The following is a 57,671-nucleotide window of genomic DNA, read 5'->3' as shown; positions in this document are numbered from 1 at the left end:
TGATCTGGCAGCCATCGCCAGAGAACTTATCCACAAATAGGGCGTCTGCGAACCAGGCGCACTTTTACTAGGCGGGCAAGCCCGCAACGGTACATGCCGCTATGTCGATCCTGCAGGCGATCAGAATTTTTCTTTTTTACCTGCTACTGGGTACCAGCTCTTTGCTGTGGTGCACCCTGAGCTTTTTTATTGCGCCGTTTCTGCCATTCAGCGCCCGTTATCGCTTCATCAATGTCTACTGGTGCCGTTTCGCGCTGGTGTTGGTGCGGGTGTTCCTGAACATCAAGGTCAAGGTCAGCGGGGCTGAGAACATTCCCAAGCAGCCCTGTGTGATCCTCTCCAATCACCAGAGCACCTGGGAGACGTTCTTCCTCTCGGCGTATTTTTCGCCGTTGAGCCAGGTACTCAAACGTGAACTGTTGTACGTGCCGTTCTTCGGCTGGGCCATGGCCATGCTGCGGCCGATCGCGATTGACCGCGACAACCCGAAGGCTGCGCTCAAGCAAGTTGCCAGCGAAGGCGACAAGCTGCTCAAGGACGGCGTCTGGGTGCTGATCTTCCCAGAAGGCACCCGTGTGCCGTTCGGCCAGATCGGCAAATTCTCCCGCGGTGGCACCGCTCTGGCGGTGAATGCCGGCTTGCCTGTCCTGCCGATTGCCCACAACGCCGGCAAGTTCTGGCCCAAGCAGGGTTGGAACAAGCGGGCTGGCACCATTGAAGTAGTGATCGGTGCGCCGATGTACGCTGAAGGCACTGGCCCTCGCGCGATTGCCGAGCTCAACGACCGGGCAGCGGCCTGGAACGAACAGACCCAACGCGACCTGGGTTCGTTGCCGGCACAAGCCCCGAACGCCGCGCAAGGCGTTGCCTGACGATCTGTGGATAACTTGTGTACAGTATTTGGATCTTTCGCTGAAAAATTCGCTAAGTGATTAATTTACTTACTTATTTCTGTGTATGACTGTTTTCCTGAAATCGTGCATAAGTTTTTCCGCGGCATAAAAAAACCGGCTAGGTGGGAGCGGGCTTGCCCCGCGATGGCGATGCATCAGTCACATCGCATCGCGGGGCAAGCCCGCTGCCACAGCCAGTTATCCCCAGCTAACAGCTTTCAGACCTTGTCGATATTCACATCGCGGGTTTCTTTCAGGCAAAACAGCCCGACCACCAGGCTGACCCCAGTGATCAACACCGGATACCACAGCCCATAGAAGATATCGCCGGTGTACACCACCAGAGCGAACGACACCGTCGGCAGGAAGCCACCGAACCAGCCGTTGCCAATGTGATAAGGCAGCGACATCGAGGTGTAGCGGATCCGGGTCGGGAACAGCTCGACCATCACCGCCGCCAGCGGGCCGTAGGTCATGGTCGCAATCAGGATCATCGCCACGATCAGCACCACCACCATGGTTTCGTTGACACTGGCAGGATCCGCCTTGGCCGGGTAACCCGCTTTTTCGATCGCAGCCCGCAGCGCCACTTCATCGAAACCGTTGATGCGCTGGTCGCCGACGGTCACCACCACTTCGCTACCGGCAGCGGCGGATTCAGAGCTGTAGGGCAGGCCCTGCTTGACCAGGAAGGTCTTGGCCTTGTCGCATGGACTGTCAAAACGCGCTTTACCGACCGGGTCGAACTGGAAGGTGCAGCTTTGTGGATCGGCCATGACCACAATCGGCGATTGGCGGCTGGCAGCATCGATCTGCGGGTTGGCGTAATGGCTCAGGGCTTTGAACAGCGGGAAGTAGAGCAGGGTAGCCAGCAACAGGCCGAGCATCAGGATCGGCTTGCGTCCGATACGGTCCGACAGCCAGCCAAAGAACACGAAGAACGGCGCGCCGATCACCACACTGATAATCAGCAGGGTATTGGCCTGGGCCGGGTCCATCTTGAGCATCTGGGTGAGGAAGAACAGCACGTAGAACTGCGCGGTGTAGAAGGTCACCGCCTGCCCTGCGTTGATGCTGAACAGGGCAGTGAGCACGATCTTGAGGTTGGCCCAGGAACCGAAGGACTCACGAATCGGCGCTTTACTGGTTTTGCCCTGGGCCTTCATTTTCACGAAGGCTGGCGATTCGTGCATGCTCATACGAATCCAGGTGGAAATCGCCAGCAGTACGATCGACAGCAGGAACGGCAAGCGCCAGCCCCAGACTTCGAACTGATCACCACTGATGTAGCGGCTGCCCAACACCACCAGCAGCGACAGCAGCAAACCGAGGGTCGCTGTCGACTGGATAAAGCCGGTGTGGAAACCACGCTTGCCCGGTGGCGCATGCTCAGCCACATAGGTTGCAGCGCCGCCATACTCGCCACCCAGCGCCAGGCCCTGAAGCATGCGCAGGATCACCAGAATGATCGGTGCGGCGATGCCGATACTGGCGTAGGTCGGTAGCAGGCCGACCGCAAAGGTCGACAGGCCCATCAGCACGATGGTCACCAGGAAGGTGTACTTGCGGCCGATCATATCCCCCAGACGACCGAACACCAGTGCCCCGAACGGCCTTACCAGGAAGCCCGCGGCAAACGCCATCAAGGCGAAGATAAAGGCAGTGGTGTCGTTCACGCCGGCAAAGAACTGCTTGCTGATGACGGCGGCCAGTGCCCCATAGAGAAAAAAGTCATACCACTCGAACACTGTCCCGAGGGATGACGCGAAAATGATCTTGCGCTCTTCACGGCGACTGTTGCTGACCGTCGCCGCGCCTTGCTCCTGAATGTAATCCGACATCGTTGCTGTCCTCGGCCTCAAGGCCCCAGTGATTATTCTTGTTGTTCCACTGTCGACGCCGGCAGACCGCGTCCGGTGTCGTTGTTGCTACGCACCCTGGTCAGGGCGTCGGTATTGCGTTTTCTTCATCGATCCGAGCTGTGGATAACATTCCCCGGGTAATCAGTTGCGCCGCCTTTTCGGCAATCATCAAGGTGGGTGAGCAGGTATTGCCGGAGACAATCTGCGGCATGATCGAGGCATCGGCGATACGCAGCCCCGGCACACCGTGCACGCGCAGCTGGTCATCGACCACGTCCAGCGGACCGTTGCCCATCCGGCAGGTACCGACCGGATGGAAAATGGTGGTACCGATCTGGCCTGCCGCTTCGTGCAGCTGTTCTTCGCTTTGCAGATCCGGCCCAGGCAGGTATTCGCGTGGGCTGAACGCCGCCAGGGCAGGCGCCTGGACGATCTTGCGGGTGATGCGAATGGCCTGGGCGGCAACGCGCAAGTCTTCCGGGTCGCTCAGGTAGTTGGGATCGATCAGCGGTGAATCGTCCGGGTTGGCCGAGCGGATATCGATGCGCCCACGGCTCGCCGGGCGCAAATTGCACACCGATGCGGTAAAGGCCGGAAAGCGGTGCAGCGGCTCGCCGAAGCGCTCCAGCGATAGCGGCTGCACATGGTATTGCAGGTTGGCCGTGGCCTGTTCCGGCCCGGAGCGGACAAACGCCCCCAGCTGGCTCGGCGCCATGGCCAGCGGACCACTGCGGTCATACAGATAGCGCAGGCCCATGCCCAGCTTGCCCAAGGCACTGTTGGCGACCTGATTGAGGGTACGTGCACCGCTGACCTGATAGATCAGCCGCAGTTGCAGGTGGTCCTGCAGGTTGCCGCCAACCCCCGGCAATTCGTGCCGGACAGTTATCCCCAGGCTTTCCAGCAGTCCACGCGGGCCGATGCCGGAACGTTGCAGGATCCCGGGAGAACCCACCGAGCCTGCGCAAAGGATGATTTCGCGGCGGGCGCTGAAGTTTTGCCAGTTACCTTGCCAGCGTGCCCTTACCGCCGAGGCACGACCGGCGTCGAGGATTACCTGATCGACCAGCACATCGGTCAGTACGGTCAGGTTAGGACGGTTGCGTACCGGACGAAGAAAGGCCTTGGCCGAGTTCCAGCGAATCCCGGAACGCTGGTTGACCTGAAAGTATCCACAGCCCTGGTTATCACCACCGTTGAAATCGGCGACGCTTTCAATTCCGCTCTGGGCCGCCGCTGCACGGAAAGCATCGAGGATCGGCCACGAATAACGTTGCTGTTCGACCCGCCACTCGCCTTCATCGCCGTGTGTATCACTGGCACCGCCGAAATGGTTTTCGCTGGCCTTGAACAGCGGCAACACGTCTTTCCAGGCCCAGCCGGCGTTGCCTTGCTCGGCCCAGCGGTCGTAGTCGCCAGCCTGGCCACGCATATAGATCATGCCGTTGATCGAGGAACAGCCGCCGAGCACCTTGCCCCGTGGATAACCCAGGGCACGTCCGTTGAGGCCAGGCTGGGCTTCGGTCTTGAAGCACCAGTCGGTACGTGGGTTACCGATGCAATACAGGTAACCCACCGGAATATGAATCCACGGATAGTTGTCTTTGCCGCCCGCTTCGAGCAGCAATACCCGACAGCTTGGGTCGGCAGACAAACGATTGGCCAGCAGGCATCCGGCGGGACCGGCACCGACGACCACGTAATCGTAGACAGGATCGGCTGATGGCATGGGCAACCTCGCGCCTGATTATTATTCTTGTCCTGGTCCATGTTATTGATTAATTTCGAGATGAAAACGTTAGATTTCACTCAAGTGCTGTGCGTTTTAACACAACGTCCGTGAACACCTGATTCACAAGGAAAAGCATGTTCGACTGGAATGATCTGCGGTTTTTTCTCGAGTTGCAGCGTAGCGGCCGCCTGCTGACAGCCGCCAAGCGCCTCAATACCACCCACAGCACCGTGGCCCGGCATATCGATAATATCGAGCAGAGTCTGGGCACCGCTTTGTTCGTCCAGCACGCTCAAGGCTACGAACTGACACCTTCCGGCCAGGCCCTGCTCAAGCACGCCGAAGCCATGGAAAACGTCGCCCTGCTGGCCCAGGAAGAAATCACTCAGGCCATCACCCCGCTAGGCAAGATTCGTCTGGGTGTCACCGAAGGCATCGGCATCATGTTCTTCACCCCGCGCATGGGCAGCCTGTTCGAACGCTATCCGGGGCTGGAGGTGGAACTGGTTGCGGTGCCGCGCTTCGTCAGCATCCTCAACCGCGAGGCGGAAATCAGCATCCACCTGGAACGACCGAATGCCGACCTGTTGATCACCCGCAAACTCACCGATTACCGCCTGGCGTTGTATGCCAGCCCCGAGTACCTGGCCCAGGCGCCAGCGCTGCATCACCGCGAAGACCTGGCCAGGCACAGCTGGATCGGCTATGTCGACGACCTGTTGTTCAGCCAGGAACTGCTGTTCCTCAACAGCTTCTGCCGCGCCCCGAATGTAGTGTTTCGCAGCACCAGCGTGATCGCCCAGCAGCAGGCTGCGCGTGCCGGCTTGGGGATTGCCGTGCTGCCCAACTACATGGCCCGGCATGACCCGGCGCTGGTCCGGGTACTGCCCAGCGAAACCATCCAGCGCAGCTACTGGATCTGCACCCGCCGCGAACTGCACAAGTCAGTACGCTTGCGGGTGGTCTGGGATTTTCTCTTGGCGCTGTGCGCGCAAGAGCAGGACGCCTTGCTGGCAGAGTAGGGCTCAAGCGCCCAGCGTTTTCACCGCCAGCAGCACTGCCGCACAGATCCCGACAGTGGCGAACAGTTGCTGCAGGCGTGGGCCGGCCAGGCGACCGGCAAACTGCCGGGCCACCAGCAGCCCCAACACGGCACCGCCGGCAAACGGCGCACCCACGCTCCAGTGCATCACCCCACCGACGCTGGCGCTGATCACGCTCCCGGTGGACACCAGGGCAATCACTGCCAGCGAGGTGGCGACGATGCTTTTCATGTCCAGGTTGGTGTAACGACTCAGTGCCGGGATGATCACAAAGCCGCCACCGACACCGAGCAATCCCGAGAGCAGCCCGGACAACGTACCGGTAAACGCCAACGCACGGGCACAGGGCAGGGTCCAGCGCAGGCGTCCCTGCAGCGGGTTGAGCACACACGGCATGACCATACGCTTGCCCAGTGGCGGCTCACCTCGCAGCTCGCGGCGCGCCTTGAGCAGCATGCGCACACAGGCATACACCAGCACTGCCGCGAAGGCCAGGGCCAGCGGTGCGTTGGGCAGTTGATGCGCCAGCATCAGTCCGAACGGGGCAGCAACGATACCGATCAGCGCTACAAAAGCCGCAGCCCGGTAGCGCACCACCCCTTGGCGCAACCCCAGGACGGCACCGACCGCCGCGGCCATGCCGACGGCCAGCAGTCCGACCGGCGCCGCCTCGACCATCGACAGGCCAAGGCCGAAGACCAGCAAGGGCACGGCCAGAATGCCGCCGCCAGCCCCGGTCAGCGCCAGCACCGCACCAATGATCGCTCCCAGTCCTGCAGCGAGAAATGGCTGTTCGATCACTGCTGGACCTCAGCAACGACTGTCTGCGGTTTGGCCAGCCACTCGCGGCCCTTGAGCATGCAACGCCAGTACAGCGGCGGCAGGATCTGCGCCTTGAGCAGCCAGGCCAGCCGGGTAGGGCGGCGACCATCGAGCAGCCAGCGCGGGAAGCTCGGCGCCAGCTTGCCGCCATAGGTGAACTCGGCCAATACGATCTTGCCGCGCTCGACGGTCAGCGGGCAGGAGCCGTAACCATCGTAGTGCGCCAACTTCGGCAGACGCCCCAAGGCGACCAGCACGTTATTGGCCACCACCGGCGCCTGCTTGCGCGCGGCTGCAGCGGTCTTGGCATTGGTCGTGTTGATCCCGTCACCCAGGGCGTGGATGTTGGCGAAGTGACGATGACGCAAGGTCGCCGGATCGACATCTATCCAGCCAGCAGCATCGGCCAAGGGACTATTGCGGATGAAATCGGCAGGCACTTGTGGCGGCACCACATGCAGCATGTCGAACGGCTGAACCCGGGTTTCGCTACTGCCATCGGGCAAGGTTCGAACAAAAGTGGCCTGCCTGGCCGGGCCATCGACTGCGACCAGACGATGGGAGTACTGCAGATCCACCGCGTACTTGTCGATGTACTCCATCAGCGCAGGAACATAATCCGCCACCCCGAACAGCACCGCGCCAGCATTGAAGAACTGCGCCTGGATGTTACCCAGACGCCCCGCACGCAACCAGTGATCGCACGACAGGTACAAGGCTTTCTGTGGTGCGCCTGCGCATTTGATCGGCATTGGCGGCTGGCTGAACAGCGCACGGCCTTCGCGCAGGTTCTGCACCAGCTGCCAGGTGTAGGGCGCCAGGTCATAGCGATAGTTGGAAGTCACACCATTACGGCCGAGGGTTTCGCTCAGGCCATCGATGGCCTCCCAGTCAAGCTTCAGACCCGGGCACACCACCAACTGCTCGTAGCTCAGCAAGCGTCCATCATCCAGGGTCAGCGCTTGCGCCTGAGGGTCGAAGCTTTCGACGCTGGCCTTGATCCAGCGAACCCCGGAAGGGATGGTCGACGCCATGCTCCGCGCGGTGCTGGGCGCATTGAAGACACCGGCACCGACCATCGTCCAGCCGGGCTGATAGTAATGAGTGTCGGCCGGGTCGATGAGGGCAATATCCAGCGACGGATCGCGGCACATCAAGCTTGAAGCCACGGCGATACCGGCAGCCCCCGCGCCGACAATCAGGACCTTGTGATGATCGCCTTTCGACGATGTGGTGTGAGCAGGCATGGCAAGGTGTTCCTTTAATAATAATTCTGGGTACAGCTCAGAGCACGTTGAGCGGGATCTTCAGATAGCGCACACCGTTGTCTTCAGGTTCGGGGAGCTGACCGCTGCGCATGTTGATCTGCACCGAAGGCAGAATCAGCACCGGCATGTCGAGGGTGGCGTCGCGGGCTTCGCGCATGGCAACAAAACTGTCTTCGCTGATGCCTTCGCGGACATGGATATTGCTGGCGCGCTGTTCCGCCACCGTGGTCATGTAGCGCAGCTCGCGGCCACCCGGCAGGTAGTCATGGCACATGAACAATCGGGTATCAGCGGGGAGGGCGAGAATGCGCTGGATAGACCGGTACAAGGTGCGGGCGCTGGCACCGGGAAAATCACAACGGGCCGTGCCGTAGTCAGGCATGAACAGGGTGTCGCCGACAAAGGCGATGCTCTGGCCATCGACTTCCACCACATAGGTCATGCACGCCGGCGTATGCCCTGGGGTGTGCAGGGCACGCGCCTGCAGGTTGCCAATGGTAAACGGCTGCTCATCGTCGAACAGCACATCGAACTGGCTGCCGTCACGGGCGAAGCCACTGTCGGCATTGAACAGCGTGCCGAAAACTTTCTGCACCTGGGTGATCTGGCTACCGATGGCAATCTGGCCACCCAGGGCCTGCTTGAGATACGCCGCGGCAGACAGGTGGTCGGCGTGCACATGGGTTTCCAGAATCCATTGAACCTTACCGCCCAGTTCATTGACCCGGGCAATCAGCTTGTCTGCCGAGGCGCTGTCGGTTCGACCGGACTTGGGGTCGTAGTCCAGTACGCTGTCGATCAACGCGCAATCACCGCTGCCACGATCCATCAGTAGATAGCTGATGGTCGAAGTTACGCTGTCGAACAACGCTTCCACATACAAGTTGCCGCCGATGATCATTACCGCTCTCCAGATAATTCCGTGTGCCAGGGCATTGAGCCTTACGCGCATGGGTCAGGCTGTTATCAAGATGCATGCCATCGTTGCACTGACCATTTTTTGCACTCAAGCAGCGATTTCATTGGCTGTCAGGGATTCGCCCTGATGCGGACTGCCGTTCTGGCTGTCAGGCATTGGCAGTCTCTGGCAGTTTTTGGCAGTGCCTCTCGCCTTCAGTTAAGCTGCTTGCCTGCTTCTCCTGGTGCCTTATGTCTTATTCTTCGCCAATTATTCCCGATCCTGCCGTGCAGGCGCTGGTGTCGTATCTCGAACACGATGCTCAACCGGCCATCGTGCTGGATACCGACTACAACATCCTCGCCGCCAACGCTGCCTATCGGCGCCAGTTCGGCGTGGAAGGCCAGCCGCCGATCGGCGGTAAATGTCATCGGGTTTCCCATCACTATGCGGTGCCATGCGATCAGGCCGGTGAGCTGTGCCCGATGCGCAAGGCCTGGGACAGCCGCGCGCCTGAACGCGTGTTGCATGTTCATCACACACCACGCGGGCCTGAACACGTTGACGTTGAGTTGCGTCCGATCCTGGATCAGCACGGTGAAGTGGTGGCCTTTGTCGAACGTCTGACCAGCATCGCCGTGGCGTCAGCCCAGCCACAGCAACGAGGCCTGGTAGGGCGCTCAGTAGCGTTCACAGACTCGTTGTCCAGTTTGCAGCGAGCAGCGCCTGCTCAGATTCCGGTACTGCTACAGGGTGAGTCGGGTACCGGCAAAGAACTCTTCGCCCGCGCGTTACACCTTGGCAGCCCCCGCGCCAACGGCCCGCTGGTCGTGGTCGATTGCACCGGCCTGACCGAGTCGTTGTTCGAAAGCGAGCTGTTCGGTTACGAGAAGGGCGCTTTCACCGGTGCACTGCAACGCAAGATCGGCCTTGCCGAAGCGGCCCATGGCGGCACCTTGTTTCTTGATGAGATCGGCGAAGTACCACTGGCCATGCAGGTGAAACTGTTGCGCCTGATCGAGTCCGGCAGCTTTCGTCCAGTCGGTAGCTTGCGCACCGTCCACTCGGACTTCCGGCTGGTCTCGGCCACCCACAAGCCGCTCAAGGAAATGGTGGCGGCCGGCAGCTTTCGTGAAGACCTCTATTACCGCATCAGCGGCTTTCCCATTCGCTTACCCGCGCTACGTGAACGGGTTGATGATCTGCCATTGCTGATCGACAGCCTGCTGCAACGAATGGCTGGCAAGACGGCACCTCAGGTCGATGGTGAAGTATTAAAGCTGTTGGGCCTGCACAGTTTTCCCGGAAACATCCGCGAGCTGCGTAACATCCTCGAGCGGGCGCGGTTGTTTGCTGATGACGGCGTAATCCGTGCCGAGCACTTGCCGGCAGATCTGCGCAGCGGGATGGACAATCCGCAAGCGTCAGTGCGGCGGCGCAACAAAGAAAACCTTGGGCAGCTGGCCCAGGCCCTGGAGAGCTTTGACGGCTCGCGCAGCGAGTTGGCCCGGCATCTGGGCTTAAGTGAGCGGACCCTCTACCGCCGCTTACGTGAACTTGGGCTTTGATCCCGCAGGGCATGAACCGAAGATAAACACACGGTTTCATTTGATCGTGGTCATCCGGCAGGGCATTTTTTCTTCTACGCTGATACTGCTCAGCCGCAGCGGAGGGCTTTGCGTACGTCGATCGCCGAGTCGGTAAACCGTTGGGTGTCAGGGCGCCTGACGTTCCGCTCTGTCTTTTCTCCCACAGGAGCATCGTCATGTCTGCCTGCCTTCACCGGGCGATCCTGCTCACCATCGCCATGCTCGCACTCTCAGGTTGTTCCGATGAGGATGCGCAACCCAAGGCAACGGCCACGGCGCCCGCAGCGACCGCACCAGCCGCACCAGCCGCACCAGCCGCACCAGCCGCACCAGCCGCTCCGACGACGCCAAGCGAGGCGGTGTTCAGCACCGAACAGCTTGATCAAATGCTGGCGCCATTGGCGCTGTATCCGGACGCTTTGCTGGCTCAAGTACTGATGGCCACCACCTATCCAGGCAATGTCGCCGACGCGGTTGCCTGGTCCAAGGCGCATCCGAACGTCAGTGGTGATGCCGCGGTCAAACAGGTCGCCGACCAACCCTGGGACCCGAGTGTGCAATCGTTGGTGGCTTTTCCGCAGGTGCTGGCCACCCTTGGCCAGGACCCGGTCTGGGTACAGCGAGTCGGCGATGCCTTCCTCGCCCAGCCCGACGCGGTCATGAACTCGGTGCAGCGTCTGCGCGCCAAGGCCAAGGCCACTGGGCACCTGGAGTCCAACGAGCAACAGACCGTTATCGTGCAACCGTCAAGCACTCCCACAAGCGGCACGACCACGGTGGTACAAGGTGCCGCGCCGGCGCAAACCATCGTTATCCAGCCGACCAACCCGCAGGTTGTATACGTCCCAAGCTACAACCCCTCAGTGGTGTACGGCAGTTGGCCCTATCCATCCTCCCCACCGGCGTATTACCCGCCATCACCGGGGTATGCCATCGGAACGGCATTGGCCACCGGCCTGGCTTTCGGTGCTGGCGTAGCGATCGTCAATTCGCTGTGGGGGGATTGCGACTGGGATGATCATGACGTCGATATCAACGTCAATCGCTACAACAACATCAACAACGTCAACCGCAGACTCGATGCCAACCAGAACAACTGGCGCCATAACCCTGTGTATCGCGACGGCGTTCCGTACCGCGACCAAGCCAGCCGAGCTCAGTTCGACCGGCGCCTACCCGGCAGCGCACAGCGCACAGCCTACCGCGGTGACACCCCGGCCCGTGTCGAAGACCGCGCACGAGCCCGTGAAAGCCTCGCACAGCGTGGCATCGAAGCACCGGCAACCAGTAACCTTGAGGCCCGCCAACGTGTACAGAGTGCCGACCGCGAGCGCGCCCAACAAAGCCTGGAACAACGTGGCATCAACCAGTCAGGCAGCGCACGCGAGCGCGCCCAGGTTGCCGACCGCCAACTGAAGAATGACGGTCAGGCCCGCCAGCGTGCGCAAACGACCGTGCAGAAACGCCAGCAACAGCAGCCGGTGCGCAACCAACAAGTACGCCAGCAAGTCCGCCAGCAACATGCTAGCGCCCAGGCGCCCCGCAACAATGCGTTGGCTGGTGTACGCAATCCTTCGCAGACACGCGTCGCGAGCAATCGTGGCCAGGTCAGCCAACGGAGCGCCAGCCGACCCTCCGCAGCGTCTGCGGGCCATCAGGTACAACGACCCGTACGGATGCAATCCGGCGGTGGCGGCCGTCGCCGTTGAGAGGAGAGTCAGTCATGAATGCTGCAAGTCGAATTGCGCTGGTTCTGCTCCTGCTCTGGACGTCCAGCAGTTACGCTCAAACACATTTCCCGAACGCGGAGGCCGCCGGCGAAGCACTGGTGCAGGCGCTTGGTAGCGAAAAGGCTGATAGCCAACTGTTGGCCAACTTGCTCGGCAACGACTGGAAGAGTTACATCCCGACCAAGAACGTCGACCGTAAAGATGTCGACGCCTTTCTCGCCCTCTACAAGGAAAAACATCAGGTTCAGTCCGACAGCCCGAAGCGTGCGCATCTGGTCGTCGGCGACACGCCCTGGGTATTCCCGATTCCCATCCGACACAATGCTGGCGGTTGGGCCTTCGACACCAAAGCCGGTGCCGAGGAAATCCGCCTGCGCCGCATCGGGCGCAACGAACTGGCGACCATTCAAGCAGCGCGTGCCTATCACGACGCGCAGATGGATTACGCCGAGGTTGATCGCAATAACGATGGGGTCCTCGAATACGCGCAGAAGTTCATCAGTAGCGACGGGCAGTTCGACGGCCTGTACTGGCCGGAAGAGGAAGGCGTCGAAGAAAGTCCACTCGGGCCGCTGTTCGGTGATGCCGCGAAGGGTGACGACTGGCACGGCTATCACTACCGTATCCTCACTGCCCAGGGCCCTTCGGCGCCGGGTGGCGCCTATGACTACAAGATCGGCGATCGCATGACCCGCGGTTTTGCCGTGATCGCCTGGCCGACGGACTATGGGGACACTGGCGTGATGAGCTTCATGATCAGCCACGACGGCGAATTGTTCGAGAAAGACCTCGGCCGGGACAGCACCAAGCAAGCTGCTGCGATTACGCGTTTCGACCCCGACAGCAGTTGGACTGAAGTAAAGGACGAGGAGGACGCGCGCTGAACCAAGTGGAAACCAACGCAAAAAAAAACCCGCGTGAGCGGGCTTTTTTTTGCAGCTTTTCGGCGAACCTACACCTGATGTAGGTGGGCAAAGTTAATCGACTTTGACAACTTTTAATATCAGCATTATACAATGACTTCGGTCAAAGTTAATCTTCCATTTGGACAAAGTTAACCGACCGACACCTAACTTCGGCTGAAGTTAAATTTAATCGTAGTAATAGGCCACCCGCAAACAGGAAACTATCACTTCAATATAATTGGTTTTGACAAATTGTCAAAACATGAATCCATGTTTAAAACGGATTCTACCTTCCCTGCAATGAGGCTCATGCTTGAGAAGCGAGGTCGTTGGCTACTGTATCGCTCAGACAAGCATCAATTGTCGCCACAGCCATCATGAGTTTGTCCCTGAGTGTGGGCAGGGTCGACGCCACCACAGCCTGCCGCCGTTGGGCCATGTGTAGAAACGTGTCGAGGGCCAGATCTGAGTGTTGAATCAGCGCAGCAAGGTGTTCTCCCCTTGGGCCACTGACACCTGCCAACCAGTTTTTTGCCGTCCTTTCATTTGCATTCGTCCATTTCATGAGTGTTTTCACCGCCTGGTGCGTAGCACCTAGCTCTGTCCGCAATGCCCTGGCGATGCCTTCGGCGTACTGTTCATGGCTCAGAAAAAAACTGCCCGTTTTAGGTAACATTTTTCCATTTCCCCTCTTCTATCGTCATTTAAATGCTCACAGCAGCTGAATCTCCATAGATCAAAACAACCTGTGGTGCCTTGCAGGGGGCCATTGCCGATGCGGAAGCGAAATTATGCCCAGACCGCCGATCAACCGGTTCGGGATCCCGCTCTGGCAGCGGCCTATGTAAGGATGTCGACTGAACATCAGCAGTACTCCACCGAAAACCAACTCGACACGATTCGACTCTATGCACTGACGCACGCACTCGAAATTGTTCAGGTCTACACCGACGCAGGGAAAAGCGGTTTACGGCTGAAGGGACGTGATGCGCTGAAACAGCTTTTCGACGACGTTGAAAGCGGACAGGCAATGTACTCAACCATCTTGGTTTATGACGTTAGCCGCTGGGGACGGTTTCAAGATCCGGATGTAAGTGCCAGCTATGAGGTTCGCTGTCGCCAGGCCGGGGTCTCCGTTCAATACTGCGCCGAGCAATTTCAAAACGACGGCTCACCAGTCTCCAACATCATTAAGAGTGTGAAGCGCATGATGGCGGGTGAGTACAGTCGCGAACTCTCAGTCAAAGTGTTTGCCGGCCAATCTCGCCTTATCGAGCTTGGCTACCGTCAAGGTGGCACCGCTGGCTTTGGTTTACGGCGGCAGCTGATCGATGCCACTGGATCGTCCAAAGGCGAGCTGACCCGAGGGACGCATAAGAGTATCCAGACGGATCGTGTGATCTTGGTGCCTGGGCCAAGGGAAGAAATCCACGTCGTGCAACAAATCTATCGCGACTTTGTAGAGGAGGGACGAAGTGAACGCGAAATTGCCGACCGACTCAATGCCAATGGTGTTCTGACTGACCTTGAGCGCCCCTGGACGCGCGGCACCGTCCACCAAGTGCTCATAAACGAAAAATACATTGGTAATAACGTCTGGAATCGCTATTCGTTCAAACTCAAACAACAGCGCATGCGCAATGAGCCAGCACAATGGGTGCGATCAGATGCGGCTTTTCAACCCATCGTTAGCCAGTTGTTGTTTGTCGCCGCTCAAGAAATCATCCAAACCCGCTCGTACCGAATGCCTGACCAGGAAATGCTGCGCCGCCTCAAAGGATTGTATGAACAGCGTGGATATCTCTCAGGTCTGCTGATCGATGAGGCGGAAACCTGCCCGTCCAGTAGCGCTTATCAAAATCGCTTTGGCAGCCTGTTGCGCACTTACTCGCTGATTGGCTACACCCCGTCCAGGGACTATCAATACCTCGAAGCCAATCGGCAGCTGCGCCTGATGCATCCGCGCCTGCTCAATGAGACCACTGAGAAAATACACGCGGTCGGTGGGCAAGTCGTCGTCGACCCTACGACACAGCTATTGCGGCTCAATGACGAGTTGGCAGTTTCTTTGGTGCTCTGTCGTTGCCACATTTCGGGGGCGGGCACCAAGCGCTGGAAAGTGCGCTTTGATTTAGGTCTCAACCCGGACATCACCATCGCCGTGCGTATGGCTCCAGGCGAAGAAATGGCTCTGGACTACTACATCCTGCCTGCCGTCGATATGCACACCCCCCACCTGCGTCTGGCCGAAAACAACCAATCCAACCTCGAGATTTACCGATTCTCCACGTTGGACATGTTGGCTGATCTTTCTCGCCGATCCCACTACAGGAGAGCAGCATGAACCCTAGCCAGCGGTTAGAAAAAGCTCACCTGCATGTCGCAGGCGCTTCGACGATTCAACTCATTCGCCTAGATCGCATTCGCGTATTGAACCCGCGTGTACGCAATAAAGCGGTCTTCGCCAAATTGGTGGAAAACATTGCGGCCATCGGCCTGAAACGCCCCATCACCGTCAGCGTGAATGGGGCTGACGATCATGGCGAGACATTCGACCTGGTCTGCGGCCAAGGCCGCTTCGAAGCATTTAGCACGTTGGGAGAACAGGAAATCCCGTGTGTGGTGGTTAGCGCGAAAGAAGCAGATCGTTTTCTCATCAGTCTGGTAGAAAACCTGGCCCGACGGAAGCACTCCAATCGCGATCTGCTGTCGTCCATGAACATTCTGTCCGAGCGGGGCTACAGCACGAAGGAAATTGCCGCGAAAACTGGGCTGGATCCCGCCTATGTCAACTGTATTCTCATGCTCTTGCGTCAGGGCGAAGAACGCTTGATTGCTGCAGTAGAGAAGGGTTGGTTACCGATCAAAGTGGCCACCATTATCGCCCGTGCCAGTGACAGTGAGACCCAGCTGGCAATGGTCGAAGCGTATGAGTCAGGCGTGCTCAAAGGGGATCAAATAATAAAAATCCGCCGACTCATTGATCGACGTAAGGCCCTAGGAAAGAACTACAGCCACCGCCCCCATAGTGCTGAACAGCTCACCACGCCACAAAAACTGCTCAATGCCTATCAGAACGAAGTCCGCCGGCAGAAGGTCATGATTAAAAAGGCCGACATTAATGAGCAGCGCTTGCTGATTATGGTGACCGCCATGCGCAAACTCCTTGCCGACGAATACTTCTGCACGTTGCTGCGTACCGAAGCCATTCAAGATATGCCCAAGGCCTTGGCGGATCGCATACAAGGTGAGGCATCCTGATGGGGCAAATTAAACACGCCTTTGAACGAAGGATAATCACGATCCCCCTCGAACGCATACTCCCGACGCACAAGTTGGACAAAGACGTTCAAAGTAGCAAAAAATACTCGACGATCCTCTCTTCAATCCGCGAGCTAGGGGTGATTGAGCCGCTGGCTGTTCATCCTCAGCCGGTAGTCACCGATGGGGTCGCCTCGTTCATTCTCTTGGACGGTCACCTCCGTTTAGCAGCCCTGAAGGCGCTGGGTGGCAAGGAAGCCTTGTGCCTGATTTCAACGGACGACGAAGGCTTCACCTACAACCGCCAAATCAATCGTCTGACACCGGTTCAGGAACACAAGATGATCATGGCGGCAGTGAAGAAAGGTATCGAACCGGCCCTCATCGCCAAAGTTCTGGGGATCCACGTAGATCGAGTGCGCGAGCGCCAGCACTTACTGGACGGTATTGCACCAGAGGTCGTCGACATGCTGAAGGTCAGAATGGTTGGCCGAGAGGTCTTTCGCATCCTGAAAAAGATGAAGCCCTTCCGGCAATTCGAAACCGTTGAGCTAATGACGTCCGCGAACTGCTTTACGCAGAACTATGCCCGCATGGTACTGGCCGCCACACGTCCAGAGATGTTGGTGGAAGCGAAGAAAAAGGGGAGCAATGAAGCCAACGCCGAAGACATTGCTCGCATGGAACGGGAAATGGAAAAGCTCTACCACGACTACAAATCCGTCGAGGACACGCTTGGGGAAACGATGTTGGTCTTGGTCGTAGCGAAAGGCTACATCGCTCGGGTACTACGGAATGATGCGATTGCCGGTTACCTCTACCGTTACCATGCTGACCTGCTTGAGGAGTTAGTGTCCATCATGGAGGCGGTTAGTTCCGATGCGCGTCACCTTGAACGAGAGTAACGCCCACTGTCATACCGGGCACCGAACGATCGCGTGCAGTGGGCCAGTCGGGCAGAACACGTTGCCCGGATCAATGCAGGTGGCGGCGGAGCCCCGCAAGAATGCACTGCAGACACAGGTGGCAATGGTCGACGCCCCCCCTATTTGAGCGTGCACAGGTTACACACCCGCCGCCGGGCGGTTGCGGCGTACCCTGCTTCACGGGCTTTACGATGGACGCAGCCGAACCCGAACTAACCGATGATGGGTTATGCGCAGCGTGGTTCGAATCCCTCCTATCGCCACGTGTATGGCCCAACAGACTCAGATAGTGATGAGCAACCCGGGATCAAAACCGGTGGTTTCCCCCGGATAACCACGGGGGTTGCACACCACTCGAGTACCAAGGAGCACATAGTCCACCGCCGTGTGCACATGCCCATGCACCCACAGCTGTACCGCATCGCCCATGAGCTCGTCCCAGCCATTCGCATACGCCGCATCCAGATCCGTGCCTGCCTCCAGATTACTCGTCAATGACATTAGCGACGGCGCGTGGTGAGTAATCACCACCGTTGGCCCAACGTAGGTGTGCGCAAGCCGTTGCTGCAACCAGGTCAGCGCCTGAAAGTTATGCACCAGAAAATCGATGGGCCGCACCCGCCGGTATTCGCCCGTGCGAATGCGGCGAAAGTCGCTCATCTGCGCCTGCGCCAACCGCTGCGCGCGCATGGGATTGCCGGTGGCGGTGTAGTCCGTCCAGGCGGTGGTGCCGAGGAAGCGCACGCCTTCGATCACCACCTCATCGCGCTCGAGTACCTGTACGTGTGGGATTTGCAACGCCCGCAGTTTCTCCAGAGTACGGCTGAGATGGCCACCGTAATACTCATGATTGCCGGCGACATACAGCACCGGACAGCTGAAGGTGCGCTGCGCCCAGAGCAAGCCTCGAGTCCCGACATCGATATCACCGGCCAAGATCACCACATCCGCGTCCAGCGTGGGCGGTACGAAGGGGGTGAATTCCAGGTGCAAATCGGAGAGCACATACACACGCATGGCACCACCTCATAATCAACGGGCCGTTGGCCTACCTGCTGCGGGGCGAAGTGTTGCCGTCCCGTCCGCCGCCACCCGCTGGGTCAACGCTGTCAGCCGCCCGCCGATCACGCGCCGGTGGGCCAAGCGAATCGGTAACGGTAGCACCTGAAAAGATGCGAAGCCGGGGGTGGCGCGTCAATACAGGCTGAACACCACCTCCAGCGCTTCGGTTTTGCTGCAGCCCTCACCCAGAAGGGCGTACACGGTATTGCCGGTCTCAAAAAAACCCTCTTCTGCATATGAGACTTGAAAGGTACTTCTCACCCAATAGCCCGGCGGAAAACGTCCAGCGCTGTCGAACACAATGTTATGCGCCAACACCAGGCGCGGCACCTTGCCCGGATGCTCAACCGCCCACAGTGCCGGATCCGCCACGAGCAAATCCACCAGCATCCACTGCGTGACCAGGCAGTATTGTTTATGTGGGTAGCGACGCTGCGCTTCACGGCTCGCCTCCTCTGGGTTGAGGTTTAGGCCCGCTGTCGGCGTGCCGGCGCCATAGAGAAAGTTGGCCATCTGCGCCAACGGATTCGATTCGCTCATCACGCTAACCTCCGTTGAACGATCAAGCGCCGGGGCGTTGATATCGACGCCGGGTAGCCATCGTTGGTACCGGCCAAGCCGGTGGTTTGTGCTCGGTTATTGCCGCGTGGTCGGAGTGCGAAAAAGACCACCGGCCATCAACCGGGCGAACGCATAGAACGAACGTCGCCCCGCCGGGCCATCGAAGCTGACGATCACATATCGTTCAGCTTCAACCGTCTTGAATGTCCAATAGCCCTGGCGTATCACCAGGCTATCGATCTCGGCAGTACACAGCGCAGTACCGTCAGCCACTCGTTCCAACACATCGGCATACACTCGTCCGCAGGCACAATCACACTCGATCCGCACCTCGACCAGAAAGGCCGTTGCGGATTCCACGGTCATCTGGCCACCCATTCCATGAGCATCTGACCACCGATTCCACGCTGATCCGGCCACCCATTCCACGCGCATCCGGCCACTGATTCCACGGCCATCCGGCCACTCAACCGGGCAGGCAGCTACGCAGGATTTCTTCACTACCATCGACCTCTTTTTCGAAGCAGAGAGGTCGTCGTGGAGCGTTTATCCATGCGTAAGATTCGCGAAGTACTACGTCTCAAGTTCGAGGTCGGACTATCAGCTCGCCAGATTGCGGTCAGCGTGCAGGTCGGTCGTGTCACCGTCGGCGACTACCTCAATCGTTTTGCCGCCAGTGGTCTCAGTTGGCCCTGTTCGTTGTCCGATGCCGAGTTGGAGCAGCAACTGTTCCCGCCGGCCCCGGCGGTTGCCAGCGAGAAGCGGCCTTTACCCGATTGGGCATGGGTGCATGCCGAACTGCGCCGCCCCGGGGTGACCCTGGCGCTGCTCTGGCAGGAGTACCGCCTGAGCCAGCCGCAGGGCTTTCAGTACAGCTGGTTCTGTGAGCACTACCGGGCCTGGCAGGGCAAGCTGGACGTGGTGATGCGTCAGGAGCACCGCGTCGGCGAGAAGCTGTTCGTCGACTATGCCGGCCAGACGGTGCCGGTTATCGACCGCCACAGCGGCGAGATCCGCCAGGCGCAGGTGTTCGTCGCGGTGCTCGGCGCGTCCAGCTACACCTTCGCCGAAGCCACCTGGTCGCAGCAGCTGCCGGACTGGCTAGGCTCGCATACCCGTTGCTTCGCCTTCCTCGGCGGCGTGCCGGAGATCGTGGTGCCGGACAACCTGCGCAGCGCGGTGAGCAAGGCCCATCGTTACGAGCCGGACATCAACCCCAGCTACCGCGACCTTGCCGAGCACTACGGAGTGGCGGTGGTGCCGGCGCGGGCACGCAAACCGCGCGACAAGGCCAAGGCCGAAGTCGGCGTGCAGGTGGTCGAGCGTTGGATCCTCGCGGCCCTGCGCAACCGTCAGTTCTTCTCCTTGGACGAACTCAACAGCGCCATCTCCGTGTTGCTGGAGCGGCTCAACCAACGCCCGTTCAAGAAGCTGCCGGGCTCGCGCCAGACGGCCTTCGACAGCCTGGATCGTCCGGCGCTGCGCCCCCTGCCGGAGCAACCCTACGTCTACGCCGAGTGGAAGAAAGCGCGGGTGCACATCGACTACCACGTCGAGGTCGATGGGCATTACTACTCGGTGCCGTATCAACTGGTGAAGAAGCAGCTGGAGGTGCGCCTGACGGCGCGCACCGTCGAGTGTTTCCACGCCAACCAGCGAGTGGCCAGCCACCTGCGCTCAATGCACAAGGGCCGGCACAGCACGCAGGCCGAGCACATGCCCAAGAGCCATCGCGAGCATGCCGAGTGGACGCCACAACGGCTGATCCGCTGGGCCGAGCAGACCGGGCCGAACACCGCCGGCGTGATCCGGCACATCCTCGAACGGCGCATCCATCCGCAGCAGGGCTACCGGGCCTGCCTGGGCATCCTGCGCCTGGGCAAAACCCACGGCGAAGTGCGCCTGGAGTTGGCCTGCCGTCGCGCCATCAGCCTCGGCACGTGCAGCTACAAGAGCCTCGAATCGATCCTGCGCCAGGGGCTGGAGAACCTGCCGCTGGCCCAGCAGCACCTGCCCCTGCTGCCGGACGACCACGCCAACCTGCGCGGCCCCGGCTACTACCACTGAACACAAGGAATCCCACCATGCTGCCCCATCCGACCCTGGACAAGCTGCAAACCCTGCGCCTGCACGGCATGCTCAAGGCGCTGAACGAACAACTGAAAACCCCGGACATCGACAGCCTGAGCTTCGAGGAACGCCTCGGCCTGCTGGTCGACCGCGAGCTGACTGAACGCGACGACAAGCGCCTGAGCAGCCGCCTGCGCCAGGCCCGGCTCAAGCACAACGCCTGCCTCGAAGACATCGACTACCGCAGCCCGCGCGGGCTGGATAAGGCGCTGATCCTGCAACTGAGCGGCGGCCAGTGGCTACGCGACGGCCTCAACCTGATCATCGGCGGCCCCACCGGTGTCGGTAAAACCTGGCTGGCCTGCGCCCTGGCCCACCAGGCCTGCCGAGAAGGCTACAGCGTGCGTTACCTGCGCTTGCCGCGTTTGCTGGAAGAACTGGGTCTGGCCCATGGCGACGGGCGCTTCGCCAAGCTGATGAGCAGCTACGCCAAGACCGACCTGCTGATCCTCGATGACTGGGGCTTGGCCCCGTTCACCGCCGAACAGCGGCGCGACATGCTGGAGCTACTGGACGACCGCTACGGCCAGCGCTCGACCATCGTTACCAGCCAGATGCCGGTGGACAACTGGCACGAACTGATCGGCGATCCGACCCTGGCCGACGCTATCCTCGACCGCCTGGTGCACAACGCTTACCGGATCAATCTGAAGGGTGAATCAATGCGCAAACGGACGCAGAAATTGACGACGCCAGCCAACCCGGACTAACAATGCCACCCCTGCGTCGCTGCGCTCCGACTGCCCGGCCGGATGGCCGTGGAACAGGTGGCCAGATGGCCCTGGAATGCCTGGCCAGATGAGAGCGGACTGGGTGGCCGGATGGCGTGGAATCCGCAGGCCGTCATGGATAACCACAGCTCACGATTACTTAGTGCCTGCGCCAGCTCGAACGCCGCTGTCATCCGCCTACCTCCCGGTTAGTGCAGTCGACCCGGAGTGGAATAGAAACCGTTGGACAAAATCATCAAAAAATCGATAAACGACTTTTTTCCACCATCGGCATGAAAGGTGACGAGGACATAGCGACTCTGACTCGCTGTGTGGATGACCCAGTAATGCCCATCACGAGAGACACTTCGGATGTCAGACGTACGAATGCGCTGACCATCCAGAAACAGCTCGCGCTCAGCTGGTCGTGCATCGTGATGAATAACCCCCACGGCACAGCAACTGCATATGTACACGTCGGTAAGGTAGGCCGTGACCGGCGTGGCGAACGGGGTACGTAGCGCTTCCTGCAACTGCCGCTCAGCCCAGGTGTCCGGAACGGTCATGGCTGCGTCTCCACGAAGGACAGCGCGGGCCTGTGCTGTTTATCCGCCAGGAGTGCTCGAGGATCCGCCCACTCCAATGTTGGCTGGCGGGCCCAGTCGGACGACCGACCGGAGGCCACGTTGATCAAAGCGTCAGCCGACAACAGGACGCCACGCAGGCTTCCATCGCGGGTGGCGTGCGCCCCTTGCGCCAGCACACCTTTGGTTTTGAGCGGTTTGGTCAACCAAATCGACTTGCTCCCCAATCGCTCAGCGGCATCAGCCGCCACCACATAGCGCGAGAGAAATGTCACCAGGTTTGCCACGGAAATAAACACCCGGCGCCTGCCCTCGTCGAACTCGGTGCGCGCAGGCAGCAAGCCCCTCTCAATCCACGCTCTGATGGTTTCGTGTTTCCAGCGCGTGATCTTGGTCAGATCAGTAATGCTTAGTTCAGGCATGGTCGGCTCTTGCCGAAGGTGACGTCGCAGTTCGTCATGATCAAACTTGAACGCTGCCAAGCCCTGGATACCGATATCTCGCATTACCGGCTTGATCTGACCGCTGAATATCAACCGGTATAACTCTTGCGCCTGCTCATGGGAAAAGCGTTTGCCACTGATGTCATCGAGCCCCAAGCTAGAGACAGACGCAGCGTGGCAACACCCACCATTCAAGGTATCGATCAAGCGCTGGATATCCTCTACACGATACTCACCTTTGGCGAACAGCGGCTTGTCGTTGTCAGGCACACGATTCAGCACACCCGACGCCAGCAAGCGCTCACGCACCCGACGAGTGATGTTGAGCAGGCTAAGCAGCTCCTTGCCAGCGACCAATCCCTTGGCGGCCTTCTGCTGCGCTTCCACCGCCGCCCGATCGACCACGCAAAATTCCACAGCGGCGCCACTCATGATTTCCCCCGCTAGTTTTCCGGTCTTCACCAAGGAGACGATTCGATCCGGGGAGGAGCCGAGCAGCCGCGCTGCCTCGCAGGCGGTAAAAGTCTTTTTTTGCCCCAACAGTTCGGCAGCGATGTACTTCATTTTTCGGTTGATAGGAGCATCAGCCCGTTCGAGCATCACGCTACAGACTGTGGCTCGAACCGAGCTATAGGCGCTGGACGCGAACGATGTATTCAGTTCTTTGTACCAGGGGCCGAGGTTGTGGACGAAGCGACTGGACTTGAGCTGGTTGGCCGCCTGAACCTTGTTCTGCACGAAGGCACGAAACCGTTCTGGCAGATTCTCCGCCAGGGCGTAGCAGGCATCATTAATTTCCAACGCGCGGTGAAAACTGATCGCGGCGTTTTTGCGCTGGGGTGTCGGCAAGGTCAAGTTCGCCAGAAACAGGAGAAACTTGTCGATATCCGCTGGCACACCCGGCTCATCACTGAGCCCGCTCAGCCCGCACGGGCGGGAAGGCTGCGCCAGCAACACCGACGAGATGAATAAATTCGCTGCGTCGGCAGGGTGTCCGCCAGCCTCGCTCAGCGCATAACCACAGCGACAGCGAGACACCGCGCCGCGATTGAGTTCCGCTGGCGCGTCGCACTCGGGGCATTGATCCATCAACAGTAGCTGATGCGTCGGGCACGCAGTAAACAGTTCATGATGCCAGGCCTGGCGAATGTAACCTTCCTGCCGAAGACACTCAGGGCACACCGCGGTCGCGGCCTTACGCATAAAGGCGCCGGACTGCAACGAACCATTGAGGGCCGGAAAACCTGCCAGGCATTGCAGTCGCTGCAGCTCTAGGCCGTGATACTCGGCAATGGCCTGCAGTTCCCGCTGCGAATACTGGGCCTTGAGCCTGATCCCTATTGGGCGCAGCAGGGCAGTGGTCGAGCCAAGAAAATTCTCTTCGGCGAGGCGCAGTAAGTAACCGTTGAGACTTTCGTCAGCGAAGTCGGTCTCGGGAATAAATGCCAACATGGTATTGCTCCTAGACCTTCACACCGGCTTCTTGCATGACCTTGGCATACACCAAAGCCATGTGCTCCGTCTGAATCGTCTGATCGACATCGAACGGATTGAGCTCGATCAGACGGTTCATCACGGCTTGCTCAAAAGCCCTCGCAAAGGCGTCATAACGTGCGATCTTCGCTGTATCAGCAAGTGCCTGCACCTCGATAAAAATCTTGTTGATGAGGCCGTAACGGCCGGCGGTCGCGACGTACATGCGTTGGGCAAAATCGCGATCGTTGAATTCGAAAGTGTCCCAACCACTCTCCACCAGGTATTCGAGCGCACTGCCCAAGGCGCTGCGAAAATTGATGTAATCCGTACCCTGCCAGTGGTATGGGTAGTACTCCACCGGACGCCGCGCGCGATCAGCCAGTTGTTCGTTGGCATGGAACAGGCCGATCAGACTCGGCAACCCCACCAGGACGATACTGGCCTGAGCCTGATCGAAGAGGCCTTTGAGAAAGTCCGCTGCCGCGCGCACCGTGGTGCTGCTACCACGCTCAAGCATGTGCTGCGTTTCATCAAAGATGATCAAGCGTGCAGCATGCTTGTTGACCGCCTTGATAAATGCGTCTGTCGCAGCGACATGATTGCTGAACAGCGCGGGGTTCATACCGAGGCTCGCCAAGCAAGCATCCGGCAGGGCCCGACCGGTCAAATGCTTCGGGCTGACGACACTGATAATCTCGCGGGAGCGGCTTGTCTCCGAAATCGAATTCATCGCCCTGAAATTGGTCAGCAGGCACGTCTTGCCGACCCGCGTCGGCCCGACAATCGGAAGGATTTGTGGGTCACCGGCTCTGGCCCGTGTTAAGACTTCCTCCAACTGACCTTGTACGGTATTAAAACGAGCGTGCCCCACCAACTGATTGGCGATCGTACTCATACCGTCCTCCGTGGCGCTGGACGGAAGTCATCATCGCCATCGGCTACCGTCGGGGTACGAGGCAAAGGACGCGACTTCGGCGCGTGCTGTGCAAACTGCGCGGCGATGTCCGCCTTCTGCGCGAGTTTCTCGCGCGCACGCAATGCCTGGTTGTTGGTCTTGATGCTGGGGCGGCGCTGGCTATCAGCGGTGAACTGCGCCAGCATCTGAGCGTACACACGCTGATAGTCATGGCCGGACATCGTAGCTGCATGGCCCGAATAGGCTTTTTTGAGGGTTTTGGCGACCTCAAAGGATACCTCAGGCATGCCGATCGTCTTGTTCTCTAGGCGGATGTGGCTGCCGTCGTCCGGGTGCACGGCATAAATCGCCGTGCAGTCTTCCGGATTGAACAGGATGTCGATGTCGCTGAGGTTACGTTCACGCGCCAGCACTGCCAGCGCCTGACTGTGGAACTGGAACCCGTCAAAATCGACGCCGTAATGCTGAATTTTGCGATTATCCCGGTTGACCTCTAGCAGCAATTTCTTGAGTTGCTCGAGTGAAGGCGGCGGTACGGGCAGGAAATTGGTGAGCGCTTCGTCCATGGCACTCTTGATGGTCATCGGCTTGCCATGGCGGAACCCCAGCTTTTGATTCGGTCGATGGATGTACACATCTGCGACGAAGCTCACCAGGTGGCGGTAGATCTCTTCAATGGAGTAACACGCTTCGGCTGCAGCTTTGGCATGCCGATTTTTGATGCGCTTGTCCTGGCTTTTTTTCGCCCCCGGCATCTTGCTGAACAGACCCTCGTCCGCCGCTTTAAAAAAGGACTCCACATGCGGTTTATCGTCGCCGCGCGCGATCCGGGCATACTCGATTTGAATACCCAGTCGGCGCACGATAGCCAATGCCAGATCCGAGAAATTCTCTGACGCGTTGTCGAGCACTACCAAGGCAATCCCGCAAGGCTGCACCCAATTCGTTTCGATGCCGAACCGCGCGTTGAAGGCCAAGTCTTTCGGCGTAAAAAAAAACTCAAACACTTTGAGCAGGGTGTATTCGCTGGGCTTGCCGCCACTGACAAATACACCGACGGGGTAGGAGGTACGCGCGCAAACCATGGCGTACAAGGTCAGCTCCGTGTAGCGATGGCCATACTCGTCACAGCAGTACACATCAATCGTCTTGGCATCAATCTCCACCCGTTCAAAAGGCAGTTTGACGTCGTAACGGCGGACGGCTTGCCGGTTCCACAAGTTGTAGGTACGCGGGTCGAGTCGACCCTCTTTGACCAGCGACTTCGGCAGCTGCAGGAGCAAACGCGCGATGGTTTTGCGATCGACTTTCTCATCGGCTCCAGTGGCCTGATTGTGCGTCTTCAGCTCTTCATTGACCATCAATGCCACAGAAGACAAATTGACTTTGTCGTCCTTCATGAAGGTCTGAATCAACACCTTCTCGGCAACCGCCTTCGCTGCGGCTTTTTTGGCCCACCCTGTCCCCCCTCGACGACTGAAGCTGGGAATGAGCCCCTCAAAGCCAAAGCGTTTTAAGTTTTTGCGATAGCCCCGGATAGTCTTGTTGGAAGGCCGTTTGTGACCTTGCCGCTGACAGTATTGATCAATCTGTGCGTCACAGGTCGACTGGTCGAGACCTTGTTTTTCCAGTGACCGCTGAAACTCGAGCAGCTGCTGACGAAAGTCAGCCTCGCGTTGTTCGCTGACCGTCCAAGAACGCTGCGTGGCTTCAATTTGCCGTTGCGACAGCTCAATCTCGCCCGAGGCAATGTGATTGTAAAAAGCGATGATATCGACAGCACGCTCCGCTCCGCCCTTGGCTTCGAGGACGATATCGCCCAGCGTCGGCTTGATCGCCTTGATGACGTAACACGTATCCTGCCAAACCACGGCTTGGCCAACTTGCAGATTACTGTTCATAACGAATGACCTCGAAGGCGCTCAAACTGCCGAACGCTGGGGCGATGTCGAAGTCCATGTGCTCAAATGGATGACGTACCAGGTCGAACTGTATGAGCCCGAGCAAAACGCCTGCGGCCAACTGATGGTTCAGTGGCACATCGCCGCTTAGCACATGGGCGACGGGCCCCATCAGCTCATGAGGATCTCGCGCTTGCAAGGCAACGGCCCACCTGGGGAGGGCAGGGGCAGCTTGCGCCAGATACTGCAGGAAGAGTTGCGCATTTCTCAGGTAGTGGCCCTGAAAATCCGCCTCGGTGATGACGCAGAAGCGCAATCCTTGCTTGAGCAAAGCGCCGCGCACCTCCGCCAGCAGCGCCCGATGCTTTTCCACGAATGCGCTGGGCTTTACTTCGACAACGACCTCTAGGTCGTCCAAGTCCACAATGAAATCCGGGGTGTAATACACCGCTCCCGGCGGCTTGTGGGGTGGCTTGGCCGCCAACCGCTCACCCGATGTCAAATCAAGCGTGAATGGCTGGGCACGGTAAGCCCGCACTCGGGGATCGAGTTCTAATGCCTGCGCGACCGATTGCTCCAGTCGCGACTCCAGTCGAATTTCGACAAACCCGTTTTTCGGTGAGCACATGACATGCGCCCTTCGCGCACGCTTGGAGCGCTTGGCGACATCGCGGCTGGAGGCAGGGCTTTGGGTATCAAATTTCATTGGTACACTTCACCAAATGCTTGAGCTGTCAGGTATAACCCCGACTCGGTAGACTGTCAATATTTGGTGAGGTGTACCCAAAAGGGTAGGCACACCCTTGCATTGGGTTGGGGGAAGGAATGGGGAGACAGGCCAAACAGCCGTGGTACGTGCTTTTTCAAGCCGTGCGCACTCGCATCAATGCCTATCAAGGCACAGAGAGCATTAACTTACTGATACGACAATTGGCGCGAGAGGCGGGTTATGACGCCAAAGTCGTCTCGCGCATGCTCAAGGCCGGTCACTTTCTCGATAGCCTTGCACCTACGCTGGCGCCGGAACAGGTGAAGTGTGGCTATGCGCATATCGAGCTCTTGGAACGCTTGCATCAGCTGGATGCCGACATTGCCACCTCCATGCTATCCGCAACCCTGGCGAACCAGCACACCTTACACACCTTACGGGAAACCATTACGCACTACGCCAACATAGCCGGTACACCGGCCACCACAGCCCGTTCAAAGGCACGGAGCCGCGTGGCTAACCATGAACGTGTGGCGGCGGCGGCGATCCTGCAGGCCGGTGTGGAATTTTTTGGCTTTCCGGGCGGGGAGATCATCAAAGTCACGCACTCCGATTTCTTTAGCCAATTTTTCATGATCCAGGTGAATGGACTGCAGAAGGCTGCCATTTTTATTCGGGTCGGCGACACCTCCCGCAAGCAAGAAAAGGCCGCCGCCGACCTCCTGAAGCTGGCTAGCATGGCCCGACCTTATTTCGAAAAAATCTGGTTTGTGTTCCCCGAGCCCTCCGGGGTCGTGCACGAGCTTGCATATCATGCACGTGCCATCGAAGCGTTCGACAACTGGCTATTCCTCGCCACGCTTAGCGAAGAGGAACAAGCGATTGAGAAGTTCTGGAACCAAGCACGCGCCTTCACAGAAGAGCTGTTTGGCGGTAGCCCCCTCAAATGGGAAGGCTTTGCCGTCCGGGATAGGGCGAAGAAATATGGAGAGTTTTTACCGATTCTGGAAACCTGAGTGGGTCTAGGACGAGCTCGGTCAAAAGAACGTGAGCTTCGTGTCTCGCCGCTAGATGGCCACAGGCTTGCGCCGACGGCCATTGCAGCTACAGCGACTGGTTTCACGGATTGTGCTAAACCTTGGAGCCTGCGTCCTCACTGGGTTACGGCCCTAGGGTTGCCAAAAATTTGCCGATTTTTTTGCGCATTTCCACTGTAGCGGAGGAAACAAACTTGGTTACTCCGCCATTCGGTCAGCTCACGGAGCCTGAAGCAGGCCTGCTCTGGGTTTGACCTTGCCGCGTTGAGCCGAAACGGGCAGTCTCTCGGGCAGAGAGGGTATGCTAGAAAATTAGTGGAAATTATGGCTGGCTTATAATTGGTCATTTTTTGTGCAGAACTTGCCCCATGCCCGAGGTTTTGAATACCTGATATTCGAACCGCCAGCGTACCCGAGCATAAGGAGATGCCGATGTGTAATGCCTGGAATCATCCCAAAAACTGCAGCTGCGGCTGGGGCGGTGGAGGATACTCGGGGCGATCCGCGAAGCCCCTCAGCACACCAGCCGCTTACGGCGGTTGGTTCATGTCGCTGACGAATACCTACGCGAGCTACGTCAATCCTAACGCCAGCTGCCCGGTGTGCGGGGCGGCGGTATTCTTTTATCAATCGGATCGCGGTGGTCGGGTCTTCTTCGACGAACTGGGCCCTCCCTGGCCGAAACACCCCTGCACCAATACCACCAGCCAACCGGGAAGATTGCCTGCCACTTCGAGCTTGGCAGATCAGCCTCCCCCCTATGCGTGGCAGCGCGACGGTTGGCAACCGTTCATTATCGAATCGGTCACCGGTATCGACAAAGACTATCTCAAGCTGACCGGAGTCAGTCAGGGGCGTCGCCTGTCTCTGTACCTTCGCCGGGTCGTGGCACACCATCAACACCACCAAATGCTGTCCGCGCATAACCTGGCGCAGATCAAAGCCCTCACCGACAGCCATTTTCAGCTGTCGATCCTGCTCCCGCAGGGCTCACCGATCACACTCAACGTGTACAGCCTGCTCGCCCAGGCGAGAGATGGTATGAGCACACCAGCTAATTCGGCGAAACCCATCAGTTCCGGTGACCGAAATTCTTCGTCGATCAAGCCATCCGACCCACGCAAGCGCACCGTCCAGCGTAGACCGAAGAAGCAAACTGATCGCCTGCCAACGACCACGGCCACGACCATGGCCTTAGCCTTTCGCAAGGCTCAGGAGCGCCAAGGCCATTCCTCTTGACCGATAGTTTCAATTGAAAAGCCCCGATCCAGTAATGCGGACGAGAGGAACATGGTGAGGCCGCTCATTAGAACCTGCAGAAAAACCTTATGCTGCTGCAGAACGTACGGTTCTATACAGCTCCAAGTATTCTGCAATGGTGCTTTCCGCTGATTCTAGCTGCACCGCTGAAAGCTTCTGGGCTACCACGTTAAGCAGCTTACCGAAACCTTTCATATAGCATCGATTCTTCACAGAGAGCGAGAGCCAGATATAGGCGCTCTGATAATCCTGCTGAACACCCTCACCGTTCTTGTACAAACCTCCCAAGACGTACTGAGCCTGGGCATTCCCCTGCTCAGCGGACTTGCGGCACCACGTTGCCGCCTCTACAAAGTCCTGCGGCACGCCTCGCCCTTTTTTGTAAAGGCGCCCAAGCGTGTACTGAGCATACTCATCTCCTTGCTCAGCAGCCTTTCGGTACCAGACGGCAGCCTCTACGAAGTCTTGCGGGACACCTCGGCCTTTCGCATACAGCGTCCCAAGAGCATCTTGGGCCAAGTCGGATCCCTGCTCAGCCGCCTTACGGTACCAGACAGCGGCCTTTGAAAAATTCGGGGGGGTGATTTTGCCGCTTTCGTAAACATCACCTAGCGCATACTGAGCCCAAGCCGAGCCCTGTTCGGCAGCCTTATGGTGCCAAACAATTGCCTCTGCGAAGTCCTGAGGCACACCTTGGCCATTTGAATACAAGCGTGCCAGCGCGTCCTGAGCCGAAGCATGACCTTGCTCTGCCGCTTTGCGATACCAGGCTGCCGCTTCCGCGAAGTCCCGTGAACAAGGTTCACCTTTTTCGTATAGACGGCCTAGCGCGTATTCGGCCCAGCGATTCCCCTGAACGGCGGCTTTCATATACCAATCCTCCGCCTTGGCCGCGTTGTACTTGACGCCATCGCCCTTCTCGTACAGCTCGCCGAGGGCAAGTTGGGCCCAGCTGTATCCTTGCATGGCGGCTTTGCGGTACCACGCGCCCGCCTTTTCAAAACTTTGTCGAACACCGACTCCTTTCTTGTACAGGTCACCGAGGGAGTGCTGGGCAAAAACATAGCCTTGTTCTGCGGCTTTACGGTGCAAAGTAGCTGCTTTCAGCAGATCCTGCGCGACGCCTTCACCCTCTTCGTAAAGGCAAGCCAGGGCATGCTGCGCCTCCGCAAGGGTCTGTATGGCAGCCCTCTGGTACCACGTTGCCGCCGTTTCAAAACTTTGTGGAACGCCTTCGCCCTTGGTGTACAGATCGCCCAGTGCATACTCGGCCCAGTCGACGCCCTGCTCGGCGGCCTTGCGGTACCAGTTGGCCGCTTTCGCCAAATCCTGGGGCACACCTTGCCCAGTCTCATAAAGGCGCCCCATGGTGTACTGGGCCCAGCCATGGCCCTGCCTGGCGGCCTTGCGGTACCAACCAGCCGCTTTCTCAAGGTCTGGCGCGACACCCTCACCACTTTCGTACAAGCTACCTAGGCTGTATTGGGCAGCAGCATCCCCCTGCTGGGCGGTTTGGCGAAGGCTGTTCACGAATGATCGCTCCCTGATCCGATTAAAAGGTGCTCGCGCAAAGGCTCAAGCGACAAGTCGCAAAATGCTATCACGCGTTTGGGGCGTTGGCGTCGAATGCCTGCGTGTAATTGGCAGTTATGTTAAATCAGCCCCCACCGTGATACACCGTCTGGTGCAGCTGAAGGGCCATCCTGGTCGCCGGATGCCATGACTGCGCTATACCAATACCCTGGGGACTGGTTGGACGCGAGCGCAGGGGCTCGACATGAAACGAGCCATCGAGCAGGAGACGTTGCAGGCGTTGGTCGAGACCGGGGTGGCGCGGGAGTTTCGCGTGCTGCGCGACGGCGAGGCCTGGCGCCTGGAACTGCGCCTCGGCGTGAAATGGCTACCGGTGCGCTCAAGGCGCGAACCGGTGAGGTATTGGCGCTCACTGACAGCGGTAGGGCGGTTCTGCGAGGGGGTGGGAATCAAGATGCTGACGGTCGAGTTGTAAAGAGTGGCGCCAGTGTATTTCTGATCCACCGACTATTCCTGCACCTACACAACCGGTGACTTCTTCAGTGAACGCGAACATGTTGCCCATTGGAATAAGCAACACAGATCAATAAAAAAGCAGTAATTGCTTTATTGACGGGTAAAAAACTTTCCTCTAGATTTGGCTCATGGTTTGCCACCAGGAGCACACTGCATGCACGCAACTCACCACAGCAAAGCCCGCCAAGCCCAGCGCGGCATCCCGCTAAAAATGATCGATTACGTGCTTGCTCACGACACAGTGGATCAGGACAAATTCATCATCAGTACCAAGGAAGCCAAGCAACGCCTGGCTGATTTAGAGAGGGAAAAGCGCTTACTGATGAATATCCAAGATAAGGGGGGCATCGTGGTCGTGGCGAAAGGGGATGCACTGATTACCACCTACAACTGCACACAGCGCGCTTAATCGCCTACTCGCCCTCTTTCAGGAAGCAGTATGAACGAGAAGATTTTCACCCAGCTAATGGACTCGATACGTGGACTCGCGTTGACGTCCCATGCCTCCCTATCGCTGATTCTTCAGCTGCTGTGCTGGCAAAAGCTGTCCAAAGACCCGACTGTTCCAGTGGAACTCCGCTTCGAAACAGTGGCGGATCAGAGGCTAGCAGAGCAGGTCGCGGCGCTGCGTAACTTGCAGTCATACACAACGTTTCCGTTCATGGATGAAGGCGTATGGCAAAGTATCCATGGCGTGCGAGACGTTTCCCCGCTGATGCAAAAGATTCGTGCTTTGGAAACCCAAGGTTTACTAGACACCCTAGCTGTAGACGATGCCTGCTTCTGGGTAGCTGACTATAGCCAAGGTATTTTTGGGTACGCCCCGACCTTGTGTAACTTGCTGGTTGCTCTTTCGGAAATCACTCCACAGCAAACCGTGTACGTTCCTTGGGAGGGGGCTGGACAGATTGCCGCACGGGTAGTACGAAGCAACGCCAAGGTTTGGATTGAGTCCCAGATACCCACAACGCCTGCGCAAATACTTAGCCTGATCAACGCAACTGGCTGGAAGCTGCACCCTACCAATCCAGTACAAGCGCCTGCTGCTCTTGAAAAAGGCCAGTTGATCCAGTTTGATGCGGCAGTCTGTGCCCCCCCGATGGGTGTCCGCTACTCTCAGGATATCTCTGGAAATGACCTTTGGGGGCGGTTTGAAGAGAAAACGCCGGTTGGTAACGTTCTTCATATCCAGCACCTCTTGGCTCAGACCAAGGGCCGTATCGTGGTCACTGTTCCAAATTCCGTGCTGTTCGGTAAAGGTGCTGAAAAACAACTGCGCGAGTATCTGCTCAAGCATGGCTATCTGGACGCGGTCATCGCATTGCCTGCCGGCCTCTGTACCCACACGGCAATCCCACTAACAATTCTTGTTATGAGTAAAAGCCGTCGGACTGACGTCATACGCTTCGTCAACGCAGACACTGACGAGTTTCGTGAGCTTTCGGCGAAAAAGCGTTGTGCGCTGAAGAATATCCCTGATCTGCTGGCATTGATCGCGAACAAGAGCACTTCTGCTGTTGCGGCCAGCATTCCGATCAGCCAGATTGCTGATAATGACTTCAGTCTTGAGGTCAACCGTTATGTATTAGATGAGTCGGCGCGCAGGCTAAACGAGTCGCTGACACGTTATGAAACCCGTAAACTGAGCGAACTGTTTGACATCATCCGTCCGCGCCAGCACACGACTGCTTCACGCGGTGTGCAGGTGTGGGAAGTACAGGCTCAAGACATCCCGCAGTACGGCTACATCCAACACGCCAGCAAAGAAACGCAATTTGACCTCGATTCCCCCAAGGCAAATTCATATTTCATCAGGCCTAATGATGTCCTGATGACATTCAAAGGGGTCGTTGGCAAAACAGGCATCGCAGGCATTGTCCCAAACTCAGGGAAGGATGGCTGGATAACAGGTCAGTCTCTGGTGATTTTGCGCAGCCGATTCCCCGAAATCTATCCTCCAAAAGCACTGTTAATTTATCTGCGGTCAGCCATGGGCCAAGGGCTACTGAGCCGGATGGCAGTCAGTGCCTCGATTCCATCACTCCAGCTCTCGGCACTCAAGGAATTGGAAATTCCCATGCCTTCAGTTGAGGTTATGCAGCCAATGGTTCGGGCATTCGACGAAGAGGCTCAAATCCAGGCTGAGATCGAGCGGCTGCGCAACCGGCAGACAGAGTTATCTAGCGACTTTTGGTCACTCTGATCCGCGCCCGACAAGCAGGAATACTCTTCCTACTTCGGAGCAGTCGAGTGCCTAACTTACAACCTTGTTATTAACAACGGGACACAACGAACCACATGGCCATCAAGAAATCCGAACTCTATTCCTCTCTGTGGAAATCCTGCGACGAGCTGCGTGGCGGGATGGATGCCTCGCAGTACAAGGATTACGTCCTGGTGCTGCTGTTCGTGAAGTACGTGTCGGACAAGTACGCCGGCGACCCCAACTCGCTGATCGAGGTGCCTGAGGGAGGCAGCTTTGCCGATATGGTGGCGCTCAAGGGCGACAAGGAGATCGGCGACAAGATCAACAAGATCATCTCCCGCCTGGCTGAGGCCAATAACCTCACTGGCGTCATCGACGTGGCCGATTTCAACGATCAGGAGAAGCTCGGCAAGGGCAAGGAGATGGTCGACCGCCTGTCCAACCTGGTCAGCATCTTCAACACGCCAGGTCTGGATTTTCGCAGCAACCGTGCTCAAGGCGACGACATCCTCGGCGATGCCTACGAATACCTGATGCGCCACTTTGCCACTGAATCCGGCAAGAGCAAGGGGCAGTTTTACACCCCAGCAGAAGTCTCGCGGATCATGGCCCAGGTTATCGGCCTAGCCGGCGCTACCGACAGCAAGCAGAGCATTTACGACCCGACCTGCGGCTCCGGCTCGCTGCTGCTCAAGGCCCACGACGAAGCCAAGAGCACCACCGGGCTCGACTTGGCCATCTACGGCCAGGAAATGGACAACGCCACCAGCGCCTTGGCCAAGATGAACATGATCCTACACGACTGCCCAACGGCCGAAATCTGGAAGGACAACACCCTGTCCGCACCACATTTCAAAGACCCGATGGGCAACCTCAAGCTGTTCGACTTCATCGTCGCCAACCCGCCGTTCTCCACCAAGGCCTGGAGCAATGGCTTCAACCCAACTGAGGACGACTACAACCGCTTCAGCTACGGCATTCCACCAGAGAAGAACGGCGACTACGCCTTTCTTCTGCACATGCTCACCTCACTGAAAAGCACCGGCAAGGCGGCGGTAATTTTGCCCCACGGCGTGTTGTTCCGGGGCGGGGCCGAAGGGGTTATCCGCAAGCGCATCCTCCAGCAAGGCTATATCCAGGCCATCATAGGTTTGCCTGCCAATCTGTTCTTCGGTACTGGCATTCCTGCCTGCATCATCATTCTCGACAAAGCCGGCAGTGCTGGGCGCAAGGGGCTGTTCCTGATCGACGCCAGCAAGGGCTTTATCAAAGACGGCAACAAGAACCGCCTGCGCGAGCAGGACATCCACAAGATCGTCGATGCCTGCACCCAACAACGTGAGCTGCCGAAATTCTCACGCCTGGTGCCGCTGGCCGAGATCGAGGCCAACGACTTCAACCTGAATATCCCGCGCTATATCGACACCAGCGCAGCGGAAGACCTGCAAGACATCGACGCCCACCTGCACGGCGGCATCCCCGAACGCGATGTGGATGCCTTGCAAGCTTACTGGGAGGTGATGCCCAACCTGCGCAGCGCATTGTTCGCCCCACTGCGCCCAAGCTATCTGCAACTCAAGGTGCCGCAGGCCGAGATCAAGCCCGGCATCTTTGCTCACCCTGAGTTCACCGCCTTTAACCAGACCAAAAGCGACCTGTTCGATGCCTGGCGCAACGAGCACCGCCCACGCCTGCAAAATATCGCCATTGGCGACCGACCCAAGGCATTGCTGAATACTCTGGCCGAAGACCTGCTGCACCGCTTCGAGTTCGCGCCTCTATTGGACGCCTACGACGTGTACCAGCACCTCCAGGACTACTGGTACGCCACATTGCAAGATGACGTTTACCAACTGGTGATCGACGGTTGGCAGCCGCTGATTGCCAGTGGCCCGAGCAAGGGTGAACCGAATACCGACCTGCTGCCCCCCGAGCTGATCGTGCGCCGCTACTACGCCGCCGAAGCTGCCACCATCGCCGAGCTGGAAGCCAATCGCGATGCCGTCAGCCGCGAGCTGGAAGAGCTGGAAGAGGAGCAGGGTGGCGAAGACGGCTCGCTGGCCGAAGGCAAAACCGACAAGGGCAAGTTCACCGCCAAAAGCGTAAAAGACCGCCTCAAAGCGATAAGGTACGACGTAGAAGCCGACGAGGAGCGCCGGGCGTTAGATCATTGCCTGACGCTGATCGAGCGTGAAGCGGTGGCCAGCAAAAAGGTCAAAGCTGCGCAGAAGGTGCTGGATGCCAAGGTGCAGGGCCACTATGCCCAGCTCAGTGAAGTCGAGCTGAAAGCCTTGGTGGTAGACGATAAATGGCTGACTGCCCTACAAGCCGATGTGAAGACCGAGCTGGATCGGGTGTCCCAAGCGCTGAGTGGCCGTATTCGCCAACTTGCCGAGCGCTATACCACGCCACTCCCTGCGCTAAATGCTGAGGTAGAAGTACTGGCGGCCAAGGTCAGTGCACATCTCGCGAAGATGGGGTTTTCAGTATGAATGCGAATGAGAATTCTGGATACAAACAATCTGAGGCCGGTATGATCCCAGCGGACTGGAAAGTTCACCAGCTAGCCGAACTTTCTGGTTCCATTGCTTCTGGTAGATCAAAGGTGGATGCCGAATTCGGACAGTTCCCTGTATTCGGGTCTACAGGTGTCATCGGCTACACAAACACTCCGTCCCACACTGGAGAATCGATTCTGGTTGCTCGGGTAGGCGCAAATGCTGGCTTATTGAATTCAGCAGATGGTCGCTATGGAGTCACAGATAACACTATAGCGATTCGACTAAAACCGGGTACCGATCACACTTACTGCCTGCTCCAATTGAAACGATATGGACTGAACCGCCTGATCTTTGGATCAGGGCAGCCATTGATTACAGGCACTCAACTTAAGAGTATCCCAATCCCAATCCCCGCTCGAGAAGAGCAGGTTAAAATTGTCACTGCTCTGTCTGAAATGGAGGATCTGATCAGTAGCCTGGATCAGCTGATCGCCAAAAAGCGCGACATTCAGCAAGCCACCATGCAACAACTTCTCTCCGGACAACTCCGCCTGCCGGGGTTTAGTGGAGCGTGGGACATAAAACCCATGCGAGCATTGGGTACTACCTATGGCGGCCTCGCCGGAAAGACAAAGATTAATTTCGGCCAGGGCGAAGCTCGCTACATACCCTTCATGAATGTGATGACCGATACGGTGATCGATGCAAGCTGGCTTGAACCTGTCGATGTTGCTCCGGACGAAGCACAAAACCTCGCCAAAAAGGGAGACCTTTTCTTCAATGGCTCCTCAGAAACGCCTCAGGAAGTGGGCTTCTGCTCCGTTTTGCTTGAGGAGATTCCGAACCTCTACCTGAACAGCTTCTGCTTTGGCTTCCGCTTCAACACAGCGGCAAAAGTGAATGGGCTTTTCTTCGCATACTGGTTCAGGAGCAAGGCAGGGCGTGCTGCTATGTCCATACTGGCACAGGGCGCGACCCGCTACAACATCGCGAAAAGCGCCTTTATGCAGCTCGAAATCCCCCAACCTTTAGAGGAAGAACAAACAGCCATTGCCACCGTTCTATCCGATATGAGTGCTGAACTCGTCGCTCTCGAAGCCCGCCGCGACAAGGCTCGCCAGCTCAAGCAGGGCATGGTGCAGGAGCTACTTACTGGAAGGATTCGACTGCCATGAGTACCTCAGATATTTTTACTGAGTTTCTCAGCGACTTGGCAGTTGGTAATTACGCAGCATATCGTGCCGCTCAAAAGCCCCTCCAAAAGCTGGAGGATATGACGTTCTCTGATGAAGAAATTGACGCCTTTCTTCCTAAAGAGTTGAAGCGCAAGTAGTGTATTAACCAAGGCCAAACAGCTAACGGCAAAAGCCCACGGCGACAGCCACTTCTTTTGCAGGACGCACTAAGGAAACAGACTGATGAGCACCGTCGGCCAAATCGAAAGAAAGACCCAGCAACGCGTGGTCAAGCTGTTCCAACAGCAACTGAAGTACGACTACCTTGGCGACTGGGCCGAGCGCCCCTATAACGCCAATATCGAGCCGGAGCTACTACGTTGCTGGCTACTTGAGCAGCGCGTTGAAGCCAACCTAGCCAGTCGCGCCATTTTCGAGCTGAACAGGGTTGCAAACGATGCCAGTAAAGGGCTGTATGATCGCAACAAGGCGGTGTACGAGCTGCTGCGCTATGGGGTGAAAATCAAGCCTGAGGTGGGCGAAAACACCCAGACCGTCTGGCTGATCGACTGGAAGCAGCCCGAGCGCAACAATTTTGCCATTGCCGAGGAAGTGACGGTCAAGGGGGCCGATGCCAAGGCCCAGACCAAGCGCCCGGACATCGTTCTCTATGTTAATGGTATCGCCCTTGGCGTGCTGGAGCTGAAGCGTTCGGTGAAGGCCGTCAATCACGGGGTTCGTCAAAATCTGGATAATCAGAAGTCTGAGTTTATCCAGCCGTTCTTCTCCACCATGCAGTACGTGATGGCCGGCAACGATACCCAGGGCCTGCGTTACGGCACCATCCAGACCGGAGAGAAGTACTACCTCACCTGGAAGGAAGAGAGCGAAGAGGGCAACTCTGCCGACAATCTGCTGGATCGGCACCTACTCCAGCTGTGCAACAAGACGCGCTTTCTGGAGCTGATCCACGACTACATCGTGTACGACAGCGGGGTGAAGAAGCTCTGCCGGCACAACCAATACTTCGGCATTCGTGAAGCGCAACGCTATCTGCGCCGGCGCGAGGGCGGGATCATCTGGCACACCCAGGGCTCGGGAAAATCCCTGACCATGGTCTGGCTGACCAAGTGGATTCGGGAAAATATCCAGGACTCGCGGGTGCTGATCATCACCGACCGCACCGAGCTTGATGAGCAGATCGAGAAGGTGTTTAGCGGCGTCAACGAACAGATTTACCGCACCACCAGCGGTGCCGATCTGATCGACAAACTCAACCAGCCCTCACCTTGGCTACTTTGCTCGCTGATTCACAAGTTCGGTGCCCGTGAAGATGCCGATGTGGAGGGCTTTGTGGAGGAGCTGCGTAAGAGCCTGCCGCCAGACTTCCGCGCCAAGGGCGATCTCTATGTGTTCGTCGATGAGTGCCACCGCACCCAATCCGGCGAGCTGCACAAAGCCATGAAGATGATCCTGCCCAATGCGGTGTTTATCGGTTTTACCGGTACGCCGCTGCTTAAGGCCGACAAGCAGAAGAGCATCGAGGTGTTTGGCCGCTACATCCATACCTACAAGTTCAATGAAGCCGTGGCTGATGGAGTAGTCCTCGACCTGCGCTACGAAGCCCGCGATATCGACCAGAACATCACATCACAGAAGAAGATCGATCAGTGGTTTGAGGCCAAGACCAAAGGCCTGAACGACCTGGCCAAGGCTCAGCTGAAGCAGCGTTGGGGCACCTTGCAGAAAGTGCTGTCGAGCCAGTCGCGGCTGGAGAAAATCGTTGCCGACATCCTGCTGGATATGGCCACCAAGCAGCGCCTGGCCGATGGCCGAGGCAATGCCATGCTGGTAACCAGCAGCATCTTTGAAGCCTGTAAGTGCTACGAGCTATTCAGCAAAGCGGGCATGGGTGACAAGTGCGCCATCGTCACCAGCTACAAGCCATCACCTGCCGACATCAAGGGCGAGGCCACCGGTGAAGGGCTGACCGAGAAGCTGCGTCAGTACGCCATCTACAACCAGATGCTGGGCGACAAAGATCCGGAGACCTTCGAGAAGGAGGTGAAGCAGCGTTTCATCAAGGAGCCAGGGCAGATGCGCCTGCTCATCGTGGTGGACAAGCTGCTGACCGGCTTTGACGCTCCTTCCGCGACCTACCTCTACATCGACAAGCAGATGCGTGACCATGGCCTGTTCCAGGCCATCTGCCGGGTCAACCGCCTCGATGGCGAGGACAAGCAGTACGGCTACATCATCGATTACAAGGACTTGTTCAAGCAGCTGGAAGGCGCCATTGGCGACTACACCAGCGGTGCGCTGGACGGATATGACGAGGCCGATGTGGCTGGTCTTTTGGGAGACCGCCTAAGCAAAGCACAGGAAGACCTGGAAGATGCCCGCGAGGCGATCAAGGCCTTGTGCGAACCGGTGGAACAATCGAAGGATACGCCAGCTTATCTACGCTTCTTCTGCGGCAGCCAGCCGGGCAACGCCGAGCAGCTCAAAGCTAATGAGCCCAAGCGCCTGAACCTGTACAAGATGACCTCAGCGCTGATCCGCTGCTTCGGCAATATCGCCAATGAGCTGGAGGAGGCGGGTTACAGCAACAAGGAAGTCGCCGAGATCCAGACCGAAGTCGATCACTTCTCCAAGGTTCGTGATGAGGTAAAGCTCGCCAGCGGCGACTACATCGACCTCAAAGCCTACGAGCCGGACATGCGCTTTTTGATCGACACCTACATCCGTGCTGAAGATAGCGAGAAGATTTCTGCCTTCGACGATATGTCGCTGATTGAGCTGATCGTTGAGCGCGGTGTGGGTGCAATCGACGCGCTGCCCAAGGGCATCCGCAAAAGCCAGGAGGCCGTGGCCGAGACCATCGAGAACAACGTGCGCAAGTTGATTATCGACGAGTCGCCGATCAACCCGAAGTACTACGAGACCATGTCCTCGTTGCTCGATGCGCTGATCGCCAAGCGCAAGGAAGACGCCATCAGCTATCAGGAATACCTGGCAGAGGTGGTGGAGCTGACCAAAAAGGCGAAAAATCCCACCAGCGCCAACAGCTACCCTGGCTCGATCAACAGTAATGCCCGAAAGGCGCTGTACGACAACCTGGGGCAGAACGCCGGCCTAGCATTGGCCGTGGACGCTGCCGTGCTGGATAGCCGGCAGGACGACTGGCGCGGCAATGCCATGAAGATCAAACGTGTGCGCCTAGCGATCAAGAACGTGCTGGATCAGTGGTGCAAAGACTCCACTGAAACCCTGGGCGACTACACGGCAGGACAGGACAACGAGTGGCTGGAAGCCTTGCTGGAACTGGTAAAGCATCAGCATGAATACTGAGTCGCGCAACATCACGGTCGGCGGTTTGATCGTGGAGGTCGTGCGCAAGCCGATCAAAAATCTGCACCTAGGCGTATACCCGCCGCAGGGGCGTGTGCGTGTGGCGGCACCGTTGACGGTAGATGATGAAGCCGTACGCCTGGCAGTGGTCGGTAAGCTCGGCTGGATCAAACGCCAGCGTGCAAAGTTTCAGGCCCAGCCCCGACAATCAGAACGGCTGATGGTCAGTGGTGAAAGCCATTACTTTCTAGGCCGTCGCTACCGCCTACGCGTTCACGAAACTACTGGGTCTCTGCGCATAGCTCTGCGCGGTAAGGCCACCATGGATCTATTCGTGCGCACCGATACCACAGTCGAACGCCGTGAGCAGGTGCTACAAAATTTCTACCGTGCCGAACTGAAACGTCTGGTGCCGGAGCTGCTGGAGAAATGGCAGCCGAAGTTAGGAGTTGAAGCGCGCGCTTGGGGCATCAAGCGAATGAAGACGAAGTGGGGCACCTGCAACATTGAAGCCCGGCGCATCTGGCTCAACCTGGAGCTAGCCAAGAAGCCGGTGCAGTGCCTGGAGTACATTCTGGTGCACGAACTGGCTCACCTGCATGAACGCCACCACAACGACCGATTCATCAGCCTGCTAGATCAGCATCTCCCTCAATGGCACCTGTTGAAAGAGCAGCTCAACAGCTCTCACCTTGCTGACGAACGTTGGTAACTCCTACACCCTTGAAACGGAAAGCCCCCAGTGGATCAATCCACCGGGGGCTTTTCGTTTCAGTTAACTTTGTCCCTGACTTTTAACTTTGTCCACCTACACAAGCAGCCAAGCAGCCAAGCAGCCAAGCAGCCAAGCAGCCAAGCAGCCAAGCAGCCAAGCAAGGATGCAGTTTGTTTCGATGAAGCCGCAACCATGCTCCATCACATCGCCCATAAAACCCAAACTAGGGCTTGGAGCCTGGTGTGTATCGCTTTGACTAGGCTACGCCACAAAGAAAAACCCCGACACCAAGGCCGGGGTTTTCCCTAGAAAGCGACAGTAACTCGCCCACTTGCGACACTTAATGTGCCCATCGACACCTGATCAGAAGTCCAGGTTAGACACCGCCAGGGCGTTGCTTTCGATGAACTCACGACGTGGCTCAACTGCGTCGCCCATCAGGGTGTTGAAGATCTGATCGGCAGCGATCGCGTCCTCGATGGTCACCTTGAGCATGCGGCGCACAGTTGGGTCCATGGTGGTTTCCCACAGCTGGTCAGGGTTCATCTCACCCAGACCTTTATAGCGCTGGATGGTGTGACGTTTGGTGCTTTCGGTCATCAGCCAGTCGAGCGCTTCCTTGAACTCGGTGATCGCCTTCTTGCGCTCGCCACGTTGCACATAGGCGCCTTCGCCGAGCAGGGTGCTCAGCTGTGCGCCCAGGGCTGTGACGGTGCGGTAGTCGTTACTGCCGAAGAAGTCACGGTTGAAGGTGACATAGCTGGCCAGGCCATGGGAGGTGATTTCCACTTCCGGCAGCCAGACATTACGCTCTTTATCTTCACGCAGGCTGGCCTTGTACAGCAGACCCGACTTCTCGCTGGTGCGCAGGCGCTCCTCGAATTTGCCCAGCCATTCCTGCATGGCAGCGTGGTCGCCCAGCTGATCCAGGGACACGGCTGGCAGGTAGACGAAGTGCTCGGTCAGTTCCTGTGGGTACAGGCGCGACAGACGCTTGAGGGTCTTCATCACGGTACGGAATTCGTTGACTAGGCGCTCCAGCTCGACACCGGAAACCGGTGGTGCCGATTCGTCCAGGTGCAGGCTGGCGTCTTCCAGAGCCGACTGGGTCATGTACTCTTCCATGGCCTCGTCGTCTTTGATGTACTGCTCCTGCTTGCCTTTCTTGACCTTGTACAGCGGTGGCTGAGCGATATAGATGTAGCCACGCTCGACCAGCTCCGGCAACTGACGGAAGAAGAACGTCAGCAGCAGGGTACGGATGTGCGAACCGTCAACGTCAGCATCGGTCATGATGATGATGTTGTGATAACGCAACTTGTCGATGTTGTACTCTTCGCGACCGATACCACAGCCCAGTGCGGTAATCAGGGTGCCAACTTCCTGGGACGAGATCATCTTGTCGAAACGTGCTTTCTCGACGTTGAGGATCTTACCCTTGAGCGGCAGGATGGCCTGGGTCTTACGGTTACGACCTTGCTTGGCCGAACCACCTGCGGAGTCACCCTCCACCAGGTACAGTTCGGAAAGGGCAGGGTCCTTCTCCTGGCAGTCCGCCAGTTTGCCTGGCAAACCAGCAATATCCAGCGCGCCTTTACGGCGAGTCATTTCCCGCGCCTTGCGCGCTGCTTCACGAGCACGCGCGGCGTCGATCATCTTGCCGACAACCGCCTTGGCTTCGTTCGGGTTCTCCAGCAGGAAGTCGGAGAAGTACTTGCCCATTTCCTGTTCCACGGCAGTTTTCACTTCCGAAGAAACCAGCTTGTCCTTGGTCTGCGAGCTGAACTTAGGATCTGGCACCTTCACCGAAATGATCGCGGTCAAACCTTCGCGGGCGTCGTCGCCGGTGGTCGAAACCTTGTTCTTCTTGGCCAGACCTTCCTGCTCAATGTAGTTGTTCAGGTTACGGGTCAACGCCGAGCGGAAGCCGACCAGGTGGGTACCACCGTCGCGCTGCGGAATGTTGTTGGTGAAGCACAACAGGTTCTCATTGAAGCTGTCGTTCCATTGCAGAGCGATTTCCACGCCCACACCGTCTTCACGCTGAACGGTGAAGTGGAACACCTGGTTGACCGGGGTCTTGTTGGTGTTCAGGTACTCAACGAAGGCACGCAGACCGCCTTCGTACTTGAAGTACTCTTCCTTGCCCGAACGCTCGTCCTTCAAGAGGATGCCGACGCCAGAGTTGAGGAACGACAGTTCACGAATCCGCTTGGCCAGGATGTCCCAGCTGAAGTGGATGTTCTTGAAGGTTTCGGACGACGGCTTGAAGTGAATATGGGTACCGGTGGTTTCACTGTCACCGACGATGGCCATCGGAGCTTGCGGAACACCGTGAACATAGGTCTGTTCCCAGATCTTGCCGCTACGGCGAACAGTCAGGATCAGCTCTTCGGAGAGGGCGTTAACCACAGACACGCCTACACCGTGCAGACCGCCGGATACTTTGTAGGAGTTGTCGTCGAACTTACCGCCAGCGTGCAGGACGGTCATGATGACCTCGGCGGCGGATACGCCTTCCTCTTTATGCACGTCGACTGGGATACCGCGACCGTTGTCGCGAACACTGATGGATTCGTCCGGGTGGATAGTTACGGTAATGTCATCACAGTGGCCGGCGAGTGCTTCGTCGATCGAGTTATCGAGCACCTCGAACACCATGTGGTGCAGGCCGCTACCATCATCGGTGTCGCCAATGTACATACCGGGACGCTTGCGCACGGCATCTAGCCCTTTCAGCACTTTAATGCTGGAGGAGTCGTACGTTTGATTTTCGCTCATGCCTTCACTCCCGATGGTCGTGGGTCTGGGTGATACGGCCCTGTTCCACGTGGAACAAAGCAACTGGCGTTTCCGTCTGCCAGCCTTCCCTCAATAATTCGTGATCTACACAGGTGATAAATACCTGGCAGCGTAAGTCTTCCAACAAGCGGCAAAGTGCGCGACGGTGCTGCTCATCCAACTCGGATGGCAAGTCATCCACTAGATAAATACATTGGCCACGCCGAGCCTGGCTGACCAAATGTCCCTGGGCGATACGCAACGCACAGACCACAAGTTTCTGCTGGCCCCGAGACAAAATGTCGGCGGCGTTATGAACGCCGAGTCTCAGGCGCAAATCAGCGCGTTGTGGTCCGGCCTGGGTGTGGCCCATGTGCTGATCTCGTTGCAAGGAAGAGGCGAGCACTTCACTGAGTTCTCGATCCTTGTCCCAGCCACGGTAATAACTCAGGGTCAGCCCTTCGAGCTCGACCAAATCGCTCAGGGTTTGCTCAAAGACGGGCTTCAAGGCCTTGATGTAATTTCGGCGGTATTCATCTATTTCAGCACTGGCCAGGCACAGCTCCCGGTCCCAGGCCGCTTGCGAAACAGCGTCAAGTGTACCATGCCGCAACCATGAGTTCCGCTGCCGCAAAGCCTTCTGCAGGCGTTGCCATGTGGCCATGAAGCGTGGTTCCACGTGGAACACACCCCAATCAAGGAACTGCCGGCGAATTTTCGGCGCACCTTCGAGCAAGCGAAAGCTGTCCGGGTTGATCAATTGCAGTGGCAGAATCTCTGCCAGCTGAGCAGCGCTGCGGGCGTTCTGCCCGTCGATGCGAATAGTGAACTCGCCTTGCCGATCCCGCGAAATACCCAGGTTGCTCGAACCACCTTCGCTCAATTCAACCTGGCCAAAGACCGTACAGGCCAGCTGCTCATACTGGATGACTGGCGTCAGACGAGTGCTGCGAAAGGAACGGGCCAGGCCGAGCAGATGAACGGCTTCCAACACGCTGGTTTTGCCGCTGCCGTTGGCGCCGTACAGGATATTGATGCGGGGGGAGGGGGAGAATGTCACCGGGTGCAGGTTACGCACCGCGGTGACAGAAACGCGACTGAGGGACATCTAGAAGTTACAGACGCATCGGCATGACAACGTAAGCGGAGTCGTCGTTGTCAGCTTCCTGCAGCAGCGCACTGCTGTTGGAGTCCGACAGGATCAGGCGAACTTGCTCAGTGGTCATGACGCCCAGTACATCCAGCAGATAGCTGACGTTGAAGCCGATTTCCAGCGCGCTACCGTTGTAGTCGACGCTGATTTCTTCTTCCGCTTCTTCCTGCTCAGGGTTGTTGGCCTGGATCTTCAACTGACCGCTGGCCAGCTGCAGACGGATGCCACGGTACTTCTCGTTCGACAGAATCGCGGTACGGCTGAACGCTTCACGCAGCGCCTGGCGATCACCCAGCACCAGCTTGTCACCGCCCTTGGGCAGTACACGCTCGTAGTCGGGGAACTTGCCATCTACCAGCTTCGAGGTGAAGGTGAACTCACCTGTCGTAGCGCGAATGTGATGCTGGCCCAGGACGATGCTGACCATGCCATCCGGCTCGGTGAGCAGGCGCGCCAGCTCAAGGATACCTTTGCGCGGCACGATGACCTGGTGACGGTCAGCCTGGCCGATGTCGGCACTCATCGAGCACATGGCCAAACGGTGACCGTCGGTGGCTACGGCACGCAGGGTGTTGGTGGACACTTCCAGCAGCATGCCGTTGAGGTAGTAACGCACGTCCTGTTGGGCCATGGCGAAGCTGGTGCGCTCGATCAGGCGGCGCAGCCGGCTTTGCTCGAGGTTGCAGGTCAGCGAACCCGGGCCTTCTTCAACCGTAGGGAAGTCATTGGCTGGCAGGGTCGACAGGGTGAAACGGCTGCGCCCGGCCTTGACCACGATCTTCTGCTCATCGAGCTTGATGTCGATCAGCGCGTCGTTCGGCAAGCTCTTGCAGATATCCATAAGCTTGCGCGCAGGTACGGTGATTTCGCCTGGCTCGGCAGGTTCTTCCAGTTGAACACGGCCAACCAGTTCCACTTCCAGGTCTGTACCGGTGAGTGAAAGCTGCTGACCCTGAACAACCAGCAGTACGTTGGACAGTACCGGCAAGGTCTGGCGGCGCTCGACGACGCCTGCGACCAGTTGCAGGGGTTTCAACAGGGCTTCGCGTTGAATGGTGAAGTGCATGGTCTAGTCCCTTGCCTTAATAAGCTGCGCTGACGCCAATCACGTCGTCAGGGTCCGCAGCAGGTTCTTGTAGTCCTCGCGGATATCCGCGTCGGATTCCTTGAGTTCGTTGATCTTGCGGCACGCGTGCAACACGGTGGTGTGGTCGCGGCCGCCGAAGACGTCACCGATTTCCGGCAAACTGTGGTTGGTCAGTTCCTTGGACAGGGCCATAGCCACCTGACGCGGGCGGGCCACCGAACGGGAACGGCGCTTGGACAGCAGATCGGAGATCTTGATCTTGTAGTACTCGGCCACGGTGCGCTGGATGTTATCCACACTCACCAGTTTGTCCTGCAGCGCGAGAAGATCCTTGAGCGATTCACGAATCAGCTCAATGGTGATGTCGCGTCCCATGAAGTGCGAATGAGCGATGACGCGCTTCAGAGCACCTTCAAGTTCACGGACATTGGAGCGAATACGCTGGGCAATAAAGAAAGCAGCGTCATGCGGCAAGTCTACCTTGGCCTGGTCTGCCTTCTTCATCAGGATCGCGACACGGGTTTCCAGTTCCGGCGGCTCGACCGCGACGGTCAGGCCCCAGCCGAAGCGCGATTTCAGACGCTCTTCCAGCCCTTCAATCTCTTTCGGATAACGGTCACTGGTCAGGATTACCTGCTGACCGCCTTCGAGCAAGGCGTTGAAGGTGTGGAAAAACTCTTCCTGGGAACGCTCTTTACGGGCGAAGAACTGAATGTCATCGATGAGCAACGCATCCACCGAACGGTAGAAGCGCTTGAACTCGTTGATGGCATTGAGCTGCAGTGCCTTGACCATGTCCGCAACGAAACGCTCGGAATGCAGGTAGACCACCTTGGCATTCGGGTTCTTCTTGAGCAGGTGGTTACCCACAGCATGCATCAAGTGCGTTTTACCCAGGCCTACGCCGCCATAAAGGAACAGCGGGTTGTAGCCATGCTTGGGATTGTCGGCGACCTGCCAGGCGGCTGCGCGAGCCAACTGGTTGGACTTACCTTCGACGAAGTTCTCGAAGGTAAAGGTACGGTTCAGGTAGCTGGTGTGCTTGAGCGCACCTTCGACCTGCACGGTACGTTGCTCGGTACGACCGCTTGGCGCCGGCGCATTAGCGGATTCGCCCATGGAATCGAAGCTGTCACGCGAAGGCGCTTGCTCGACTTCAGCCGCAGCCGGAGCAGCAACCGGTGCGGCAACGGGTTCGTTGACCACGGCAGTCTGTGCAGCCTGCGCCTGGGATGCGGCAACAGCGGCAGCCAGTGGTGCGTTAGGGGCGGCACGAGGCGCCGAACTGCGTCTGCTGCCTATTAATAAGGAAAGGGCAGGCGCAATGCCGTTGCCATGCTCACCTAACAGCTCGAGCAGACGGCTCAGGTATTTCTCATTGACCCAATCGAGAACGAAACGGTTGGGCGCGTAGACGCGCAACTCGTCGCCTTCGGCTTCGACCTGTAGCGGACGGATCCAGGTGTTGAATTGCTGGGCAGGCAGTTCATCGCGCAGAAGCTCCACGCACTGCTGCCAAAGTTCCACTGACACGGATATCCCCTGAGTTGAAAGCCGGTGAGGCAAAAACAAGCCCCCATTGTACCGAGCAGCAGCGCAGTTATCCACATGCAGGTGCGTTGAGGATGGCGATAAATCAGCAGCTTAGTGACCAAAATGGCCTTTCAGTGCTGTGAATAAGCTCTGTGGATAACCGCACCTGAGGTCTTTGCACAACTGGGGGTTGAAATCGGTGGATAACCGCCCTGTGGATAACCATCGATTTGATCCACAGCTTTTCCGAGCCTTCGACACAGCCAGAGCACCTCTTCTCGACAAGGTTTCAGTTCTCTGTACACGAGGTAGATAAAGGGCTGTAGAGGTTTATCCACAGATACTTGCCGCCTAAGCTTTATAAGTTTTACAGAAAAGCTTTAAATAATTCCTCTATCTTTTTTTATGTTTAAGCGTGTGATGGTTCTCCTCCAGGACGCCCCTACCTGAAACGACCGATTTTCCGTCCATAAGGAAAAGCTGGTTGGAAATTGACCTATGGCTGCGCTTTCTCTAGAATCGCCGGTCTCTTAAAACGGGGGCCATTCCGGCCCGTTGTCGACGAACCAGGTAACACGCCATGAAACGTACTTTCCAACCAAGCACCATCAAGCGCGCTCGCACTCACGGTTTCCGTGCCCGTATGGCCACCAAGAACGGTCGTGCCGTTCTGTCGCGTCGCCGTGCCAAAGGCCGTAAGCGCCTGGCAGTTTGATTTTTCGGCACAGGTGGTGAGTCAGGACTTCAGTCGGGAAAAGCGTCTGCTTATCCCCCGACAATTCAAAGCGGTCTTCGACTCCCCAACCGGCAAGGTCCCAGGGAAAAACCTGCTGCTCCTTGCCCGCGAGAACGGTCTGGATCACCCCCGCCTGGGGCTTGTGATCGGGAAAAAGAGCGTCAAGCTCTCCGTTCAACGCAATCGCCTGAAACGCCTGATGCGCGATTCGTTTCGCCTGAACCAGCACTTGCTTGCAGGTTGGGATATCGTGATCGTCGCGCGCAAAGGGTTGGGCGAGATTGAAAACCCAGAATTGCACCAACATTTTGGCAAGCTCTGGAAGCGCCTCGCACGCAGTCGGCCCGCTCCAGTGGTGAACACCGACTCTGTGGGGGTAGACAGTAAAAATGATGCGTAAACTGGCACTCGTTCCGATCCAGTTTTACCGTTACGCCATTAGTCCTCTGATGGCCAATCACTGTCGTTTCTACCCCAGTTGCTCCTGTTACGCGTTAGAAGCCATCGAAAACCATGGTCTTTTACGTGGCGGGTGGCTAACCGTTCGTCGCCTGGGGCGTTGTCACCCGTGGAATGCCGGCGGTTTTGACCCGGTTCCGCCAGCTCCCTCTTCCCGTTCTTCTTCGATAGCCGAGTAATCATGGATATTAAACGCACGATCCTGATCGTCGCCCTGGCAATCGTGTCCTACGTCATGGTCCTTAACTGGAACCAGGACTACGGCCAAGCTGCCTTGCCGACTCAGAATACTGCTGCCAGCAACGCTGCCCCGGCTTTGCCGGACACCGCGCAGGCCGGCAACACTGGCGCCAGCGCCGATGTGCCAAGCGCCAACGCTGAATCCAGCCCAGCCGAACTGGCTCCGGTTGCCGTCAGCAAAGACCTGATTCGGGTCAAAACTGACGTCCTCGACCTGGCTATCGATCCAAACGGTGGTGACATCGCCCAGCTGATGCTGCCCAAGTATCCGCGCCGTCAGGATCATCCGGACATTCCGTTCCAGTTATTCGACAACGGTAGCGAGCGTACTTATCTGGCCCAAAGTGGCCTGACCGGTACCAATGGTCCGGATGCACGTCCAAGCGGTCGTCCGCTGTACGCCGCCGATCAGAAAAGTTATCAACTGGCTGATGGTCAGAACCAACTGGTCGTCGACCTGAAGTTCAGCGATAACGGCGTCAACTACATCAAGCGCTTCAGCTTCAAGCGCGGTGAGTACGACCTGACCGTTACCTACTTGATCGACAACCAGAGCGCCCAGCCTTGGAGCGGTAACCTGTTTGCGCAACTTAAGCGCGACGCAAGCTCGGATCCATCCTCGAGCACTGCGACCGGTACTGCGACCTACCTGGGTGCAGCCCTGTGGACAAGTTCGGAACCCTACAAGAAGGTGTCGATGAAAGACATCGACAAGGGAAATCTGAAAGAAAATGTTACCGGCGGTTGGGTAGCCTGGCTGCAGCACTACTTCGTTACCGCCTGGATTCCAAACAAGTCTGAGAACAACATTGTCCAGACTCGCAAGGATAGCCAAGGCAACTACATCATCGGTTTCACCGGCCCGGCGCTGAACGTAGCCGCTGGCGCCAAAGGCGAAACCAGCACCATGCTGTACGCCGGTCCGAAGATCCAGGACAAGCTCAAAGAGTTGTCCCCAGGTCTGGAACTGACTGTCGACTACGGCATTCTGTGGTTCATCGCTCAGCCGATCTTCTGGTTGCTGCAACATATCCACAGCCTGCTCGGCAACTGGGGCTGGTCGATCATCGTCCTGACCATGCTGATCAAGCTGCTGTTCTTCCCGCTGTCTGCGGCCAGCTACAAGTCGATGGCGCGCATGCGTGCCGTGGCTCCAAAACTGGCTGCGCTGAAAGAACAACATGGCGATGACCGGCAGAAAATGTCGCAAGCCATGATGGAGCTGTACAAGAAAGAGAAGATCAACCCGCTGGGTGGCTGCCTGCCGATTCTGGTGCAGATGCCGGTCTTCCTCTCGCTGTACTGGGTGTTGCTGGAAAGCGTCGAGATGCGTCAGGCGCCGTGGATGTTCTGGATCACCGACCTGTCGATCAAGGATCCGTTCTTCATTCTGCCGATCATCATGGGCGCAACCATGTTCATCCAGCAGCAGCTGAACCCGACGCCGCCGGATCCGATGCAGGCCAAAGTGATGAAGCTGATGCCGATCATCTTCACCTTCTTCTTCCTGTGGTTCCCGGCTGGTCTGGTGCTGTACTGGGTTGTGAACAACTGCCTGTCGATCGCACAGCAGTGGTACATCACCCGCAGCATCGAAAAGGCTACCAAGAAAGCCGCTGCATAACGGGTTAGCCAGCTAACCTGTGGATAAACGCCCCCTCGTGGGGCGTTTTGCTATCTGTCGTTTTTTGTCGTGAGGCCTTCGAGCATGAACACTGTGCGTGAAACCATTGCCGCCATCGCTACCGCCCAGGGACGTGGGGGCGTGGGGATCGTGCGGCTGTCCGGGCCCCTGGCGCAGCAAGCCGGGCTGGCGATCTGTGCAAAGTCACTGACGCCGCGGCATGCCCATTACGGCCCGTTTCGGGCTGACGATGGCCTGGTCATCGATGAAGGCATTGCGCTGTTTTTTCCCGGCCCGAACTCTTTCACCGGCGAAGACGTGCTGGAACTCCAGGGACACGGTGGTCCGGTAGTATTGGATATGCTCCTGCAGCGCTGTGTACAACTGGGTTGCCGACTGGCCCGCCCAGGTGAATTCAGCGAACGCGCATTCCTCAATGACAAGCTTGACCTGGCCCAGGCCGAAGCGATTGCCGACCTCATCGAAGCCAGTTCTGCACAGGCGGCGCGCAATGCGTTGCGTTCGCTGCAGGGTGAATTTTCCCGTCGTGTGGATAAACTCACCGAAAAACTGATCAGCCTGCGGATCTATGTCGAAGCGGCTATCGACTTTCCTGAAGAGGAAATCGACTTCCTCGCCGATGGTCACGTGTTGAGCATGCTCGATGACGTGCGAACGAATTTATCCACAGTGCAGCGTGAGGCCGGGCAGGGGGCCTTGTTGCGTGATGGCATGACCGTAGTGATCGCCGGTCGGCCGAATGCCGGCAAGTCGAGCCTGCTTAACGTTCTGGCCGGACGTGAGGCGGCCATTGTCACCGACATTGCCGGCACTACCCGGGACATCCTGCGCGAACATATCCACATCGACGGCATGCCCCTGCACGTTGTCGATACTGCCGGGCTGCGCGATACCGACGATCATGTGGAAAAGATCGGCGTGGAGCGTGCGCTCAAAGCCATCAACGAAGCCGATCGGGTGTTGTTGGTCGTCGATTCCACCGCGCCGGAAGCCAGTGATCCTTTTGCCCTGTGGCCGGAATTCCTCGATCTGCGACCGGACCCTGCGAAAGTCACGCTGATTCGTAACAAGGCGGATCTGAGTGGTGAGACGGTCGCCATGGAACAAAGCGCTGATGGCCACGTCACCATTACCCTCAGTGCCAAGGATGCCGACATGGGGCTTGAGCTGCTGCGCGAGCACCTGAAGGCCTGCATGGGTTATGAACAGACCGCCGAAAGCAGCTTCAGCGCCCGCAGGCGCCATCTGGAGGCACTGCGCCAGGCCAGTGCACACCTGGAACACGGTCGTGCCCAGCTGACCCTTGCGGGTGCCGGTGAACTGCTGGCAGAGGATCTGCGCCAGGCTCAGCAAGCCTTGGGTGAAATCACCGGTGCATTCAGTTCCGACGACCTCCTGGGCCGAATCTTCTCCAGCTTCTGCATCGGTAAGTAAGCGTCCTTATCCACTGCCGGGCCCGCAACGGGCCTGGTTGCTGTACTCCTTCCTTCGATTTTCCCTTCCTTTCAGGACTGCCAATGCGCGAGTCCTGCCTTCCTACCTGCGCGGCTATCCACAAATCTGTGAAATAAGCCCTGTGGAAAACCCCGCCTCAGCTCCGTTGATAACTGCCCTTCAAAGCTGAAGATAAATCCGCTTGTGGGTAAGTAGGCATTTCATCCACAGGCTTAAAGCGCTTATCCAGAACGCTCATGGCCGGTAGACCACAGGGTTTTGAACCTCTGTACATGAAGTAAATAAAGGCCTGTAGAACTTTATCCACAGAAAGGGTGGTGCATAAGAATAAACATAAAAACAAAGCTTTAATAAATTTCTCTCTCTTTATTTCTATTGCTCGCCACTCATCCACAGCCTGGTTAAATTTTGTGCAAAAGGTTCCTTTAGAGGGGGGTAAGTCCCTATACTTGTGCGTTATCCCTATCTATTCCCGAAACAGGCACGAGGTGCGTGGTGGATTTCCCTTCCCGTTTTGAAGTGATCGTCATCGGCGGCGGCCATGCCGGTACCGAGGCTGCGCTTGCGTCTGCACGCATGGGCGTAAAAACCCTGCTGCTGACCCATAACGTGGAAACCCTCGGTCATATGAGTTGCAACCCGGCCATCGGTGGCATCGGCAAGAGCCACCTGGTCAAGGAAATTGACGCGCTCGGCGGCGCCATGGCGCTGGCTACTGACAAGAGCGGTATCCAATTCCGTGTTTTGAACAACCGCAAAGGCCCGGCCGTACGCGCTACTCGCGCCCAGGCCGACCGCGCTATCTACAAAGCGGTAGTGCGCGAGATTCTTGAGAACCAACCCAACCTGTGGATATTTCAGCAGTCCTGCGATGACCTCATCGTCGAGCAGGACCAGGTGCGTGGTGTAGTGACGCAAATGGGTCTGCGTTTTCTCGCCGACTCCGTGGTATTGACCACCGGGACCTTCCTCGGTGGACTTATCCACATTGGTCTGCAGAATTACTCCGGCGGTCGTGCCGGAGATCCGCCAGCTATCGCTCTGGCCCATCGTCTGCGTGAATTGCCGCTGCGCGTCGGTCGCCTGAAAACCGGGACCCCGCCGCGTATCGACGGTCGCTCCGTGGATTTCTCGGTAATGACTGAGCAGCCTGGTGATACGCCGATTCCGGTGATGTCGTTCATGGGCGACAAGGCCATGCATCCGCGGCAAGTGAGCTGCTGGATTACCCACACCAATGCCCGTACCCACGAAATCATTGCTTCGAACCTCGACCGTTCGCCGATGTACTCCGGGGTTATCGAAGGCATCGGTCCGCGCTATTGCCCGTCGATCGAAGACAAGATCCATCGCTTTGCCGACAAGGAAAGCCACCAGGTGTTCATCGAGCCGGAAGGCCTGAACACTCACGAGCTGTACCCGAACGGGATATCCACATCCTTGCCGTTCGACGTGCAACTGGAGATCGTCCGCTCGATCCGCGGCATGGAAAACGCGCACATCGTGCGTCCGGGCTACGCCATCGAGTACGACTACTTCGACCCGCGTGACCTCAAGTACAGCCTGGAAACCAAAGTCATCGGCGGTCTGTTCTTCGCCGGACAGATCAACGGCACCACCGGCTACGAAGAAGCCGGTGCCCAGGGCCTGCTCGCCGGAACCAACGCCGCACTGCGTGCGCAGGGCCGCGAAAGCTGGTGCCCGCGCCGCGACGAAGCGTATATCGGCGTGCTGGTTGATGACCTGATTACCCTGGGTACCCAAGAGCCGTACCGCATGTTCACGTCGCGCGCCGAATACCGGCTGATCCTGCGCGAAGACAACGCCGATCTGCGCCTGACCGAAAAAGGCCGCGAGCTGGGTCTGATCGATGACCAGCGCTGGGCTGCTTTCAGCGCCAAGCGCGAAAGCATCGCGCTGGAAGAGCAACGGCTGAAATCCACCTGGGTTCGTCCGGACACCGCGCAAGGTCAGGCGATTGCCGAGAAATTCGGCACGCCGTTGAGCCACGAGTACAACCTGCTCAACCTGCTGACCCGTCCGGAAATCGACTACGCTGGCCTGATGGAAGTGACCGGCGGCAGCGAGATCGATCCACAAGTGGCCGAACAGGTCGAGATCAAGACCAAATACGCCGGTTACATCGACCGGCAACAGGAAGAAATCGCCCGGCTGCGTGCCAGCGAAGATACCCGCTTGCCCGACGATATCGACTACAGCGGTATTTCCGGTCTGTCCAAGGAGATTCAGAGCAAGCTCGGTCAGACCCGGCCTGAAACCCTTGGCCAGGCGTCGCGGATCCCCGGTGTGACCCCGGCGGCGATTTCCCTGTTGCTGATTCATCTGAAAAAACGCGGCGCTGGCCGCGAGTTGGAGCAAAGCGCTTGAGTTCTCAGGTCACCCCTCAACACGCCGAAGAGTTGTCCACAGGTGCCCGCCAGCTCGGTGTCGAGCTGAGCGAGGCGCAGCATGCGCAATTGCTGGCCTACCTGGCCTTGCTGATCAAGTGGAACAAGGCCTACAACCTGACCGCCGTGCGTAATCCGGACGAAATGGTGTCCCGCCATCTGCTCGACAGCTTAAGCGTCATGCCGTTTATCCACAGCGAGCGCTGGCTCGACGTGGGCAGCGGCGGCGGCATGCCCGGTATTCCCCTGGCGATCCTGCATCCGGACAAGCAGGTCACGGTGCTCGACAGCAATGGCAAGAAAACCCGCTTCCTGACCCAGGTAAAACTTGAACTGAAGCTGGATAACCTGACAGTTATCCACAAGCGGGTCGAAGAGTTCCAGCCAACGCAGCCGTTCACCGGAATTGTTTCCCGAGCTTTCAGCAGCATGGAGAACTTCACCAACTGGACGCGCCACCTTGGCGACGAACAGACGCAGTGGCTGGCAATGAAAGGGCTGCATCCTGCCGATGAGCTGGTAGCATTGCCGGCAGATTTCAGAGTGGATAGCGAGCAGGCCTTGACCGTTCCGGGTTGCCAAGGCCAGCGCCATCTGCTGATACTGCGCCGCACGGCATGATTGGGAACACAAGCAAGAATGGCTAAGGTATTCGCTATCGCGAACCAGAAAGGTGGTGTGGGCAAGACCACCACCTGTATCAACCTCGCAGCATCGCTGGTCGCTACCAAGCGCCGGGTGCTGCTGATCGATCTCGATCCACAGGGCAACGCCACCATGGGTAGTGGTGTGGATAAACACGTCCTGGAACATTCGGTCTACGACCTGCTGATCGGTGAATGCGATCTGGCCCAGGCCATGCACTTCTCCGAGCACGGTGGTTATCAACTGCTGCCGGCCAACCGCGACCTGACCGCTGCGGAAGTGGTGCTGCTGGAAATGCAGATGAAGGAGAGCCGCCTGCGCACCGCGCTGGCGCCGATCCGCGAGAACTACGACTACATCCTGATCGACTGCCCGCCGTCGTTGTCGATGCTGACCCTCAACGCCCTGGTCGCCGCCGATGGCGTGATCATTCCGATGCAATGTGAATACTTTGCCCTGGAAGGCCTGAGCGATCTTGTGGATAACATCAAGCGTATCGGTGAGCGTCTGAACCCGAACCTGAAGGTCGAAGGCCTGTTGCGGACCATGTACGACCCGCGCCTGAGCCTGATCAACGATGTCTCCGCGCAGCTCAAGGAACACTTCGGCGATCAGCTCTACGACACGGTGATCCCGCGTAACATCCGCCTGGCCGAGGCGCCGAGTTTCGGCATGCCGGCCCTGGCGTATGACAAGCAATCGCGCGGCGCGCTGGCTTACCTGGCCCTGGCTGGGGAACTGGTACGCCGTCAGCGTCGTCCATCACGCACTGCACAAACAACTTAAGGAATCCGTATGGCCGTTAAGAAACGGGGTCTCGGACGTGGGTTGGATGCACTGCTCAGTGGTCCTACCGTCAGCGCGCTCGAAGAGCAGGCTGTGAAGGTCGACCAGAAAGAACTGCAACATCTGCCGCTCGACCTGATCGAGCGCGGCAAGTACCAGCCACGTCGGGACATGGACCCGCAAGCGTTGGAAGAACTGGCTCAGTCGATCAAGAGCCAGGGCGTGATGCAGCCGATCGTGGTGCGCCCGATTGCTGACAACCGCTTCGAAATCATCGCCGGCGAACGCCGTTGGCGCGCCAGCCAGCAGGCCGGCATGGAAACCATTCCGGCCATGGTCCGCGATGTACCCGACGAAGCGGCCATCGCCATGGCCCTGATCGAGAACATCCAGCGCGAAGACCTCAACCCGGTGGAAGAGGCCATTGCCCTGCAGCGTCTGCAGGTGGAGTTCCAGCTGACCCAGCAGCAGGTTGCCGATGCAGTGGGCAAGTCGCGGGTTACCGTGGCCAACCTGCTGCGCCTGATCTCGCTGCCGGAAGTGATCAAGACCATGCTCTCGCACGGCGATCTGGAAATGGGTCATGCCCGGGCATTGCTTGGTTTACCGGAAGAACAGCAGGTGGATGGGGCGCGTCACGTTGTCGCACGTGGCCTGACCGTACGGCAGACCGAAGCCCTGGTGCGCCAGTGGCTCAATGGCAAGCCGGAACCGGTCGAACCGGCCAAGCCAGACCCGGACATCACCCGGCTTGAACAACGTCTGGCAGAGCGTTTGGGCTCGGCAGTACAGATACGTCACGGCAACAAGGGAAAAGGTCAGTTAGTTATCCGTTACAACTCGTTAGATGAGTTGCAAGGTGTGCTAGCTCACATCCGCTGAAACAATTGCTTTTGTAGCGCGTAGTCGGAAATCACTACCCGGCAGTTGAATAGGGGTTAAACCGCCCCTATACTCTGCGCGCATTTTGTCGGCACAAATTATGCCAAGTCATAGCTGACTGGTTGGTCGACTTTCGAGGAGCAGTT

The 57,671-nt window shown here is 57.9% G+C and carries 49 protein-coding genes (1 of these 49 running past the window's edge); 30 read left to right on the top strand and 19 right to left on the bottom strand.

The annotated features are described in order from the left end of the window. Together gmhB and PSAKL28_RS00225 are read left to right on the top strand one after the other, a co-directional pair. Positions 1–40, top strand: the end of a protein-coding gene (gene gmhB / locus PSAKL28_RS00230) for a D-glycero-beta-D-manno-heptose 1,7-bisphosphate 7-phosphatase (RefSeq protein ID WP_038605109.1). Its footprint begins 494 nt before the window's first position; only the last 40 of its 534 coding nucleotides appear in the window; its start codon lies beyond the left edge, outside the window; the stop codon is at positions 38–40. A 61-nt stretch (positions 41–101) separates the two neighbouring features. Next, complete coding sequence (locus PSAKL28_RS00225) at positions 102–872, top strand: lysophospholipid acyltransferase family protein (RefSeq protein ID WP_038605107.1); 771 nt, start codon at positions 102–104, stop codon at positions 870–872. A gap of 239 nt (positions 873–1,111) precedes the next feature. Here PSAKL28_RS00225 and PSAKL28_RS00220 read toward each other — a convergent pair whose 3' ends face one another. Next, complete coding sequence (locus tag PSAKL28_RS00220) at positions 1,112–2,734, bottom strand: MFS transporter (protein WP_038605104.1); 1,623 nt, start codon at positions 2,732–2,734, stop codon at positions 1,112–1,114. A gap of 100 nt (positions 2,735–2,834) precedes the next feature. Beyond that, the gene (locus tag PSAKL28_RS00215) at positions 2,835–4,484 is read right to left on the bottom strand and encodes a GMC family oxidoreductase (protein WP_038605101.1); all 1,650 of its coding nucleotides are present in this window, start codon (positions 4,482–4,484) and stop codon (positions 2,835–2,837) included. A gap of 137 nt (positions 4,485–4,621) precedes the next feature. On the opposite strand from PSAKL28_RS00215, the gene PSAKL28_RS00210 reads away from it, so the two are divergent. After that, a complete protein-coding gene (locus tag PSAKL28_RS00210; protein ID WP_038605099.1) occupies positions 4,622–5,509 on the top strand; it encodes a LysR family transcriptional regulator in 888 nt (295 codons plus the stop codon). 3 nt (positions 5,510–5,512) lie between these two features. Here the strand turns inward: PSAKL28_RS00210 and PSAKL28_RS00205 are convergent, their stop codons facing one another. Genes PSAKL28_RS00205 through PSAKL28_RS00195 form a run of 3 tightly spaced genes read right to left on the bottom strand, consistent with a single transcriptional unit; the run spans position 5,513 to position 8,521 of the window. Further along, complete coding sequence (locus PSAKL28_RS00205; RefSeq protein WP_038605097.1) at positions 5,513–6,331, bottom strand: sulfite exporter TauE/SafE family protein; 819 nt, start codon at positions 6,329–6,331, stop codon at positions 5,513–5,515. Next, the gene (locus PSAKL28_RS00200) at positions 6,328–7,599 is read right to left on the bottom strand and encodes an NAD(P)/FAD-dependent oxidoreductase (protein ID WP_038605094.1); all 1,272 of its coding nucleotides are present in this window, start codon (positions 7,597–7,599) and stop codon (positions 6,328–6,330) included. The genes PSAKL28_RS00205 and PSAKL28_RS00200 overlap by 4 nt, the downstream gene beginning before the upstream one ends. A 37-nt stretch (positions 7,600–7,636) precedes the next feature. Then, positions 7,637–8,521: an MBL fold metallo-hydrolase gene (locus tag PSAKL28_RS00195; RefSeq protein ID WP_038605091.1), complete on the bottom strand. Its 885-nt coding sequence runs from the start codon at positions 8,519–8,521 to the stop codon at positions 7,637–7,639. A gap of 248 nt (positions 8,522–8,769) precedes the next feature. Here PSAKL28_RS00195 and PSAKL28_RS00190 point away from each other — a divergent pair, with 248 nt between their 5' ends. The 3 genes from PSAKL28_RS00190 to PSAKL28_RS00180 all read left to right on the top strand — a co-directional run bounded on the left by PSAKL28_RS00190 (position 8,770) and on the right by PSAKL28_RS00180 (position 12,721). Continuing rightward, a complete protein-coding gene (locus PSAKL28_RS00190; protein WP_257011844.1) occupies positions 8,770–10,086 on the top strand; it encodes a sigma-54 interaction domain-containing protein in 1,317 nt (438 codons plus the stop codon). 197 nt (positions 10,087–10,283) lie between these two features. Beyond that, complete coding sequence (locus PSAKL28_RS00185) at positions 10,284–11,816, top strand: DUF3300 domain-containing protein (RefSeq protein ID WP_038605088.1); 1,533 nt, start codon at positions 10,284–10,286, stop codon at positions 11,814–11,816. Between the two features lie 14 nt (positions 11,817–11,830). After that, on the top strand, positions 11,831–12,721 hold the full coding sequence (locus tag PSAKL28_RS00180) for a DUF2950 domain-containing protein (protein WP_038605085.1): 891 nt from the start codon (positions 11,831–11,833) through the stop codon (positions 12,719–12,721). A gap of 328 nt (positions 12,722–13,049) precedes the next feature. On the opposite strand, the gene PSAKL28_RS00175 is transcribed toward PSAKL28_RS00180, so the two are convergent. After that, positions 13,050–13,418: a hypothetical protein gene (locus PSAKL28_RS00175; RefSeq protein WP_038605083.1), complete on the bottom strand. Its 369-nt coding sequence runs from the start codon at positions 13,416–13,418 to the stop codon at positions 13,050–13,052. A 99-nt stretch (positions 13,419–13,517) separates the two neighbouring features. Here PSAKL28_RS00175 and PSAKL28_RS00170 point away from each other — a divergent pair, with 99 nt between their 5' ends. From PSAKL28_RS00170 to PSAKL28_RS00160, 3 genes are read left to right on the top strand one after another with little or no spacing between them, the layout of a single operon-like run. Further along, positions 13,518–15,086, top strand: coding sequence for a recombinase family protein (locus PSAKL28_RS00170; RefSeq protein ID WP_075226410.1), 1,569 nt, complete (start codon positions 13,518–13,520; stop codon positions 15,084–15,086). Then, on the top strand, positions 15,083–16,003 hold the full coding sequence (locus tag PSAKL28_RS00165) for a plasmid partitioning protein RepB C-terminal domain-containing protein (protein WP_038605080.1): 921 nt from the start codon (positions 15,083–15,085) through the stop codon (positions 16,001–16,003). Before PSAKL28_RS00170 ends, PSAKL28_RS00165 begins: the two co-directional genes overlap by 4 nt. Next, positions 16,003–16,908 carry a plasmid partitioning protein RepB C-terminal domain-containing protein gene (locus PSAKL28_RS00160; RefSeq protein WP_038605077.1) on the top strand — a complete coding sequence of 302 codons (906 nt, stop codon included), beginning with the start codon at positions 16,003–16,005 and terminating at the stop codon, positions 16,906–16,908. Before PSAKL28_RS00165 ends, PSAKL28_RS00160 begins: the two co-directional genes overlap by 1 nt. Positions 16,909–17,211: 303 nt before the next feature. On the opposite strand, the gene PSAKL28_RS00155 is transcribed toward PSAKL28_RS00160, so the two are convergent. The 3 genes from PSAKL28_RS00155 to PSAKL28_RS00145 form a co-directional block, all read right to left on the bottom strand. Continuing rightward, positions 17,212–17,946 (bottom strand): metallophosphoesterase, encoded by a 735-nt coding sequence (locus PSAKL28_RS00155; RefSeq protein ID WP_038605074.1) that lies wholly within the window; start codon positions 17,944–17,946, stop codon positions 17,212–17,214. Between the two features lie 177 nt (positions 17,947–18,123). Then, positions 18,124–18,531 carry a DUF6957 family protein gene (locus PSAKL28_RS00150; protein ID WP_038605071.1) on the bottom strand — a complete coding sequence of 136 codons (408 nt, stop codon included), beginning with the start codon at positions 18,529–18,531 and terminating at the stop codon, positions 18,124–18,126. A 96-nt stretch (positions 18,532–18,627) separates the two neighbouring features. Then, positions 18,628–18,918: a hypothetical protein gene (locus PSAKL28_RS00145; RefSeq protein ID WP_038605069.1), complete on the bottom strand. Its 291-nt coding sequence runs from the start codon at positions 18,916–18,918 to the stop codon at positions 18,628–18,630. Between the two features lie 186 nt (positions 18,919–19,104). Between PSAKL28_RS00145 and istA the strand changes: the two genes are divergently transcribed. Beyond that, complete coding sequence (gene istA, locus PSAKL28_RS00140) at positions 19,105–20,619, top strand: IS21-like element IS1491 family transposase (protein ID WP_019364253.1); 1,515 nt, start codon at positions 19,105–19,107, stop codon at positions 20,617–20,619. A 17-nt stretch (positions 20,620–20,636) separates the two neighbouring features. After that, entirely contained in the window at positions 20,637–21,392 is a 756-nt protein-coding gene (gene istB, locus PSAKL28_RS00135; protein ID WP_003290589.1) for an IS21-like element ISPpu7 family helper ATPase IstB, read from the top strand. A gap of 209 nt (positions 21,393–21,601) precedes the next feature. Here the strand turns inward: istB and PSAKL28_RS00130 are convergent, their stop codons facing one another. Genes PSAKL28_RS00130 through PSAKL28_RS00110 form a run of 5 tightly spaced genes read right to left on the bottom strand, consistent with a single transcriptional unit; the run spans position 21,602 to position 27,418 of the window. Then, entirely contained in the window at positions 21,602–21,958 is a 357-nt protein-coding gene (locus PSAKL28_RS00130; protein ID WP_038605061.1) for a hypothetical protein, read from the bottom strand. Further along, positions 21,955–23,871, bottom strand: coding sequence for a TniQ family protein (locus PSAKL28_RS00125; RefSeq protein WP_051939112.1), 1,917 nt, complete (start codon positions 23,869–23,871; stop codon positions 21,955–21,957). The genes PSAKL28_RS00130 and PSAKL28_RS00125 overlap by 4 nt, the downstream gene beginning before the upstream one ends. 10 nt (positions 23,872–23,881) lie before the next feature. Then, positions 23,882–24,790 (bottom strand): TniB family NTP-binding protein, encoded by a 909-nt coding sequence (locus PSAKL28_RS00120; RefSeq protein WP_038605058.1) that lies wholly within the window; start codon positions 24,788–24,790, stop codon positions 23,882–23,884. Further along, complete coding sequence (locus PSAKL28_RS00115; RefSeq protein ID WP_051939109.1) at positions 24,787–26,712, bottom strand: TnsB C-terminal domain-containing protein; 1,926 nt, start codon at positions 26,710–26,712, stop codon at positions 24,787–24,789. The genes PSAKL28_RS00120 and PSAKL28_RS00115 overlap by 4 nt, the downstream gene beginning before the upstream one ends. Beyond that, a complete protein-coding gene (locus PSAKL28_RS00110) occupies positions 26,702–27,418 on the bottom strand; it encodes a TnsA endonuclease N-terminal domain-containing protein (RefSeq protein WP_257011843.1) in 717 nt (238 codons plus the stop codon). Before PSAKL28_RS00110 ends, PSAKL28_RS00115 begins: the two co-directional genes overlap by 11 nt. Before the next feature lie 149 nt (positions 27,419–27,567). Here PSAKL28_RS00110 and PSAKL28_RS00105 point away from each other — a divergent pair, with 149 nt between their 5' ends. Both PSAKL28_RS00105 and PSAKL28_RS00100 read left to right on the top strand, forming a co-directional pair. Further along, positions 27,568–28,437, top strand: a complete 870-nt coding sequence (locus PSAKL28_RS00105; protein ID WP_157686989.1) for a hypothetical protein — start codon at positions 27,568–27,570, stop codon at positions 28,435–28,437. 567 nt (positions 28,438–29,004) lie between these two features. After that, on the top strand, positions 29,005–29,697 hold the full coding sequence (locus tag PSAKL28_RS00100; protein WP_257011842.1) for a hypothetical protein: 693 nt from the start codon (positions 29,005–29,007) through the stop codon (positions 29,695–29,697). Positions 29,698–29,784: 87 nt separating this feature from the next. Here PSAKL28_RS00100 and PSAKL28_RS00095 read toward each other — a convergent pair whose 3' ends face one another. Beyond that, the gene (locus tag PSAKL28_RS00095; protein WP_051939105.1) at positions 29,785–31,248 is read right to left on the bottom strand and encodes an SEL1-like repeat protein; all 1,464 of its coding nucleotides are present in this window, start codon (positions 31,246–31,248) and stop codon (positions 29,785–29,787) included. A gap of 247 nt (positions 31,249–31,495) precedes the next feature. On the opposite strand from PSAKL28_RS00095, the gene PSAKL28_RS00090 reads away from it, so the two are divergent. The 8 genes from PSAKL28_RS00090 to PSAKL28_RS00060 all read left to right on the top strand — a co-directional run bounded on the left by PSAKL28_RS00090 (position 31,496) and on the right by PSAKL28_RS00060 (position 41,712). After that, positions 31,496–31,726 (top strand): hypothetical protein, encoded by a 231-nt coding sequence (locus tag PSAKL28_RS00090; protein WP_038605051.1) that lies wholly within the window; start codon positions 31,496–31,498, stop codon positions 31,724–31,726. Between the two features lie 195 nt (positions 31,727–31,921). After that, a complete protein-coding gene (locus PSAKL28_RS00085) occupies positions 31,922–32,176 on the top strand; it encodes a hypothetical protein (protein ID WP_038605048.1) in 255 nt (84 codons plus the stop codon). A 30-nt stretch (positions 32,177–32,206) separates the two neighbouring features. Beyond that, a complete protein-coding gene (locus tag PSAKL28_RS00080; protein ID WP_038605046.1) occupies positions 32,207–33,970 on the top strand; it encodes an N-6 DNA methylase in 1,764 nt (587 codons plus the stop codon). 95 nt (positions 33,971–34,065) lie between these two features. Further along, on the top strand, positions 34,066–36,465 hold the full coding sequence (locus tag PSAKL28_RS00075; RefSeq protein ID WP_038605043.1) for a type I restriction-modification system subunit M: 2,400 nt from the start codon (positions 34,066–34,068) through the stop codon (positions 36,463–36,465). Further along, complete coding sequence (locus PSAKL28_RS26605; protein ID WP_075226403.1) at positions 36,462–37,649, top strand: restriction endonuclease subunit S; 1,188 nt, start codon at positions 36,462–36,464, stop codon at positions 37,647–37,649. Before PSAKL28_RS00075 ends, PSAKL28_RS26605 begins: the two co-directional genes overlap by 4 nt. After that, positions 37,646–37,807, top strand: coding sequence for a hypothetical protein (locus PSAKL28_RS27460; protein WP_157686988.1), 162 nt, complete (start codon positions 37,646–37,648; stop codon positions 37,805–37,807). The genes PSAKL28_RS26605 and PSAKL28_RS27460 overlap by 4 nt, the downstream gene beginning before the upstream one ends. Before the next feature lie 85 nt (positions 37,808–37,892). Continuing rightward, the gene (locus PSAKL28_RS00065; protein WP_038605040.1) at positions 37,893–41,000 is read left to right on the top strand and encodes a type I restriction endonuclease subunit R; all 3,108 of its coding nucleotides are present in this window, start codon (positions 37,893–37,895) and stop codon (positions 40,998–41,000) included. After that, complete coding sequence (locus PSAKL28_RS00060) at positions 40,990–41,712, top strand: M48 family metallopeptidase (RefSeq protein WP_038605037.1); 723 nt, start codon at positions 40,990–40,992, stop codon at positions 41,710–41,712. Before PSAKL28_RS00065 ends, PSAKL28_RS00060 begins: the two co-directional genes overlap by 11 nt. 366 nt (positions 41,713–42,078) lie before the next feature. Here PSAKL28_RS00060 and gyrB read toward each other — a convergent pair whose 3' ends face one another. From gyrB to dnaA, 4 genes are read right to left on the bottom strand one after another with little or no spacing between them, the layout of a single operon-like run. Then, positions 42,079–44,496, bottom strand: coding sequence for a DNA topoisomerase (ATP-hydrolyzing) subunit B (gene gyrB / locus PSAKL28_RS00055; RefSeq protein ID WP_038605034.1), 2,418 nt, complete (start codon positions 44,494–44,496; stop codon positions 42,079–42,081). A 4-nt stretch (positions 44,497–44,500) separates the two neighbouring features. Further along, entirely contained in the window at positions 44,501–45,604 is a 1,104-nt protein-coding gene (gene recF / locus PSAKL28_RS00050; protein ID WP_038605032.1) for a DNA replication/repair protein RecF, read from the bottom strand. 7 nt (positions 45,605–45,611) lie between these two features. Next, positions 45,612–46,715, bottom strand: a complete 1,104-nt coding sequence (dnaN, locus tag PSAKL28_RS00045; protein ID WP_038605030.1) for a DNA polymerase III subunit beta — start codon at positions 46,713–46,715, stop codon at positions 45,612–45,614. 39 nt (positions 46,716–46,754) lie between these two features. After that, the gene (gene dnaA / locus PSAKL28_RS00040) at positions 46,755–48,269 is read right to left on the bottom strand and encodes a chromosomal replication initiator protein DnaA (RefSeq protein ID WP_038605027.1); all 1,515 of its coding nucleotides are present in this window, start codon (positions 48,267–48,269) and stop codon (positions 46,755–46,757) included. Positions 48,270–48,849: 580 nt separating this feature from the next. On the opposite strand from dnaA, the gene rpmH reads away from it, so the two are divergent. The 9 genes from rpmH to PSAKL28_RS00005 all read left to right on the top strand — a co-directional run bounded on the left by rpmH (position 48,850) and on the right by PSAKL28_RS00005 (position 57,525). After that, positions 48,850–48,984, top strand: coding sequence for a 50S ribosomal protein L34 (gene rpmH / locus PSAKL28_RS26600; protein WP_002551315.1), 135 nt, complete (start codon positions 48,850–48,852; stop codon positions 48,982–48,984). Between the two features lie 13 nt (positions 48,985–48,997). Further along, positions 48,998–49,405 (top strand): ribonuclease P protein component, encoded by a 408-nt coding sequence (rnpA, locus tag PSAKL28_RS00035; protein WP_038616146.1) that lies wholly within the window; start codon positions 48,998–49,000, stop codon positions 49,403–49,405. Beyond that, positions 49,398–49,643: a membrane protein insertion efficiency factor YidD gene (yidD, locus tag PSAKL28_RS26595; protein WP_075226616.1), complete on the top strand. Its 246-nt coding sequence runs from the start codon at positions 49,398–49,400 to the stop codon at positions 49,641–49,643. The genes rnpA and yidD overlap by 8 nt, the downstream gene beginning before the upstream one ends. Before the next feature lie 2 nt (positions 49,644–49,645). Next, on the top strand, positions 49,646–51,328 hold the full coding sequence (gene yidC, locus PSAKL28_RS00030) for a membrane protein insertase YidC (protein ID WP_038605024.1): 1,683 nt from the start codon (positions 49,646–49,648) through the stop codon (positions 51,326–51,328). 84 nt (positions 51,329–51,412) lie between these two features. After that, entirely contained in the window at positions 51,413–52,783 is a 1,371-nt protein-coding gene (gene mnmE, locus PSAKL28_RS00025) for a tRNA uridine-5-carboxymethylaminomethyl(34) synthesis GTPase MnmE (protein ID WP_038605021.1), read from the top strand. Between the two features lie 516 nt (positions 52,784–53,299). Next, positions 53,300–55,192: a tRNA uridine-5-carboxymethylaminomethyl(34) synthesis enzyme MnmG gene (mnmG, locus tag PSAKL28_RS00020; RefSeq protein ID WP_038605018.1), complete on the top strand. Its 1,893-nt coding sequence runs from the start codon at positions 53,300–53,302 to the stop codon at positions 55,190–55,192. Next, positions 55,189–55,833: a 16S rRNA (guanine(527)-N(7))-methyltransferase RsmG gene (gene rsmG, locus PSAKL28_RS00015; protein WP_038605015.1), complete on the top strand. Its 645-nt coding sequence runs from the start codon at positions 55,189–55,191 to the stop codon at positions 55,831–55,833. The genes mnmG and rsmG overlap by 4 nt, the downstream gene beginning before the upstream one ends. An 18-nt stretch (positions 55,834–55,851) precedes the next feature. Beyond that, complete coding sequence (locus PSAKL28_RS00010; RefSeq protein WP_028942555.1) at positions 55,852–56,643, top strand: ParA family protein; 792 nt, start codon at positions 55,852–55,854, stop codon at positions 56,641–56,643. A gap of 9 nt (positions 56,644–56,652) precedes the next feature. Further along, positions 56,653–57,525, top strand: a complete 873-nt coding sequence (locus PSAKL28_RS00005; protein WP_038605010.1) for a ParB/RepB/Spo0J family partition protein — start codon at positions 56,653–56,655, stop codon at positions 57,523–57,525. Positions 57,526–57,671: the final 146 nt, after the last annotated feature.

Source organism: Pseudomonas alkylphenolica (assembly GCF_000746525.1).
In the GTDB taxonomy this organism is placed as follows: Bacteria; Pseudomonadota; Gammaproteobacteria; order Pseudomonadales; family Pseudomonadaceae; genus Aquipseudomonas; species Aquipseudomonas alkylphenolica.
Note: the sequence above shows the minus strand (reverse complement) of the source record. Positions and strands in the feature narration are given on the sequence as shown.

Excerpts from the sequence above, each read along its gene's own strand:
- PSAKL28_RS00225 (WP_038605107.1), top strand. The coding sequence starts at position 102 with ATGTCGATCCTGCAGGCGATCAGAATTTTTCTTTTTTACCTGCTACTG.
- PSAKL28_RS00220 (WP_038605104.1), bottom strand. The coding sequence starts at position 2,734 with ATGTCGGATTACATTCAGGAGCAAGGCGCGGCGACGGTCAGCAACAGT.
- PSAKL28_RS00215 (WP_038605101.1), bottom strand. The coding sequence starts at position 4,484 with ATGCCATCAGCCGATCCTGTCTACGATTACGTGGTCGTCGGTGCCGGT.
- PSAKL28_RS00210 (WP_038605099.1), top strand. The coding sequence starts at position 4,622 with ATGTTCGACTGGAATGATCTGCGGTTTTTTCTCGAGTTGCAGCGTAGC.
- PSAKL28_RS00200 (WP_038605094.1), bottom strand. The coding sequence starts at position 7,599 with ATGCCTGCTCACACCACATCGTCGAAAGGCGATCATCACAAGGTCCTG.
- PSAKL28_RS00195 (WP_038605091.1), bottom strand. The coding sequence starts at position 8,521 with ATGATCATCGGCGGCAACTTGTATGTGGAAGCGTTGTTCGACAGCGTA.
- PSAKL28_RS00190 (WP_257011844.1), top strand. The coding sequence starts at position 8,770 with ATGTCTTATTCTTCGCCAATTATTCCCGATCCTGCCGTGCAGGCGCTG.
- PSAKL28_RS00185 (WP_038605088.1), top strand. The coding sequence starts at position 10,284 with ATGTCTGCCTGCCTTCACCGGGCGATCCTGCTCACCATCGCCATGCTC.
- PSAKL28_RS00180 (WP_038605085.1), top strand. The coding sequence starts at position 11,831 with ATGAATGCTGCAAGTCGAATTGCGCTGGTTCTGCTCCTGCTCTGGACG.
- PSAKL28_RS00175 (WP_038605083.1), bottom strand. The coding sequence starts at position 13,418 with ATGTTACCTAAAACGGGCAGTTTTTTTCTGAGCCATGAACAGTACGCC.
- PSAKL28_RS00170 (WP_075226410.1), top strand. The coding sequence starts at position 13,518 with ATGCGGAAGCGAAATTATGCCCAGACCGCCGATCAACCGGTTCGGGAT.
- PSAKL28_RS00165 (WP_038605080.1), top strand. The coding sequence starts at position 15,083 with ATGAACCCTAGCCAGCGGTTAGAAAAAGCTCACCTGCATGTCGCAGGC.
- PSAKL28_RS00160 (WP_038605077.1), top strand. The coding sequence starts at position 16,003 with ATGGGGCAAATTAAACACGCCTTTGAACGAAGGATAATCACGATCCCC.
- PSAKL28_RS00155 (WP_038605074.1), bottom strand. The coding sequence starts at position 17,946 with ATGCGTGTGTATGTGCTCTCCGATTTGCACCTGGAATTCACCCCCTTC.
- PSAKL28_RS00150 (WP_038605071.1), bottom strand. The coding sequence starts at position 18,531 with ATGAGCGAATCGAATCCGTTGGCGCAGATGGCCAACTTTCTCTATGGC.
- PSAKL28_RS00145 (WP_038605069.1), bottom strand. The coding sequence starts at position 18,918 with ATGACCGTGGAATCCGCAACGGCCTTTCTGGTCGAGGTGCGGATCGAG.
- istA (WP_019364253.1), top strand. The coding sequence starts at position 19,105 with ATGCGTAAGATTCGCGAAGTACTACGTCTCAAGTTCGAGGTCGGACTA.
- istB (WP_003290589.1), top strand. The coding sequence starts at position 20,637 with ATGCTGCCCCATCCGACCCTGGACAAGCTGCAAACCCTGCGCCTGCAC.
- PSAKL28_RS00130 (WP_038605061.1), bottom strand. The coding sequence starts at position 21,958 with ATGACCGTTCCGGACACCTGGGCTGAGCGGCAGTTGCAGGAAGCGCTA.
- PSAKL28_RS00125 (WP_051939112.1), bottom strand. The coding sequence starts at position 23,871 with ATGTTGGCATTTATTCCCGAGACCGACTTCGCTGACGAAAGTCTCAAC.
- PSAKL28_RS00120 (WP_038605058.1), bottom strand. The coding sequence starts at position 24,790 with ATGAGTACGATCGCCAATCAGTTGGTGGGGCACGCTCGTTTTAATACC.
- PSAKL28_RS00115 (WP_051939109.1), bottom strand. The coding sequence starts at position 26,712 with ATGAACAGTAATCTGCAAGTTGGCCAAGCCGTGGTTTGGCAGGATACG.
- PSAKL28_RS00110 (WP_257011843.1), bottom strand. The coding sequence starts at position 27,418 with ATGAAATTTGATACCCAAAGCCCTGCCTCCAGCCGCGATGTCGCCAAG.
- PSAKL28_RS00100 (WP_257011842.1), top strand. The coding sequence starts at position 29,005 with ATGTCGCTGACGAATACCTACGCGAGCTACGTCAATCCTAACGCCAGC.
- PSAKL28_RS00090 (WP_038605051.1), top strand. The coding sequence starts at position 31,496 with ATGAAACGAGCCATCGAGCAGGAGACGTTGCAGGCGTTGGTCGAGACC.
- PSAKL28_RS00085 (WP_038605048.1), top strand. The coding sequence starts at position 31,922 with ATGCACGCAACTCACCACAGCAAAGCCCGCCAAGCCCAGCGCGGCATC.
- PSAKL28_RS00080 (WP_038605046.1), top strand. The coding sequence starts at position 32,207 with ATGAACGAGAAGATTTTCACCCAGCTAATGGACTCGATACGTGGACTC.
- PSAKL28_RS00075 (WP_038605043.1), top strand. The coding sequence starts at position 34,066 with ATGGCCATCAAGAAATCCGAACTCTATTCCTCTCTGTGGAAATCCTGC.
- PSAKL28_RS26605 (WP_075226403.1), top strand. The coding sequence starts at position 36,462 with ATGAATGCGAATGAGAATTCTGGATACAAACAATCTGAGGCCGGTATG.
- PSAKL28_RS27460 (WP_157686988.1), top strand. The coding sequence starts at position 37,646 with ATGAGTACCTCAGATATTTTTACTGAGTTTCTCAGCGACTTGGCAGTT.
- PSAKL28_RS00065 (WP_038605040.1), top strand. The coding sequence starts at position 37,893 with ATGAGCACCGTCGGCCAAATCGAAAGAAAGACCCAGCAACGCGTGGTC.
- PSAKL28_RS00060 (WP_038605037.1), top strand. The coding sequence starts at position 40,990 with ATGAATACTGAGTCGCGCAACATCACGGTCGGCGGTTTGATCGTGGAG.
- gyrB (WP_038605034.1), bottom strand. The coding sequence starts at position 44,496 with ATGAGCGAAAATCAAACGTACGACTCCTCCAGCATTAAAGTGCTGAAA.
- recF (WP_038605032.1), bottom strand. The coding sequence starts at position 45,604 with ATGTCCCTCAGTCGCGTTTCTGTCACCGCGGTGCGTAACCTGCACCCG.
- dnaN (WP_038605030.1), bottom strand. The coding sequence starts at position 46,715 with ATGCACTTCACCATTCAACGCGAAGCCCTGTTGAAACCCCTGCAACTG.
- rpmH (WP_002551315.1), top strand. The coding sequence starts at position 48,850 with ATGAAACGTACTTTCCAACCAAGCACCATCAAGCGCGCTCGCACTCAC.
- yidD (WP_075226616.1), top strand. The coding sequence starts at position 49,398 with ATGCGTAAACTGGCACTCGTTCCGATCCAGTTTTACCGTTACGCCATT.
- yidC (WP_038605024.1), top strand. The coding sequence starts at position 49,646 with ATGGATATTAAACGCACGATCCTGATCGTCGCCCTGGCAATCGTGTCC.
- mnmE (WP_038605021.1), top strand. The coding sequence starts at position 51,413 with ATGAACACTGTGCGTGAAACCATTGCCGCCATCGCTACCGCCCAGGGA.
- PSAKL28_RS00010 (WP_028942555.1), top strand. The coding sequence starts at position 55,852 with ATGGCTAAGGTATTCGCTATCGCGAACCAGAAAGGTGGTGTGGGCAAG.
- PSAKL28_RS00005 (WP_038605010.1), top strand. The coding sequence starts at position 56,653 with ATGGCCGTTAAGAAACGGGGTCTCGGACGTGGGTTGGATGCACTGCTC.